The 57,671-nt window shown below is 43.2% G+C and carries 49 protein-coding genes; 34 read left to right on the top strand and 15 right to left on the bottom strand.

The features are described 5' to 3' along the window. The first annotated feature begins 258 nt into the window (after positions 1-258). From ACM0OZ_RS32350 to ACM0OZ_RS32335, 4 genes are all read left to right on the top strand, one after another. Positions 259-1,791, top strand: coding sequence for a serine/threonine protein kinase (locus ACM0OZ_RS32350; protein ID WP_414586928.1), 1,533 nt, complete (start codon positions 259-261; stop codon positions 1,789-1,791). Positions 1,792-1,949: 158 nt separating this feature from the next. Then, positions 1,950-4,205 (top strand): ATP-binding protein, encoded by a 2,256-nt coding sequence (locus tag ACM0OZ_RS32345; protein WP_414586927.1) that lies wholly within the window; start codon positions 1,950-1,952, stop codon positions 4,203-4,205. Between the two features lie 54 nt (positions 4,206-4,259). After that, positions 4,260-4,727 carry a response regulator gene (locus tag ACM0OZ_RS32340; protein WP_414586926.1) on the top strand — a complete coding sequence of 156 codons (468 nt, stop codon included), beginning with the start codon at positions 4,260-4,262 and terminating at the stop codon, positions 4,725-4,727. Between the two features lie 112 nt (positions 4,728-4,839). Beyond that, the gene (locus tag ACM0OZ_RS32335; RefSeq protein WP_414586925.1) at positions 4,840-6,021 is read left to right on the top strand and encodes an ATP-binding protein; all 1,182 of its coding nucleotides are present in this window, start codon (positions 4,840-4,842) and stop codon (positions 6,019-6,021) included. A gap of 319 nt (positions 6,022-6,340) precedes the next feature. On the opposite strand, the gene ACM0OZ_RS32330 is transcribed toward ACM0OZ_RS32335, so the two are convergent. Next, the gene (locus ACM0OZ_RS32330) at positions 6,341-7,033 is read right to left on the bottom strand and encodes an NYN domain-containing protein (protein ID WP_414586924.1); all 693 of its coding nucleotides are present in this window, start codon (positions 7,031-7,033) and stop codon (positions 6,341-6,343) included. 310 nt (positions 7,034-7,343) lie between these two features. Between ACM0OZ_RS32330 and ACM0OZ_RS32325 the strand changes: the two genes are divergently transcribed. Beyond that, positions 7,344-7,517: a twin-arginine translocase TatA/TatE family subunit gene (locus tag ACM0OZ_RS32325; protein WP_041036870.1), complete on the top strand. Its 174-nt coding sequence runs from the start codon at positions 7,344-7,346 to the stop codon at positions 7,515-7,517. Positions 7,518-7,569: 52 nt separating this feature from the next. On the opposite strand, the gene cphA is transcribed toward ACM0OZ_RS32325, so the two are convergent. After that, complete coding sequence (gene cphA / locus ACM0OZ_RS32320) at positions 7,570-10,272, bottom strand: cyanophycin synthetase (RefSeq protein WP_414586923.1); 2,703 nt, start codon at positions 10,270-10,272, stop codon at positions 7,570-7,572. Between the two features lie 173 nt (positions 10,273-10,445). Continuing rightward, positions 10,446-11,309, bottom strand: a complete 864-nt coding sequence (locus tag ACM0OZ_RS32315; protein ID WP_414586922.1) for a cyanophycinase — start codon at positions 11,307-11,309, stop codon at positions 10,446-10,448. Between the two features lie 655 nt (positions 11,310-11,964). On the opposite strand from ACM0OZ_RS32315, the gene trmD reads away from it, so the two are divergent. From trmD to ACM0OZ_RS32260, 11 genes are all read left to right on the top strand, one after another. Then, positions 11,965-12,678: a tRNA (guanosine(37)-N1)-methyltransferase TrmD gene (gene trmD, locus ACM0OZ_RS32310; RefSeq protein WP_414586921.1), complete on the top strand. Its 714-nt coding sequence runs from the start codon at positions 11,965-11,967 to the stop codon at positions 12,676-12,678. A 167-nt stretch (positions 12,679-12,845) separates the two neighbouring features. Beyond that, a complete protein-coding gene (gene ispF, locus ACM0OZ_RS32305; protein ID WP_414586920.1) occupies positions 12,846-13,325 on the top strand; it encodes a 2-C-methyl-D-erythritol 2,4-cyclodiphosphate synthase in 480 nt (159 codons plus the stop codon). 150 nt (positions 13,326-13,475) lie between these two features. Continuing rightward, positions 13,476-13,940 carry a hypothetical protein gene (locus ACM0OZ_RS32300; RefSeq protein WP_414586919.1) on the top strand — a complete coding sequence of 155 codons (465 nt, stop codon included), beginning with the start codon at positions 13,476-13,478 and terminating at the stop codon, positions 13,938-13,940. Between the two features lie 9 nt (positions 13,941-13,949). After that, a complete protein-coding gene (locus tag ACM0OZ_RS32295) occupies positions 13,950-14,552 on the top strand; it encodes a PIN domain-containing protein (RefSeq protein WP_414586918.1) in 603 nt (200 codons plus the stop codon). 219 nt (positions 14,553-14,771) lie between these two features. After that, positions 14,772-16,571, top strand: coding sequence for an ABC transporter substrate-binding protein (locus ACM0OZ_RS32290; protein WP_414586917.1), 1,800 nt, complete (start codon positions 14,772-14,774; stop codon positions 16,569-16,571). Between the two features lie 146 nt (positions 16,572-16,717). Further along, a complete protein-coding gene (locus ACM0OZ_RS32285; protein ID WP_414586916.1) occupies positions 16,718-18,508 on the top strand; it encodes an ABC transporter substrate-binding protein in 1,791 nt (596 codons plus the stop codon). 147 nt (positions 18,509-18,655) lie between these two features. After that, positions 18,656-20,473, top strand: coding sequence for an ABC transporter substrate-binding protein (locus ACM0OZ_RS32280; protein ID WP_414586915.1), 1,818 nt, complete (start codon positions 18,656-18,658; stop codon positions 20,471-20,473). 145 nt (positions 20,474-20,618) lie between these two features. Further along, on the top strand, positions 20,619-21,392 hold the full coding sequence (gene larB / locus ACM0OZ_RS32275) for a nickel pincer cofactor biosynthesis protein LarB (RefSeq protein ID WP_414586914.1): 774 nt from the start codon (positions 20,619-20,621) through the stop codon (positions 21,390-21,392). A gap of 74 nt (positions 21,393-21,466) precedes the next feature. Then, positions 21,467-21,982 (top strand): GNAT family N-acetyltransferase, encoded by a 516-nt coding sequence (locus tag ACM0OZ_RS32270; protein WP_414586913.1) that lies wholly within the window; start codon positions 21,467-21,469, stop codon positions 21,980-21,982. 213 nt (positions 21,983-22,195) lie between these two features. Next, positions 22,196-22,447 carry a DUF1778 domain-containing protein gene (locus ACM0OZ_RS32265; protein WP_414586935.1) on the top strand — a complete coding sequence of 84 codons (252 nt, stop codon included), beginning with the start codon at positions 22,196-22,198 and terminating at the stop codon, positions 22,445-22,447. After that, positions 22,437-22,958 carry a GNAT family N-acetyltransferase gene (locus ACM0OZ_RS32260; protein ID WP_414586911.1) on the top strand — a complete coding sequence of 174 codons (522 nt, stop codon included), beginning with the start codon at positions 22,437-22,439 and terminating at the stop codon, positions 22,956-22,958. Before ACM0OZ_RS32265 ends, ACM0OZ_RS32260 begins: the two co-directional genes overlap by 11 nt. 174 nt (positions 22,959-23,132) lie before the next feature. Here ACM0OZ_RS32260 and lepB read toward each other — a convergent pair whose 3' ends face one another. Both lepB and ACM0OZ_RS32250 read right to left on the bottom strand, forming a co-directional pair. Continuing rightward, on the bottom strand, positions 23,133-23,720 hold the full coding sequence (lepB, locus tag ACM0OZ_RS32255) for a signal peptidase I (protein WP_414586910.1): 588 nt from the start codon (positions 23,718-23,720) through the stop codon (positions 23,133-23,135). A 10-nt stretch (positions 23,721-23,730) separates the two neighbouring features. After that, complete coding sequence (locus ACM0OZ_RS32250; RefSeq protein WP_414586909.1) at positions 23,731-24,021, bottom strand: hypothetical protein; 291 nt, start codon at positions 24,019-24,021, stop codon at positions 23,731-23,733. Positions 24,022-24,590: 569 nt separating this feature from the next. On the opposite strand from ACM0OZ_RS32250, the gene ACM0OZ_RS32245 reads away from it, so the two are divergent. Together ACM0OZ_RS32245 and argH are read left to right on the top strand one after the other, a co-directional pair. After that, positions 24,591-25,340, top strand: a complete 750-nt coding sequence (locus ACM0OZ_RS32245) for a hypothetical protein (protein WP_414586908.1) — start codon at positions 24,591-24,593, stop codon at positions 25,338-25,340. A gap of 50 nt (positions 25,341-25,390) precedes the next feature. Continuing rightward, complete coding sequence (gene argH / locus ACM0OZ_RS32240; protein ID WP_414586907.1) at positions 25,391-26,779, top strand: argininosuccinate lyase; 1,389 nt, start codon at positions 25,391-25,393, stop codon at positions 26,777-26,779. 75 nt (positions 26,780-26,854) lie between these two features. On the opposite strand, the gene ACM0OZ_RS32235 is transcribed toward argH, so the two are convergent. Continuing rightward, positions 26,855-27,019 carry a hypothetical protein gene (locus tag ACM0OZ_RS32235; RefSeq protein WP_198940821.1) on the bottom strand — a complete coding sequence of 55 codons (165 nt, stop codon included), beginning with the start codon at positions 27,017-27,019 and terminating at the stop codon, positions 26,855-26,857. A 675-nt stretch (positions 27,020-27,694) separates the two neighbouring features. Between ACM0OZ_RS32235 and ACM0OZ_RS32230 the strand changes: the two genes are divergently transcribed. The 5 genes from ACM0OZ_RS32230 to ACM0OZ_RS32210 all read left to right on the top strand — a co-directional run bounded on the left by ACM0OZ_RS32230 (position 27,695) and on the right by ACM0OZ_RS32210 (position 32,514). After that, positions 27,695-28,189 carry an NUDIX domain-containing protein gene (locus ACM0OZ_RS32230; protein ID WP_041036883.1) on the top strand — a complete coding sequence of 165 codons (495 nt, stop codon included), beginning with the start codon at positions 27,695-27,697 and terminating at the stop codon, positions 28,187-28,189. Positions 28,190-28,359: 170 nt separating this feature from the next. Then, positions 28,360-29,172, top strand: a complete 813-nt coding sequence (locus tag ACM0OZ_RS32225; protein ID WP_414586906.1) for an alpha/beta fold hydrolase — start codon at positions 28,360-28,362, stop codon at positions 29,170-29,172. A gap of 1,067 nt (positions 29,173-30,239) precedes the next feature. Next, positions 30,240-30,902, top strand: coding sequence for a hypothetical protein (locus ACM0OZ_RS32220; protein WP_414586904.1), 663 nt, complete (start codon positions 30,240-30,242; stop codon positions 30,900-30,902). A gap of 163 nt (positions 30,903-31,065) precedes the next feature. Continuing rightward, entirely contained in the window at positions 31,066-31,737 is a 672-nt protein-coding gene (locus ACM0OZ_RS32215) for a hypothetical protein (protein WP_414586902.1), read from the top strand. 129 nt (positions 31,738-31,866) lie between these two features. Continuing rightward, a complete protein-coding gene (locus ACM0OZ_RS32210; RefSeq protein ID WP_414586901.1) occupies positions 31,867-32,514 on the top strand; it encodes a hypothetical protein in 648 nt (215 codons plus the stop codon). Here ACM0OZ_RS32210 and ACM0OZ_RS32205 read toward each other — a convergent pair. Next, on the bottom strand, positions 32,511-33,353 hold the full coding sequence (locus ACM0OZ_RS32205) for a pantothenate kinase (protein ID WP_414586900.1): 843 nt from the start codon (positions 33,351-33,353) through the stop codon (positions 32,511-32,513). The two genes, ACM0OZ_RS32210 and ACM0OZ_RS32205, sit on opposite strands and share 4 nt — an antisense overlap. A gap of 231 nt (positions 33,354-33,584) precedes the next feature. On the opposite strand from ACM0OZ_RS32205, the gene ACM0OZ_RS32200 reads away from it, so the two are divergent. The 3 genes from ACM0OZ_RS32200 to ACM0OZ_RS32190 all read left to right on the top strand — a co-directional run bounded on the left by ACM0OZ_RS32200 (position 33,585) and on the right by ACM0OZ_RS32190 (position 38,989). Beyond that, positions 33,585-35,015 (top strand): FAD-dependent oxidoreductase, encoded by a 1,431-nt coding sequence (locus ACM0OZ_RS32200; RefSeq protein WP_414586899.1) that lies wholly within the window; start codon positions 33,585-33,587, stop codon positions 35,013-35,015. A gap of 398 nt (positions 35,016-35,413) precedes the next feature. Beyond that, the gene (locus ACM0OZ_RS32195; RefSeq protein WP_414586898.1) at positions 35,414-37,138 is read left to right on the top strand and encodes a diflavin flavoprotein; all 1,725 of its coding nucleotides are present in this window, start codon (positions 35,414-35,416) and stop codon (positions 37,136-37,138) included. 138 nt (positions 37,139-37,276) lie between these two features. Next, entirely contained in the window at positions 37,277-38,989 is a 1,713-nt protein-coding gene (locus tag ACM0OZ_RS32190; RefSeq protein WP_414586896.1) for a diflavin flavoprotein, read from the top strand. Between the two features lie 68 nt (positions 38,990-39,057). Here the strand turns inward: ACM0OZ_RS32190 and ACM0OZ_RS32185 are convergent, their stop codons facing one another. Together ACM0OZ_RS32185 and ACM0OZ_RS32180 are read right to left on the bottom strand one after the other, a co-directional pair. After that, positions 39,058-39,792, bottom strand: a complete 735-nt coding sequence (locus ACM0OZ_RS32185) for a class I SAM-dependent methyltransferase (RefSeq protein WP_414586895.1) — start codon at positions 39,790-39,792, stop codon at positions 39,058-39,060. Positions 39,793-39,965: 173 nt separating this feature from the next. Continuing rightward, positions 39,966-41,243 carry an ABC transporter substrate-binding protein gene (locus tag ACM0OZ_RS32180; protein WP_414586934.1) on the bottom strand — a complete coding sequence of 426 codons (1,278 nt, stop codon included), beginning with the start codon at positions 41,241-41,243 and terminating at the stop codon, positions 39,966-39,968. A 156-nt stretch (positions 41,244-41,399) separates the two neighbouring features. Between ACM0OZ_RS32180 and ACM0OZ_RS32175 the strand changes: the two genes are divergently transcribed. Next, on the top strand, positions 41,400-42,848 hold the full coding sequence (locus ACM0OZ_RS32175) for an MFS transporter (RefSeq protein WP_414586894.1): 1,449 nt from the start codon (positions 41,400-41,402) through the stop codon (positions 42,846-42,848). Positions 42,849-43,326: 478 nt separating this feature from the next. Here ACM0OZ_RS32175 and ACM0OZ_RS32170 read toward each other — a convergent pair whose 3' ends face one another. Then, positions 43,327-43,920 (bottom strand): hypothetical protein, encoded by a 594-nt coding sequence (locus ACM0OZ_RS32170; protein ID WP_414586893.1) that lies wholly within the window; start codon positions 43,918-43,920, stop codon positions 43,327-43,329. A 460-nt stretch (positions 43,921-44,380) separates the two neighbouring features. Between ACM0OZ_RS32170 and ACM0OZ_RS32165 the strand changes: the two genes are divergently transcribed. Beyond that, positions 44,381-46,816 carry a filamentous hemagglutinin N-terminal domain-containing protein gene (locus tag ACM0OZ_RS32165; protein WP_414586892.1) on the top strand — a complete coding sequence of 812 codons (2,436 nt, stop codon included), beginning with the start codon at positions 44,381-44,383 and terminating at the stop codon, positions 46,814-46,816. A gap of 341 nt (positions 46,817-47,157) precedes the next feature. Here ACM0OZ_RS32165 and accD read toward each other — a convergent pair whose 3' ends face one another. From accD to leuB, 5 genes are all read right to left on the bottom strand, one after another. Then, the gene (gene accD / locus ACM0OZ_RS32160) at positions 47,158-48,117 is read right to left on the bottom strand and encodes an acetyl-CoA carboxylase, carboxyltransferase subunit beta (protein ID WP_414586891.1); all 960 of its coding nucleotides are present in this window, start codon (positions 48,115-48,117) and stop codon (positions 47,158-47,160) included. Positions 48,118-48,322: 205 nt separating this feature from the next. After that, positions 48,323-48,538 carry a hypothetical protein gene (locus tag ACM0OZ_RS32155; protein ID WP_096568685.1) on the bottom strand — a complete coding sequence of 72 codons (216 nt, stop codon included), beginning with the start codon at positions 48,536-48,538 and terminating at the stop codon, positions 48,323-48,325. Positions 48,539-48,683: 145 nt separating this feature from the next. Further along, positions 48,684-49,505 (bottom strand): prepilin peptidase, encoded by an 822-nt coding sequence (locus ACM0OZ_RS32150; RefSeq protein ID WP_414586890.1) that lies wholly within the window; start codon positions 49,503-49,505, stop codon positions 48,684-48,686. Positions 49,506-49,579: 74 nt separating this feature from the next. Then, the gene (locus ACM0OZ_RS32145; protein ID WP_414586933.1) at positions 49,580-49,840 is read right to left on the bottom strand and encodes a hypothetical protein; all 261 of its coding nucleotides are present in this window, start codon (positions 49,838-49,840) and stop codon (positions 49,580-49,582) included. Between the two features lie 92 nt (positions 49,841-49,932). Further along, entirely contained in the window at positions 49,933-51,021 is a 1,089-nt protein-coding gene (gene leuB, locus ACM0OZ_RS32140) for a 3-isopropylmalate dehydrogenase (RefSeq protein WP_414586889.1), read from the bottom strand. Positions 51,022-51,279: 258 nt separating this feature from the next. Between leuB and ACM0OZ_RS32135 the strand changes: the two genes are divergently transcribed. The 6 genes from ACM0OZ_RS32135 to ACM0OZ_RS32110 all read left to right on the top strand — a co-directional run bounded on the left by ACM0OZ_RS32135 (position 51,280) and on the right by ACM0OZ_RS32110 (position 57,496). Next, positions 51,280-51,792, top strand: coding sequence for a hypothetical protein (locus ACM0OZ_RS32135; protein ID WP_414586888.1), 513 nt, complete (start codon positions 51,280-51,282; stop codon positions 51,790-51,792). 119 nt (positions 51,793-51,911) lie between these two features. Beyond that, positions 51,912-52,766, top strand: a complete 855-nt coding sequence (locus tag ACM0OZ_RS32130; protein ID WP_414586887.1) for a mechanosensitive ion channel family protein — start codon at positions 51,912-51,914, stop codon at positions 52,764-52,766. A gap of 487 nt (positions 52,767-53,253) precedes the next feature. Further along, entirely contained in the window at positions 53,254-54,204 is a 951-nt protein-coding gene (locus ACM0OZ_RS32125; protein WP_414586886.1) for an ABC transporter ATP-binding protein, read from the top strand. Between the two features lie 94 nt (positions 54,205-54,298). Then, positions 54,299-56,161, top strand: coding sequence for an ABC transporter permease (locus tag ACM0OZ_RS32120; protein ID WP_414586885.1), 1,863 nt, complete (start codon positions 54,299-54,301; stop codon positions 56,159-56,161). A gap of 603 nt (positions 56,162-56,764) precedes the next feature. After that, positions 56,765-56,857, top strand: coding sequence for a ribbon-helix-helix protein, CopG family (locus ACM0OZ_RS32115; RefSeq protein ID WP_414586884.1), 93 nt, complete (start codon positions 56,765-56,767; stop codon positions 56,855-56,857). Positions 56,858-57,046: 189 nt separating this feature from the next. Next, positions 57,047-57,496: a hypothetical protein gene (locus tag ACM0OZ_RS32110; RefSeq protein WP_414586883.1), complete on the top strand. Its 450-nt coding sequence runs from the start codon at positions 57,047-57,049 to the stop codon at positions 57,494-57,496. The last annotated feature ends 175 nt before the right edge of the window (positions 57,497-57,671 follow it).

Raw genomic sequence — 57,671 nt, 5'->3', positions numbered from 1 at the left:
TGACGCCGTCTTGCGAAGAGAAAAACTAGCAAAGCTGAGGTGTTGATCGTCAAGCCCCCTCGTTTACGCGTGGTAAATACGCTCGTGCTGTTTTTCGCTCGCCGGAACCTCGTGACAAGGATGAACAGTACCCTTTTTTCCCACAGAGAATGTGGAACGGCAAAGAACCGTACAATTATGTTAAAAATATATATTTGCCTAGCTTAGGAAAATACAATGAAGAAACAGGTTTTCAATTTTTAGCCATAAGTAATCCTAATGAATGGTCAAGTATTAGGCGATCGCTACGAAGTACAGCAGCAATTGGGTAAAAAAGCTGGGCGACAGACGCTTCTGGCTCGTGATCTCCTGACAAATGAATTCGTGGTTGTCAAGTTACTCTGTTTTAGCAGTGATTTTGAGTGGGATGATCTCAAGCTATTTGAGCGAGAAGCCGAAACTTTAAAAAAAATAGCACATCCATCTATTCCTCGCTATTTAGATTATTTTGAGGTAACTTCATCAAATATAAAAGGCTTTGCTTTAGTACAGACTTATATAAGCGCACAAACGTTGGAGCAATACATAAAAGCTGGGCGTACTTTTACTGAAGCAGAAGTCAAACAAATAGCTAAAGCACTTTTAAAAATTCTCATTTACTTACATGAGCAAAAACCGCCGACAATCCATCGTGATATTAAGCCTAGCAATATTTTGCTAACCAACCGCTCTGGCAATAATGTAGGTCAAATATACTTGGTGGATTTTGGCTCGGTGCAGACTGTGGCTGCAGGTGAAGTTGGGACAATAACTGTAGTCGGAACTTATGGGTATATGCCACCAGAGCAATTTGGTGGACGCACAGTTCCGGCGTCTGACCTTTACAGCTTGGGTGCAACTTTAATTTACTTAGTCACAGGGACGCAACCTGCTGATTTACCCCAAAAGAACTTCCGGATTGACTTTGAGCAAGCTGCAATTCTCAGTCCCGCCTTGAGTGAGTGGTTGAAGTGGATGAGCGAACCCAGTTTAGAGCGACGGTTGGGTTCTGCGCGTGAAGCGCTAGCAGCTTTAGAGCATCCACTGTTACAACAACCACATCCAGAAGAAATGGACTATCTAGACTGGATTAGAGCGACTTGGTATTGGGATGGAAACGATTGGATAAGCAAAACCCAAGAGCAGTCAAGACAACTTGTCTTTTCAAAGCTCAACAAAAATCAGTCTGGGCGTAGTTTAACCATCAGAATGACTCAACCAGCTGGTAGCAAAATCAAACTTAAGAAAGATGAAAATTCTTTAGATATTCTGATTCCACCAACTGGTTTTCAACCGTCGATGACGTTCATGGTTTTGTTTGCGATCGCCTGGAATTCTTTTATTCTTTTTTGGACAGTTAACGCGATCGCTGCACCTTTTCCAGCAAACATACCTTTTGCTTTGTTCTCACTTCCGTTTTGGGGTGCTGGTTTTCAGATGTTATCTGCGATTCTATTTCCTTTATTCAGACGGACACGACTTCGTTTAAATCGGGAAAAAATTACCTTTATTTGGGAATTGTTGGGATTAAAATTCAATCGTGTTGCTTCAGCACGAATACAGGATATCACTAAGTTGGTGTACTCGCCGAAAACGTTTACAACAGACTCTGAAGGCAACAGATTTGAAATTTCCCCTCAACTGATCATTTGGGCTGGAGTGCACAAGTATCAGCTTGGCGGTGGTTATGGTCCAATTAAGTCTGAACCGGAAATTGAATGGCTTGCTCATGAATTAAGCGATTGGTTGGGTCTATCACTGACACAGGAATGAAAATAGCACCCCGTGCAGAGGAGAAGGAGATTTTCATCGGTTATGGTGTACCTACTTGATGATGGCTACTTTCTTATTAAAGGTTTAAAAAATGTTTAATAATGTAAAATTTAATTACAATGTTGTAAAAAACAAGTTTGGTTCTGATAAATCGAGCTATGAGCCAATCTGAAGTCACCCCTACCCAAATTACAAATCTCATTCAGCACGAACCAATTGAATTTTCCATCTCGATCCAGCCTCATGGCTTACTAATGGCGCTCAATCCCCAGTTAGTCATCTTGCAAGTGAGCAACAATACTGAGGACTTATTGGGCAAAAAGCCAAACGATTTACTCGGTCAACCCCTTAGCGATTTGCTTAACTCAGAACAAGTCAAGGCTATTGAGCAATGCTGGCAACAAGAAAGAGGTCGTGTCAATTCCTTTAAGCTGTCTATCCAGACTTCAAAAGGTAAGCAATACTTTGACGGTATAGCTCATCGTACAGAAAGTACTCTGATTCTTGAGCTAGAACCAACTGACTCTGTCAACGAAATCAGCTTTTTGAGCTTCCATGCTTTGGCGGGTGAGGCGATCGCCAAAATGCGAAAAACATCAAACCTCACAGATTTTTTGCAACTTGTTGCATCCGAAGTACAAAAAATTACAGGCTTTGACAGAGTGATGGTCTATGAATTTGACCATGTGGGAGCGGGTTCCGTAGTTGCCGAAGTCAAACGTCATGATTTATCACCTTATTTAGGGCTGCACTATCCCGCTACGGATCTCCCTGAGCAAGTTAGGGAGTTATACAAGCGTAATTTGCTACGATTCATTCCCAATTTGAATGCCCAACCTGTCGAACTCGTTTCAGTTGAAAATTCCGAAACGCATTCTAGACCTGTTGACTTAAGCTTTTGCGTCCTCAGGAGCGCTCACCCCTGCTGTGTTGAATACCATCAAAACATGGATGTAGCAGCCATGCTGGTGATAGCACTCATTAAAGAGCAAAAGCTTTGGGGATTAATTTCCTGCCATCATCAAACACATAAGCATATTCCTTACGAAGTGCGCAAAATTTGCGAATTTTTGGGGCAGATTGTGTCGCGAGAACTAGAACACAAAGTCAATCAGTCGCAATTGGACTATAGGGTAAGGCTTCAGTCGCTACAGTCTGATTTTATAGAGTCGATTTCCCAAGCAGACAATTTTCGAGAAGCGCTTGTCAATCCCCAGCCTAGCTTGCTAGATGTTGTCGATGCTCAAGGAGCAGCAGTTTATCTGGATGATGAGATTACGCTTTTGGGAGCAACACCAAATATTGAGCAGGTTCGTCTTCTGATTGATTGGGCAGATGCTTCAAACGGGGACAATTTATTTTCCACTGATTCTCTGCCCAAGCTTTACCCAGAAGCTGTTGCTTTCAAAAATACGGCAAGTGGTTTGCTGCTTTTGCGAATTTCTAAAGTTCGGCGTTATTACATCCTCTGGTTTCGTCCCGAAGTCATCCAAACGGTAAGCTGGGCAGGTAACCCAGATGAATCGATTCAGGTTGATGCCAATGGTAATGTTAAACTTTGCCCGCGAGCATCGTTTGAACGTTGGCAACAAACGGTTCGATTGACTTCGCTGCCTTGGAAACCGTGTGAAATCGACAGCGCTCTTGCTCTTCGGAATGCGATCGTCGGCATTGTACTTTCTAAGGCAGATGAGTTAGCCAGAATGAATCTGGAGTTAGAGCGCAGCAACCGCGAGCTCGCTTCCTTTGCCTTCGCTGCTTCCCACGATTTAAAGGAACCTTTGCGCGGCATCCACAACTACTCAACTGTGCTGCTGGAAGACTACGCCCAACTGCTGGATGAGGATGGAATTGAGTACTTACAGACAGTGGTTTCCTTGTCTCAACGGATGGAAACTCTGATCAATTCCCTGCTGCGACTCTCCCAGTTAGGGCAAGCGAAACTGCAGCTACAAGCAACTGACCTCAACGAATTACTTGATCAAGTGATTCATCTTTTACGTGCCAGTCGTCCGCAAGGTCAGTTCAATATTCGCATACCCAGACCTTTGCCTACAATTGAATGTGACCCAGTTCTCGTTAGCGAAGTGTTTAGTAACCTGATTATCAATGCTTTAAAATACAATGACAAGCCAGAAAAATGCGTTGAAATTGGTTACTTGAATGCTGAAGAGCAAGGGGAAACCTCAGTACCCTTTGTCTTTTATATACGAGATAACGGCATTGGTATTCCAGAACATCACCACGAGAGTATTTTCCGACTCTTCAAGCGGCTACACTCTCAGGAAAAGTATGGTGGAGGTGCCGGTGCGGGGCTTGCCATTTCTAAGAAGATTGTTGAGCGTCACGGTGGTCGTATCTGGGTTGAGTCGGTCGTGGATGTTGGCTCAACGTTTTATTTTACGCTCGAATAGTTTAAAATGTTTTTAAAAGAAGTGTATTTTTATTACATTCTTTGAAGACAACAAATGATAAAAAAACTCAATGAACCACTGCTGGTTGTTGAGGACAGCAATGAGGATTTTAGGATGCTGCAACGCCTGATGCGGCGGATGGCTGTCCAAAACCCTATATATCGCTGTACTAACGGGGATGAGGTTTTAGAGTTTCTCTATCAAGAGGGGAATTATCAAGACCCTAATAGAGCACCACGACCTTCTGTTATTCTGCTAGATCTGAATTTACCAGGTATTGATGGTCGTGACATCTTGGAACGGCTGAAGCAAGATAGCAGCCTTAGGAAAATCCCCATTATTGTTTTCACCACATCATCTAACCCAAAGGATATTGAACTCTGCTACCAAAAAGGCGCAAATGGCTATCTCATAAAGCCAATAAATGCTCAAGAGTTGCAAAAGACAATTCAGGCATTTGTAAATTATTGGTTAGAGGCAAATACTCCCCCCATGCTGGTTCATGACTCATTAGAAAGCTAAGACGAACACTGCCTATTTTAAATTTATTTAGATTTAAATTAAATTTTGTTAAAAATTATATGATATGTGAGAAGCTTGTTGAAGGAGTAAAATAACTCTTCCTTATCGTTCTATGCCAGAAACCAGGACGTTACTCATCATTGATGATTGTCCAGAGGATCGGAGAATCTATCGTCGATATCTTTTGAAAGATCCTCACCAGTCCTACCAAATTTTGGAAGCAGACTCGGCGAAGGACGGGCTTGCTTTGTTCCAGGAAATACTGTGCGATGTGATTTTACTCGATTTTTCCCTACCTGATATGACTGGGCTAGAAATCCTCGATCAGCTCAAGCAGGAGACATTTGAGGTTCCCGCGCCCGTGATTATGCTGACAGGGCAAGGTGATGAAAATCTCGCCGTACAAGCTATGAAAAAGGGTGCCCAAGATTACCTGAGCAAGCAACGTCTCAAAGCAGATGTGCTACAATTAGCAGTCCGCAACGTGATTCAGCACGCGCACTTACAAAGTGTGCTTAGCCAAACAAGGGAAAGACAACGTCTGATTATTCAACAGGCAGAACTGCTTGCCCAAACACAAGCAGCTCTTATGAGAGAACAGAAACTTAACGCATTTAAATCCCAAATTATCACAACGGTTTCTTACGAGTATCGAACGCCGTTAGCTTCTATTCTTGCTGCAGCATCAACTTTAAAGCAGCATGGCGATAGGCTGGATGAATCGAAACACCAGAGGTTGCTGCAAATTATTGAACAGAAAGCCCGCCAGATGGGGAAATTGGTCGATGATTTGCTTGTGTTTTATCAATTTGACTTGAATAAAGCGCAATTTAAGCCCCAGCCGCTTGATTTGTGCCACTTTTTTTCTGATTTGATAGAAGAGCAGCGAGAAAAATTGAGTTCTCGCCATGAATTGATTTATAAGATGACTGGAAATCACAAGGACTTCTGGGGCGATGGTTTACTTTTGCGGCAAATCTTTGTGAACTTAATGTCCAATGCGATTAAGTACTCGCCAGATGGAGGCAAGATAGAGTTTCACCTGATTGGGAATGACTCACAAGTTATCTTTTCCGTCAAAGATCAGGGAATTGGTATACCAATAGACGATCAAGACAACTTGTTTCAAGCTTTCAGTCGTGGAAGTAACGTTGATACAATCCCTGGAACTGGATTGGGACTAGCCATTGCTAACGCTTGTGTAGAGTTACATGGCGGCGATATTGCCTTAGAAAGTCAGGAGGGAAAAGGAACTAAGGTAACAGTGACTTTACCAAAGCGACTTTTGATTTAAAGAAGGTTTATAGATAAACGGTTCTTATCGGTGTTGGTAGCTTGGATCACAAATAAGCTTAGCAATTACAGCACATTGCAAGTAAATGAAGTACAACGTTGTTATCTACAAATCAGACAGAGAGCAAATTTTACTGCTGACTTCTGACTCCGTTCGGCAGAGCTCACGGCGAAGCCTGAGTTCTGAGTTCTGCTGTATCACTGTTTGAATTTTGCTAATATTTCTTAGAGCTTATTTCTATAGCTCGCCTAAAAGCGTTTTGCCTCCAGGCAAATTCGTTAACCGCTACGCAATCTGTTGCTGGAACTAAAAACGCCTATCATTTTACTTGGCGTTGGCTTTTACTCCGTTCAACCCAACCGACATTCTTTTTTTGAATGTCTTGTTTGATCAATTCAAGGTCAGTATAAGAGTCAGCAACCTTAATCAGACTTTCATTGGTCATTGAACTTAAACCAACAACTTCCACTTGAACTCCTTGGTAGCTGATAGCATTAACCGCATAGCTCAGATCGCCATCTCCACTCAACAAAACCAAAGTATCGCAGTACCTTGCAAGTGTGATCATATCGACGGCAATTTCTACATCCAAATCCGCTTTCTTGGAGCCATTTGGCAGTTCAATGAGTTCTTTGGTCACCACACGATAGCCATTGCGACGCATCCAGAGGAGAAAGCCTTGCTGTTTTTCATTTGTAGAATCAACACCTGTGTAGAAGTAAGCCCTAAGCAGTTGACGCTCGTTTGTGAGATAGCGTAACAGTTTTGTGTAATCAATTTCAATATTGAGGTGCATCGCTGCGTAAAACAAGTTTGCGCCATCAATAAAAATGGCAACACGTTGGTGTCGCTTCTTCTTTGGTAAATCGTTCCAAAGACAAGGTCCTAAGGTATTATCATTTTCAATATCTGGTTGCTCAAAAACGGAAAGTTGTGGCACATTCAACGGTGGCTCAGGCTCCAACTTTAAGCGTCGTTGGTTGTTATGCTGAGGTCGTGGAAGTAATTCCATGGAAATACGACTCCGAGCGTGATTTTTATCAAAAAAAGTGGTAAATATCATTCGACTTCAAACAAACAGATTGAAAAAGCCAAATATTAATATTTTCTTTATTTCTTACAATCTTTGTCTTGCGAGTTTTCGTGAAATATACAAATCTTGAGAATTTGTAATTTTTCTTATAATTATACGAGATATTCTGCTGCAGTAACCAAAAAAACCCAAATTTTGGCTCGAAGTCTGTGAGATTGGTGGTAGCCTGAGCACATATGTCTATAGTGAATGAAGGTCTGTTGCTTGGTTACGTAGATAGGAGAAACTTATGTTTGGATTGGGATGGCCAGAAGTCGGTATAATTGCGCTGGTCGCTGTGATCATTTTTGGACCAAAAAAAATTCCAGAATTAGGCAGCGCACTGGGCAAAACTTTGCGGGGTTTTAAGGAGGAACTGAAGAATCCCAGTGACGATACTAATCCGGAAAAAACAGAAGAGTGAAGAAAGAAAGTTGAAGAATGAAGTTCTATCTTCTTTCTTCCTTTTTTAGAACTCATAATAGTGTATTTACCATAGAAGATGGTACCCCAATTTGGGAATCTACAGTGGGCGAGTTGGTATTTTGTTGGGTTATCTCTTCTTTGACGACTCCACGCGCTGTAATTAGCTTAATAGCGCGGTTGATGCTTTCTGGCAAAATGACGACTAAACTGTTATCTGGGGCAGTGTCCAAGGCTTTGTTAACCGCTTCAGTTTCATTAAGAATTGTTTCATACTCCTGGTTGGGATTGACTTCTTTAATGCCCCGAACAATCAAATCAGCAGCTGTACCCCGCACCCGTCCCCTGGTGTCATCATCTTCTTTGACGATGATTGAGTCAAAAATTTCTGCTGCTAGTTTGCCTAACATGATAAAGTCTTCGTCGCGGCGATCGCCTGGTCCGCCGATGACCCCAACACGTTTACCAGAAGTCCAATTGCGGACGAAAGCGCCTAATGCTGCATAACTGGCTGGGTTGTGGGCATAATCTACCAACGCGTGGTAGTTTCCCAAATTAAATAAATTCATCCGTCCTGGTGTTTGACTCACCGAGGCGCGAAAGCTATTCAAACCAGCACGAATTTGCTCTATGGAAACATTTTGCACGAATGCTGCCAAAGAAGCTGCTAAAGCGTTGGCTATCATAAACGGCGCACGTCCGCCCATTGTTAGGGGTATATTTTCTGCTCGTTCTATCCGGTGCGTCCAGTCGCCTTTTAATATGGATAGATAGCCATTTTCATAAACTGCGGCGACTCCTCCCTGTTGAATGTGCTTTCGCACCAATTCCGCATCAGGGTTCATGGTGAAGTAAGCAATATTCGCTTTTGTTTTTTCTGCCATAGCAGCAACTCGGGGATCATCAGCATTCAGGACTGCGTAACCGTCGGGAAACACTGCTTCAGCGACGACACTTTTGAGATGCGCCAACTGTTCAATATGATCAATGTCGCCTATTCCCAGGTGGTCAGAGGTAACATTTAAGACTACGCCCACATTAGCGTTTTCAAAAGCCAGCCCAGAGCGAAGAATACCACCACGAGCAGTTTCCAGTACCGCTACTTCTACAGTTGGGTCTTGTAGAATCAGCTGCGCACTTTGGGGACCAGTGTTGTCTCCCACCTCCACCAAGTAATCTCCGATATATGTTCCATCAGTTGTTGTATACCCTACCACTTTATGAGTTTGCTTGAAAATGTGTGCTAATAGCCGAGTTGTAGTGGTTTTGCCATTGGTGCCTGTGACGGCAAGAATGGGTATGCGGCTGGTTTTATCAGATGGAAACAACATATCAATCACTGCTCCCCCGACATTACGAGGAATACCTTGGCTGGGAGCGACGTGCATCCGGAATCCGGGAGCGGCGTTAACTTCGACAATCACACCATCCACTTCTCGTAAGGGACGGCTAATATCTGACGTCACAATATCAATTCCGGCAATATCCAAACCGATAATTTTCACTATCCGTTGTGCCAGCCAAACATTTTCTGGATGGATTTCATCAGTACGGTCTACGGCACTGCCCCCTGTACTTAAGTTTGCCGTTGCCCGCAAGTAACAAATTTCGCCCTTAGGTAACACAGTGTTAAGCGTGCGACCTTGCTTTTCCAGCAGTTGGTAGCTGGTGCGGTCTAGTTCAATTTTGGTGAGGACGTTATCATGTCCTTCACCACGGTTTGGGTCTTTGTTCGTTTCCTCAATCAGTTCAGAGATGGTGGATCTGCCATTGCCAATCACATTAGCTGGCACGCGTTCAGCGACTGCTACGACTTTGCCATCCACCACGAGAACCCGGTGGTCACGCCCGGTGTAATACCGCTCAACAATAATTGATCGGGAAACCTGTCTAGCAGAATCGTATGCAGCTTCTGCTTCTTCCTTGGAAGTGATATTGATGGAGATACCGCGTCCGTGATTACCATCCAAAGGTTTGATAACGATGGGGTAGCCGCCAACTTGTTCAATGGCTTCTTCTAAATCGTCCAAGAAGTTGATCACGGTCCCTCTTGGTACAGGAACTCCGGCGTTAGCAAGAACGCGTTTGGTGGCTTCTTTGTCGCAGGCGAGTTCTACTCCCAAGATGCCGGTATTGTCTGTCATCGTCGCTTGTACACGCTTTTGATTCACTCCGTAGCCCAACTGAATCAGAAAACGTGCGCCAAGCTGCATCCAGGGAATGCCTCTTTTTTCTGCTTCTTTGATAAGTGTTTCCGTACTCGGTCCTAAAGCCGCATCACGCCATAAGTCTTTCAGGTCTTGCAAATCTTGCTCTAATTCTGCCTTGGGATAGCGACCCCGATCAACAATACTTTGGCACAGCCGTACTGCTGCTCTACCAGCGTAGCGTCCGGCTTCCTCGTTGAGATACTCGAACACGACTTGGTAAACTCCCGATGTTGACGTTTCTCGGGTTCGACCAAAGCCTACTTGCATTCCAGCCAAATCTTGTAGTTCTAGGGCTACGTGTTCCACAACATGACCCATCATGGTGCCTTCGCGCACGCGCATCAAAAAACCACCACGACAGCCAGGCGAGCAAAAATGACCTTCCAGACTGGGTAGAGCCTCAACTAATCCTTCATAAAAGCCGGGAAGTTCATTGGTGGGCGTCTCGGCAATATTTTCCAAATCGAGGCGCATAACAATCAGCTTGTGGCGTCGAATGCTCCAATAGTTGGGGCCGCGTAAAGTCTGGATCTTGAGGATTCTCATGGGAAATAGGTAGATGGAGATTCGGAACCAAAATTCTAGTTTCTTACTGGAATTGACCGCTTAACTGTTCATGGTAAACAGTTTTTTCTGCTTACATCGTATTGTTCTCTGTTTTTCTGCTGCAATCTAGAATTTAGCGGCCAACCCAGTGTAACCTCAGCTACTGTTTGCCGTCAGCTGGAAACTCGGTACACAGCTGGTAATACTGTACGCTGGTACAAGTGATAGCGATCGCCGTGACTGAGAATGTGTAGCCGTAGATTATGGAGATTTAACGGTTCAGTTGCTCCTACGTGTGGCTCATTGGTATGAGTTACTTCGGTTGGATCTACAATCGTAACACTACCTTTGCCTAAGACTTGCAACCAACCATCGCGCTCAAACATGGCACATGTATCTTCATCAATGCCAATACCAAGCCGATCCGGATGAGCAGCCAGGGCGCTCACTAAGCGCACCATACGATTGCGATTGTGGAAGTGTTGGTCTACGATTATCTCTGGGATAAATCCCAAACCGGTAGCCATATCCACTAGGGAGCGATTTGGCGATTCACCACTACCGCCACCTGCTATCATATGATGCCCCATCACCGCCGCCCCTGCACTCGTGCCTGCCAAGGTGAGTTGTCCACCCCTGACCCGCTGGCGGATAATACTCATTGCTGGCGTATCTGACAAAACGCCACAGAGACGCAATTGGTCTCCGCCTGTCAAAAATACTCCCGTACAACCTTCTAGAGATGCTTGGATGTAGGAGTCTTCACATTGCTCTCGTTCTCGAATGTCTAAGATTTCGACTTTCTTAGCACCCATTTCTTCAAAAATACGGACATATCTGCCACCTATGATACTTGGTTCGCGGGAGGCAGAGGGAATAATAGTAATATGGGCATTGCTGGCACCAGAGCGACTGACAAATGTCCGCAAAATTTCGCGTCCATGTACTTTGTCTTCTGCGCCTCCGATAACCAGAACGGCGGTTTTAGTTGCTTGGGGTGTCCTCATTTCCAGCGATTTAGCTTTTAATTGCGGCATTGTGTTTCTCCTGTTAACAACTTCAGGTGAATTAAACAAGGTAGCTTTCGCCTGATTCTTTTTACGCTTCGCCTCGGATTAGGACAGTGCTTCACGCACAAAATGCTCAGAAGTGGGGAGTGTCCTTTGCCGTTCCTCACTCGTTGGCACCTTGTTTTTCACCAAAGCCCTTAAAAGGGGAAAGTGTTGGGGTCTAAAGACGCGGCGACAATGAGCCACCTGTACGGTTGTTAGGGAACAGGGGGGTTTGAACACCTGTGACGAGCGAAAATTTGATTTGAAGTCTCTGAATTTGTTCATGGAGAAAAACAACCAGATTCTTTATTTAGTCCCCCAAATTTATTTTTGGGGGCTTTCCTCACCCCGTACCGCCTACACCCCTAGAAAAGGCAGAAAAGCAGGTCTTGACACGCTTTCTTCTGAGGCTGGCTTGATGCATCCTGGAAGTTGTTAACAAACGTTCAGTTTAATAATCTAAATCTAGATGTGACAATATTTAAACATAAATTAAGTAATTAGAAAAACTTGTGTTCACACGGAAGATCCAATATTTCCGGTACTTTTAGATACGCGCTTATCATGTTGAGATGTCTGTGACACAACATGATTTTTAAATCATCCAATTTTAGATTAGTGTTCTCCAATACGAAATACTGTGCGCTTTGATATAGTTACGCTGTTTCCTGACTGTTTTACCTCTGTTCTCAATTCCGGGCTGATAAGTAAGGCTCTAGCAAAGCAGATTGCCTCTGTGCATCTGATTAATCCACGGGACTTTACCACCGATAAGCACCGGAAAGTCGATGATGAACCTTACGGCGGCGGTGTGGGAATGCTGATGAAACCAGAACCTATCTTTGCCGCTGTAGAGTCGCTGCCGATTTTATGCCGCAGAGAGGTGATTTTGATGAGTCCTCAAGGTCAAACGATGAATCAGCCGCTATTGCGAGAACTAGCGACGAATTATGACCAGTTGGTCGTGATTTGTGGTCATTACGAAGGAGTCGATGAGCGAGTGCTGCATTTAGTTGACCGTGAGATTTCTTTAGGCGATTTTATTCTCACTGGTGGGGAAATTCCAGCAATGGCATTAATGAATGGTGTGGTGCGCCTCTTACCGGGAACTGTGAGTAAAGTTGAGTCCCTAACGGCAGAAAGCTTTGAAGAGGGTTTATTGGACTATCCCCAGTATACCCGTCCTGCAGTGTTTCGCGGCTGGAAAGTTCCTGATGTTCTACTTTCTGGCAATCACGCCGAAATTGCTAAGTGGCGCTACGAACAACAAATTACCAGAACACGCCTGCGCCGCCCCGATTTGCTCAAAAGTTGGGAGGAGAGTAAGCAGGGGAGCAAGGGAGCAGGGGAGTGAGGGGGATGAGGGGGATGAGGGGGATGAGGGGGATGAGGGAGTGAGGGAGGGAAAAATTACAACTCCTAACACTTGCTTTGTTCTCTACCTGACTCTTGACTTGTGAGAAGATGTACAGACGCGCCATGGCGCGTCTCTACTAATGACTAATAACTAATGACCAAAAAATGAATATTCGTATTGGTAACGGCTATGATATCCACCGCTTGGTGAGCGATCGCCCCCTAATTTTGGGCGGAGTCAATATTCCTCACTCCTTGGGTTTGCTAGGACACAGCGATGCTGATGTTCTAACACACGCGATTATGGATGCTATGCTAGGGGCGCTTTCCTTGGGGGATATTGGACATTATTTTCCTCCCACAGACCCCCAATGGGCAGGAGCAGATAGTTTGGTACTGTTAAGCAAAGTCCATCAGCTGGTTCAAGAACGTGGTTGGCAGATAGGTAATATTGACTCGGTGGTTGTAGCAGAACGTCCAAAATTGAAACCCCATATTGAGAAGATGCGGGAAAAAATAGCCCAAGTTTTACAAATACAGCCGAATCAAGTTGGCGTCAAAGCGACCACCAACGAAAAATTAGGTCCCGTTGGACGCGAAGAAGGTATTAGTGCTTACGCTGTTGTCTTGTTAACGCAGGAATAAATTTCCAAGTATGGTGGGTGCTGTCCAAGATTCCCGACTTCTTGAAGAAGTCGGGAATCTTGTTATCCATCAATGATTTAGGATTGATATACGATGGAAATCAATGGTTGACGCAGCAAACAAAACATAACTTGGTGGGAAATTACAGCCATGCAAGCTATAAATTTAGAAGACATAGACCGCCCAGATTTTGTTGCTTTAGATAAAGAAGGGCAAGTTATTTTGATAGCTGAAGTCAAAGGTTTTCCCTTTAATTTTACAGATGAAAAAACTAAAATATATGCGGTTTTGCGACTGATTGATTACTTACAACTAGTAAGAACTCTGATTCCTTATGTCATGCTTGTTGATGTGGAGAACATTCTGATTTTTCAATGGGACGGAAAGAATTTGTCAGAACCGATTCTCTGCCTTAATACTGCTGATATACTGAGTCATTACGAGCCAGAATTCAACGAGAAAAAAATATTTCGTTTTTACCTTACAGGATTAACAGAAGCTTGGCTGCGTGACTTAGCTTATCATTGGAAATCAGAAATATCGCCAGCATCTAAAGAGATGGCAAAAATTGGATTGTTGCAGTTATTAGAAGAGGGAACCACTCAAGCTTATTAATAATAAACGGTGATACTTTACGTTGAGACAAATTTTTTGATGAGCATTGCTAAAGGGCAAGATTCTCAAGCAGAAGACTTACTGAAAAATACGCCGACATCAGTCCGTTTAGCAGTGCCAAGTATTTGTTATGTAGAAGCTCTTACGACATTGGAGCAAGAGGAGAAATATAGTAAAGACTTCCTGAGACGATTGGACATCCAAATCAATGAGGCAGCACGAGATAAAACTTCACAAAATGCACAATTACTTCGTACTCTGCTAGACCAAGCCAGAATTAGCTTTAATAAACGAACAAATGACATTGAACAAAGTTTTTATTCAGCCTTTAACCAGCTTTCTAGCAAGGCAGAAATTATTACATTAAATCCTGGCATCCTTCAGGAAAATTTAAATAGACCTATTCTAGAAAAACACGTTATAGACAAACTCATTTTAGAGTGCATAGTTCACCACGCACGCTTGCATCTTGATGAAACTAAAGTATTTTTAAGTAGCAATTCTAAAGAATTTGGCAAGCGGGAAGTGACAGAGGTTTTACAAGATACTGGTGTTCAATATTTTAGGAACACTCAAAACTTGCTTGGTTGGCTACAGTCTCAATCCAATTGACTCTGCTGCATATTAATTTACACAGCTTTGGTGTGAAAAACTGCCTCATTCAGCACTAGAATATACCTCAATTGGCTACAATATAGCAATCCTAAATGATTCGTGAAAAACAAGATCCCCGACTTCTTAAAGAAGTCGGGGATCTGAAGGGTAGTCAATTTTCATAAATGAAATAGATTGCTATATTAGCCTTGTTACTTAAATATAAAGTAAATATTTATGAATCTTGGTATTTTTAAACAAATTTTTCGACGTAGTTGGATTTTGGGATTACTGGGTATTTGGGTAGCGTTAGCCTTAAATGGCTGCAATCCCAGTCAGTTTAAAACCCAAGCCGCTCAAGTTCCACAGTTGGTAATCGGGACTACGACCGATCCAAAAACCTTTAATTACGCTCTGATTCAAGAGAACCCCAATATTTCTGGTTTTACTTACGAGGGATTAGCTGTGCAAAACGGCACAACTGGCAAACTTGAGCCAGCTATGGCTGAGTCTTGGGAAATCTCCGAGGATAAGCTGCGGTATGTCTTTACCTTGCGCGAAGGGTTGAAGTGGTCGGACGGGGAACCGTTGACAGTCGATGATGTCGTGTTCTCCTTCAACGACATCTATATGAACAAGCGCATTCCCACTTCTAACCAAGACGGTCTTTTCATAGGTGAAAGTAAGGCTTTTCCCAAAGTCAGCAAACTCGACAACCGCCGAGTGGAATTTACTTTGCCGGAACCATTTTCCCCCTTTTTGCGAACCGTTGCAGCAGGGTTAGCAATTTTACCAGAACACTCCCTGCGCCAAGCTGTGGAAACTAATCGATCTGACGGACAGCCCCAGTTCTTCTCCACTTGGGGAACAGGCACAGACCCCAAGAAAATTGTTGTTAATGGTCCTTACACAATCGAGAGGTACTCACCGAGTGAACGCTTGATATTTCGGCGCAACCCTTACTACTGGCGGAAGGATGCACAAGGGAACCCACAGCCGTATATTGAGCGAATTGTCTGGCAAATCGTGGAATCGCCTGAAACACTGTTGATCCAGTTTCGCTCTGGCGGGTTAGATTTACAAGAAATTGGTCCTGCAAGTTTCCAATTGCTCAAGCGTGAAGAAAAGCGGGGTAACTTTACCATCCAAAATGGAGGACCTGACTCTGGGACAAATTTTATTTGCTTTAATCTCAACAAAGGTCGTCGGAATGGAAAACCCCTTGTCGATCCGATTAAGTCTCGCTGGTTTAACAATGTTGCTTTTAGACAGGCGATCGCCTACGGTATTGACCGCCAAGCGATGATCAACAACACCCTGCGGGGATTGGGTGAACCGCAAGACTCACCGATTTCTGTTCAAAGCCCTTACTACTTTTCTCCCAAAGAAGGTCTCAAAACTTATGACTACAATCCCGAAAAAGCCAAACAACTTTTACTTGGAGCGGGATTTAAATACGATAGCAAAGGTCAGCTGCTAGATGCGGATGGAAATCGCGTACGCTTCACAATGGATGCGTCTTCTGGTGGTAGACCGACAATCACACCTAAGATTAAACAAGACCTGGGTAAGCTGGGCATTACAGTTGATTTACGGTATCTTGACTTTGGTACACTCGTGGAAAAGCGCTCCAACACTCTCGATTGGGAAGCTTATTACGGAGCTATAACCGGTGGTATTGAGCCAGCTAGCGGTTCCAATGTTTGGTCTGTAAATGGCAGCTTCCACGTCTTCAATCAAAAACCCCAAAAAAGCAAAGCCCCCATAGAGGGATGGGAATATGCTGATTGGGAGAAGAAAATTGATGACCTCTACGTCCAGGGGGCAAGAGAGTTTGACGAAGCAAAGCGCAAAGCCATCTATGCAGAAACGCAACGTCTCGCTCAAGAGTATCTGCCTTTTATTCACCTGTTCAATACGTTGGGTTTGGTGGCGGTGCGTAATACTGTTCAAGGTGTGAAATACACTCCGGTTTTCTCTTCCCCGGATAGCTACATCTGGAACGGATATGAACTGAAAGTCGCAGAGAAAAAGTAGTTTTAATAAATAATTTGTAGTAAGGGCTTTAGTCCTCAAGTTTGAGAGCGAAGACAGCGCTTACTACGAACCTATTAGTGGAATATCAATAAACTGAAAATCGCAAAAGATACAACTCATTAAGTGACAAAAGTTATAGAATATTTATGAATTCCAGTATTTTTAAACAAATTTTTCGATGTAATTGGATTTTCGCTTTACTGGGTCTTTTGGTCGTGCTAGCTCTCAACGGCTGCAATCCCAGTCAGTTTAAAACCCAAGCTGCACAAGTCTCGCAGATAGTTGCTCGTACTGGCTCAGATCCTAAAACATATAACGCTGCTTTGATTGCTGAATCTCCCAACGTTGGTCTTTTCATTAGTGAAGGATTAATTTATGAAGATAAATCTGGAAAAATCGAGCCAGCATTAGCCGAAAAGTGGGAAGTTTCTGAGGACAAACTAAAGATTGTTGTTACCCTCAAAGAAGGGCTGAAATGGTCTGATGGTCATCCTTTAACAGTAGATGATGTTGTCTTTTCTTACAACGACGTATACCTGAACCCTAAAATTCCTACGAATTTCCAAGACGGTTTCAGAATAGGAGTAAAAGGTCTTTTCCCTAAAGTACGAAAACTTGATGACCGTCGAGTAGAGTTTATTACACCAGAACCCTTTGCACCTTTTTTACGGAGTACCGGATCTGCTATTTTACCGAAACACAAATTGGAAGAGTCAGTCAAAACACTCGACTCATCAGGGAAGCCAAAGTTTCTGTCTACATGGGGTATGGGCACAAACCCAAAAGAAATTGTCACTAATGGTCCATATGTTATTGAAAGTTATACTCCAAGCGAACGTGTTGTGTTCCGGCGCAATCCTTATTATTGGCGCAAAGATGAAAAAGGGAATCAATTACCCTATACTGAGCGCGTTGTTTGGCAAATTGTAGATTCTTCTGACACAGCTGTCATACAATTTCGTTCTGGTGGCTTAGATGCGATCGCTTCAGGACCTGCAACCTTTGCTTTATTAAAGCGGGAAGAAAAGCGAGGTAATTTTACTATCTACAACGGTGGACCTGACACAAGTAGCACGTTTATAAGTTTCAATCTCAATACAGGTAAGAGGAATGGAAAACCACTGGTAGATCCCATAAAATCACGTTGGTTCAATACAGTTGCTTTCCGACAGGCAGTAGCATATGCTGTTGACCGTAAAACTATGATTACTAACACACTTCAAGGTATAGGACAATTACAAAATACAGAAATGCCTGTCCAAAGCCCTTTTCATCTTTCTCCTAAAGATGGGCTAAAGGTTTATGAATACAATCCACAAAAAGCCAAGCAATTGCTTTTAGGAGCAGGCTTTAAATACAATGCCAAAAATCAATTGCTTGATGCTGATGGGAACCGTGTCCGCTTCACTATGCTATCCCAAACTGGTAGTAGGATTTTTGAAGCATTTGGTTCGCAGATTAAACGGGATTTATCCAAAATTGGGATTCAAGTCGATTACCAACAAATTGATTTTGGTACTATGGGCAACAAACTTTCTAACACCTTTGATTGGGATTGTTGGCTAGGCTACATGGGTGGAGGAGGTTTTGAACCCCATGCTGCTTTTAATTTATGGGCAGCGGATGGTTCTTTCCATTTCTTCAACCAAAAACCACAAGCCGGACAATCTCCAATTACTGACCGAAAAGTTGCTGATTGGGAATCAAAAATTGGTACTCTTTACGTGCAAGGTTCCCAAGAATTGGACGAAAAGAAACGTAAGGCAATTTATGAAGAGGCTCAACGTATTTCTCAAGAAAATTTACCGTTTATTTTTCTAGTCAATCAATTACAAATGGCAGCTGTGCGCGATCGCATTCAAAATGTTGACGTTTCTAGTTTGTTCTATGAAACAGTGTTATGGAATGTTGCACATCTGAAAGTTGCAGAAAAGTAAAGTCGCTGAATGTAGAGTATTAGGTTGAGTTGAGGTTACAAAACCTAACCAAAGAGATATATGTTGGGTTTTGTTTGCGCTTAACCCAACCTACCTTTGAGGTGTATGATGCGAAAAGATTAAAGAAAAGATTAAAATTTCTATCCCATGCTTTCTGTCCTCTTCCCTTTTCGTCGCCGTTGGCTTTCGATTATATCAATATTAATTCTATGGCTGAGTTGTCAATTATTTTTCACCAGCTGCAACCCAGCCAACTTCAAAACTAATGCGGCGCAAGTCTCCCAATGGGTAACAGGTACTCTTGGTGATCCGAAAACCTTTAACTACGCCTTCAATCAAGAGTATCCTCACGTTTTTTTGTTTACGGCTGAAGGACTGACAACCCTTAACGCTATGACGGGCAAAATTGAGCCAGCCTTAGCTGAATCGTGGAAGATTTCTGATGATAAAAAGCTGATTACTTTTACCCTACGCGAGGGTTTGAAATGGTCTGATGGCGAACTACTAACTGCTGATGATGTCATCTTTACTTATCAAGATATCATTTTTAACCCAAAGATTCCTACTGATTGGAAAGATGGACTGAAAGTAGGTTCGAGTGGGGGTTTTCCAAAAATTAGAAAAATAGACAATCGTCGAGTTGAATTTATTTTTCCTGAACCATTTTCACCTTTTCTTTACACTGCTGGAGGAGCATCAACAAATTCGGTTGCTATCATGCCAAAACACGTTTTAGAAGCATCTATTAAATCTCTGGATGCAAATGGTAATCCTCAATTTATCTCGACTTGGACAACAGGTACCGACCCTGCAAAAGTTATTGTGAATGGTCCTTATAAAATAGAAAGTTATACTCCTAGTCAGCGTGTCGTTTTTCGGCGCAATCCTTATTACTGGCGCAAAGATAGCCAAGGGAATCAATTGCCTTATGTTGAGCGGATTGTTTGGCAAATTATTGAATCTACCGATACGATGATTCTGCAATTCCGGTCTGGTGGATTAGATACAGTTCTTGTGAGTCCTGAAAATTTTTCCTTACTAAAGCGAGAAGAAAAAAGAGGAAAATTTACTATCTACAATGGCGGTTCAGAATTTACGACAACTTTTATTTCCTTCAATTTAAATAAAGGTCGGCGACAAAACCGACAGGCTCTTGTCGATCCGATAAAATCTCGTTGGTTTAATACATTAGCATTTCGGCAAGCAGTTGCCCACGCCATCAACAGAAAAGCAATTTTGACTAACGTCTTTCGGGGAATTGGTACGCTCCAAGATTCACCAATTGAGATGCAAAGCCCATTTTATACTCCTCTAAGGAAAGATGTGAAGGTTTATGATTACAATCCAGAAAAAGCTAAAGAATTACTATTAAATGCTGGGTTTAAATATAATGCTAGAAACGAATTGTTAGATGCTGATGGTAATCGCGTACGTTTCACTCTGTTAACTAATGTTGAAAATAAAACCCGTGTCACAATGGGTTCACAAATAAAGCAAGACTTGAGTAAAATTGGTATTCAAGTTGATTTTAACCCGATTACTTTCAATACCCTCACAGACAAGCTTGCTAATAGCTTCGATTGGGAAAGTTATATAGGAGGCTTTGTTGGAGGACCAGAACCACATGATGGAGCAAATGTCTGGACACCTGATGGTGGATTACACGTCTTTAACCAAAAAGCGCAACCAGGACGAGAACCTCTTATTGGTAGAGAAGTCCCGGAGTGGGAAGCAGAAATTGGTCGTCTTTATGTAAAAGCAGCGCAAGAGTTTGACCAAAACAAGCGTAAAGAAATTTACGCCCAAACGCAACGCCTCGCACAAGAATATTTACCTTTCGTTTACTTGGTGAATCCTTTATCATTAGCAGCGATACGCGATCGCCTGGAAAATGTGAAATTCTCTGCTATGGGTTCTCAAAGAGGAGCGTTGTGGAACAAGTATGAAATTAAAGTAGCACAATAGTCATTAGTCATTGGTTATTAGTCATTGGTCATTAGTCATTGTAGAGACGCGCCATGGCGCGTCTGTACATCTTTGTCATTAGTCATTAGTTACCAAGGATAAAGGACTACTCAACAAAGAACAAGCGACAAAGGAAAACAAACAAATGACAGATGAAAAATCTTTGCGATCGCTCTTAGAAACCGTTGCCAATGGTAACATCACCCCAGATGCAGCATTAGAAAAACTCAAACACTTGAGTTATGAACCTGTCGGCGAGTTTGCCAAAATTGACCATCATCGCGCCTTGAGAACTGGTTTTCCAGAAGTCATTTGGGGACCTGGCAAAACTCCTGATCAAATTGCTCAAATTATGGAAGCTATGCGCCAACGCAATCCAGTGGTGATGGCAACACGCATAGAACCAGATGTTTTTGCCGCACTGGAAACAAAAGTTAATGGTCTGCGCTACTACGACTTAGCGCGAATTTGTGCTATCGCACCGCCTACCATTGAACCACAGTATCCTGGCACGATTGGGATTCTTTCTGCTGGCACTGCTGATTTACCTGTTGCTGAGGAAGCTGCTGTCACCGCAGAACTTTCTGGTTTCCGTGTGCAGCGGCTTTGGGATGTGGGAGTTGCAGGAATTCACCGCTTGCTCAATAACCGCCACGTCATTGAATCAGCATCCGTGTTGATTGTTGTCGCGGGGATGGAAGGCGCTTTACCCAGCGTGGTTGCAGGTTTGGCAGATTGTCCTGTTGTCGCTGTTCCTACCAGCATTGGTTACGGGGCAAGTTTTGGGGGTTTAGCGCCACTCTTGACAATGCTCAACTCTTGTGCAGCTGGTGTAGGTGTGGTGAATATTGATAATGGTTTTGGTGCAGCAGTACTGGCGGGGCAAATTCTGCGAACGGCTTATAAATTAAGGAGTTAAAATTTTGTTCACTTTGCAATTTGTGCAAGAATTTGAACTGGTGTTCACATAATTGGAGAAGAACGAGACGCGATATGGACAAAGCCCGGGTGTTGCATCTAGAAAAGGTAACGGAACACCACGCCGAACTGCTGTACTCCCACTTGAGCGACCCGAGATTATACGAATACCTAGAAGATGAGATCCCGAGTCTTTTGGATCTCAAGCAAAAGTTTAAGTTCGCCGCACTGGAAAAATCGCCAGATAACGACACTATGACCTGGCTGAAGTGGGTTGCGATACTCCCACAACAGCAGTATGTTGGAGTTGTTGAGATAGGTATTTTCGATGATGCATACGCAGAAATCGGCTTCATGACTTTCGTAGACTTCCAGAACCGGGGTTACGCGCCTGTCTACTGCTCCTTGGCGATCGCTCTTGCTCGAAGCCGCTTCGACTTTCCCGCGCTACACGCTTGTGTGAACGAGCACAACTATACCTCCCGTAAGGTGGTCGAGAAGCTTGGGTTTGAGCTGTACAACGTCAATAAAAACGCGGAGTTCGTCCAAGGAAATCTTTCCGATGAACTCATCTACCGTCTAACCTTCTGAATCTAAATGAGACGCACCCACTACTTGGAGAATTAAGACCATTCATTGGCTCTGGTTGAAGTACCTCCCTATTCTTCTTTAGTGAACTGTATTGAGGGATAAAGTTAATATTTGTGTGTACATTGTCCGTCAAGATTAGCTATGCTGTTATAAAGACTAAGCTAGAGGCGGAAATGAGTCATGTGAGAACGATCATCTGCAAAAGATTGCCGCATCGATTTACGAGTTACCCAAGAACAAAAAGAACTATTAGAACGTGCTGCGAATCTCAAAGGAATTTCTTTGAGTGCTTATACACTCTTTCATGTTTTGCCAGCCGCTAAAGAAGATATAAATGCTCATGAAAGGCTAGTGTTGTCTAATCGTGACAGAGATTTATTTATGTCAGTGATGGAAAATCCGCCAGAACTGAAAGGAAAACTCAAATCTGCTATCCACAAATATAAAAATAAGTATGACAAGTGATAGCGAGGCGAGATGGAATTTTGTACCAATTGATAAAAAATATCAAAGAGATTCTTTTGATTGCGGTTATCCAATTTTGAATGATTATCTCAAGAAATATGCGCGGCAAAATCATAATAAAGGAGTTGCTAAAACATTTGTCGCAATTCCGGTATCAGGAACTTTGAAAATTGATGGATATTATACTGTGAGCGCCAGCACTATTGAGTATGAATCTTTACCTGAATCTTATCAACGTGGAATGCCTGCTTATCCGATTCCAGCGATGTTGATTGGGAGATTAGCTGTAGATAACTCAGTTAAAGGACAAGGTTTGGGAGGCGAATTGTTAGCTGATGCTCTCTACCGTGGTGTTCGCGCTTCTGTTGAAATCGGGATATATGCTGTGAGAGTTGATGCTATCGATTTTCAAGCAAAGGAATTTTATCCTAGATATGAGTTTATTCCTTTTCAAGATCAGGAACTCTCACTATTTCTGCCGATGGCAACCATAATTCGAGAATTAAGTTAATTTAACTGCTATAGCAATCCCAAATCATTTGTGAGAAACAAGATCCCGGACTTCTTTGAGAAGTCCGGGATCTGTGGCTTTCAATTCTCACAAATCAGATAGGACTGCTATATACTGCTGCTATGGGATACCTACAATATTTATGCCGCCTTCACTAGTTTCTCAGTTGAACTACTAGTTTTGTTGTTCGCTTAAGATATTTATACGATTTGATGGCCAGTAGCGAACAGTTGCTCGACCAATGATGTGATCGCGAGGGACAAAACCCCAGTAGTGACCATCGCAGCTGTTGTTACGATTATCTCCCAAAACCAAATAAGAATTGGGTGGCACAATCTCAGGTCCCCATAAATACTGAGGTTTATCTGCGATGTAGTTCTCATGCAAAGGGCGAGAGTTAACGTATACGCGCCTTTCCTTGACCTCTATCTTCTCCCCAGGTAGTCCAATCACTCGCTTAATAAAAGGGCCTTCAGATTTCTCCGCTAACGCACATGCAGTAATAGTCTCTTTAGGTGGCCAAAATACTACAATGTCACCTCGCTCTGGGTTTTTAAAATGATAGCTCACTTTGTCTACCATCAAGCGGTCATTAATTTGTAGCGTTGGCTCCATTGAACCCGAAGGAATAAAATAGCCTGCTGCTGCAAAAGTACGAATTCCAAATGCCAGAAATAAGCTCAAGCCAATAGTCTTTATGCCTTCAATCAAGAGATTGGTGGGGTTTGACTGCTGGACATTCCTATTACGCTTTGGCAACATGAGTGTTTTATTATAATACTAAATATGATTGAGACTTAACTTCAAGCGCTTTTGTTCCGAAGCTTGATGTATCAGTGTCGTTCAAAAATCTGCGGAGGAGTCCTATAGGAGGTCCAGTTTGAATGGCAATGAGATGTTGTGGCAAGCAATGCTCAGGAATTTCAAACGGCGGTTGAGAATGGTGTTCTACGATAATGCCCTTCCATGCTTGCGGCTGACTCGCAAGAATAGGCTGGTTGGGTAGGATATCTGGTACGACTGTCTTTGGGGGTTCAGAAGTTTTAGGCTTATCCTCAAACACGATTTTTATCTCTCCCTATTAGGTTTCAAAGTAAGTTGATATATAGGGCAATCAATCCGCGCAGGCCTTGAAAACCATACTCTTTACTGAGGATAAGCCATACTGACTCACGCCAAACATTTTTCTAAAACTCCATTTTTCCAAAGTTCAAGAAACTATTAGTTTGAAATTTATTTTGAGCTATTCATCAAGTAGATACGAGATTTTTGTCTTGGAACAAAATCCCTGTGGTAAAGTCAATTTAATTGAAAACTTTTTTGATGAGATAATTACTAAATTTATTGCCACTTACAGCACTTCTTCTATGATTAGACAACTACTCCCTTCCCGGTCTAAGATTACCTATAATAATTAACTCTTCTCTCTGTGTCCTCTGCGCCTCTGCGGTTAAAAAATAGGTATTCTTCTGGCGGTAAGGGAGTAATATTTGGTTTTTTTTGCATATAAAAGCTTATGATATCGACCTTTGAGATATTGGTCAATGCCTACCTTACAGAAAACTGCTGTAAGCATAGCTAATTAAGAAATAGAATTTGTTATGTTTTATGAGTTAATTTTAGGAGATTTAAATGATTAGAGATAATTTACGACAACGGCGGCTTATCATTCTAAACTCATCTTTGTTCATAAGTATTTTGTTACTTGTAGTTAGAAGTTTATTTTTGCCTCATTCTTTCAACTATACACTCTTGTATTCTCTATTATCTATTAACTTAAAGCATAGTCTATTTACTCCAACTGTTTATTTTCTATGTTTATTAATAGTTTTTCTTGTTATTTCTATTTTTTCCGTTCAGTATTTTTTACAAAATTTTCAACGCAATCAATATAAATCGATAGTTCTTTTACTGATAACTCTACTTACTTTTATAAGTTTATGGTTAGCTCAATATCCTATTATCCTACCAGATTTTTATTTTCATTTACGAGAGCGTGAAGCAGTAGTTGCCATGATAAAATCTGGGGATTTACAACCCAATGAATCCCAAAGAATAAAGTTAGATAAACATATTTTATACAAAGTTTACCAGATGCAATTACCACCTCAGTATGCACATCTTTCTAAAAGTGGTGAAAGAGGTGGAGAAATCAATATTGTAGCTGATAAAGATAATAAAGCTAAAATAATTGTTTTCTTTACCAGTGTTGGTAAGTTTAAAGGAGAACCAAATTACACAGCTTGGATGTATAGATTAGATACTGGGACATCCATCGAAAAACACATCTTTGGAGTGAGAAATTTAACTTATTATGTTTGGCTCTTAGATTCTTTCAAAATAAATCAGAACTGGTTTTGGGTGGATGTCATTGAAGATTAACGTTAATTATTTCATAATTCATAATTTGCCATTCATAATTTTCCCACACCATGACAGAACAACAAACTTGGAGTCAACGATTTGAATCAGCACTCCATCCTGCAATAGCTCGGTTTAACGCTAGTATTAATTTTGACATGGAATTAATTGAGTATGACCTCACAGGCTCTCAAGCTCATGCCAAAATGCTGGCTCACACTGGGATCATTTCTCAAGCAGAAGGAGAGCAACTCGTTGCGGGTTTAGAGCAAATTCGCCAAGAATATCGCCAAGGCAAATTTCACCCAGGTATCGAAGCGGAAGACGTGCATTTTGCCGTTGAGCGGCGTCTTGTGGAAATTGTAGGCGATTTAGGTAAAAAGTTACACACTGCTCGTTCCCGCAATGACCAAGTAGGAACTGATACTAGGCTTTATCTGCGCGACCAAATCCAACAAATCGGCAACCAACTGCGAGAATTTCAACAAGTTTTACTAGATATTGCTGAAAACCACGTTGAAACACTGATTCCTGGATATACACACCTACAACGCGCCCAACCTCTGAGTTTAGCTCATCACTTGCTGGCATACTTTCAGATGGCGCAACGCGACTGGGAACGTTTAGCAGATGTTTCTCGCCGAGTTAATATTTCACCGTTGGGGTGTGGGGCTTTGGCTGGAACAACTTTCCCCATAGATCGTCACTACACAGCCCAACTTTTGGATTTTGAGGGAGTTTATGCAAACAGCCTCGACGGAGTGAGCGATCGCGATTTTGCGATCGAATTTCTCTGTGCTGCCAGTCTCATTATGGTTCACCTCAGCCGTCTTTGCGAAGAAGTGATTCTTTGGGCGTCAGAAGAATTTCGCTTTGTCACTCTCAAGGATAGCTGCGCTACTGGTTCTAGCATTATGCCCCAAAAGAAAAACCCCGACGTACCGGAACTGGTGCGGGGGAAAACTGGACGTGTATTTGGTCATCTCCAGGCAATGTTAGTCATGATGAAGGGGCTACCCTTGGCGTACAACAAAGACCTGCAAGAGGACAAGGAAGGTTTATTTGATAGTGTTAATACTGTTAAAGCTTGTTTGCAAGCAATGACGATCTTACTCCAAGAAGGTTTGGAATTTCGTAAAGAGCGCTTAGCACAAGCAGTCACAGAAGACTTCTCTAACGCTACCGATGTAGCAGATTATCTTGCCGCACGCGGTGTACCTTTCCGGGAAGCATACAATCTTGTGGGCAAAGTGGTAAAAACTAGTATTGCTGCCGGGAAACTCCTCAAAGATCTGAGCTTGGAGGAGTGGAAGCAAGTGCATCCAGCATTTGCAGAAGACATTTACGAGGTGATATCGCCTCGGCAAGTCGTTGCTGCTCGTAATAGCTATGGTGGCACAGGTTTTGCCCAAGTAAGGCAAGCACTTCTTGCCGCCCGCGCTCAAATAACTGCTGAATAATCAACAAGGGCGTACAAAAATGTACGCCCAGACATTTCAAAGAGCTATGGGGCAAAAAACATTTCAACTGGTAACTTATTCAGCATCAATTGCTGCTGCGCCCTCATCTTCTTCGCTCTTCGGCGGTCGTTGTTGGAACCTTCTTTGGAAACGCCCGGTTGTGGTTCGTTTACGAAACTTTCGGGCATATGCCTGGTTCCGTAGCGCCTTTTCTTTTTTTGGATTGCGGCGCTTAGCCATGTTCACCTCATGAATAAACAACAAAAAAAACTGCCTCTAGGCTCAATCTAGGCAATAACACTTATTAGTATGACTTATGCAATTTTAGCCTAGTTCTGCAAGTTACATACTTTCAGACGGTCAATAATAGTAGCACATTTATTTTTTTGATGTCAATTGCTCTCCAGAATGATCACTCTGCTGACAATTGCTAGTTCTGCGTATTGCGAATGCTCAAATTGCCGGAGCTTCCCAATTTGATAGCTAATTATAACCCTGCCTCAGCATTGTAGTTATTAGGGAAAGCTGCTCGTTTCAAGAGAAATTGTGATGAAAAAATTCTAGAAAAGTAAAAATACAAATATAGTTGGGAGACCTATTTAAGTTTTCAATTCAACTGATTATTTTTTTTTATTTATCTGATGAATTTGTATCAAAAAACAGATATTGTTGCTGGTGACAGCAAGTATAATGCTTTTGCTATAAGCTAAAAATGACATCGGCTCAGAATTATATGTATATATACATACACTGTTTTTCTTTTCAGTAAATGGTAGAATTAATTTAAATTCTACGATAAATCGTTAGAATAAAACCCCAAACCACGAACATTGTTGTAAAATAAGCAACTCAGCATTACAGTTGAGAAAGTGTGAGTGGCGGGGAACTCTACACTACAAGGCAGACATTTGAAAATTGAACGTTCTTGCTTTTTTTGGTGTGACTGTTCAGTCCACACGTAACTTATGGCGTATTGGACAAACCGTACTGGGCATTATCTTCCGTCATCCCATCCCAGGCACGAGTATTATCCCTATTTTGCCAGATGGTCAAATTGTGCTCATCCGCAGGCGTGACAATGGTCTGTGGGCATTACCTGGGGGTATGGTGGACTGGGGAGAAGATGTTCCCAATGCTGTCCAACGAGAGTTGATGGAGGAAACCGGACTAGAACTGGTAAAAATTCGGCGTTTAGTTGGTGTTTACTCCGCACCCGACCGCGATCCTAGAATTCATTCCATTTGTATTGTAGTTGAAGCAGAAGTGCGGGGAAAAATGGAAATTCAAGATACTTTGGAAGTGATGGAAATCCAAGCTTTTCCACTCAATTCCCTACCTCCAGGACAGATGTCTCACGACCATAATCGCCAGTTACAAGACTATCTAGATGGCTTGACAACATTGGCGTAATGCTATTTTAGATTTTGGATTTTGGATTAAGACTGGTTAGTAGAACAACTAACAAATGTACAGACGCTTCAAACAGCGCGTCTCTACAAGTACCAACTCATAATTAACAGCTAACAATTCTCAATCCAAAATCTGCTAAAAATAACTTTTATATTAAATAATTAAATAATATGGATTATCCATTGCGTAATTCCCGGATAAGGCTTTCTCAAGGGATACTTTTCTGGCGTGAAATTGGTGAAGGAACGTCTTTAGTTTTCTTACATGGTGCTTGGAATGATAGCAGCCAGTGGGTATCTGTTATGGAGATACTGTCGCGGGATTTCCATTGCTTTGCTCCAGATTTATTCGGATTTGGTGAGTCAGAGTTTCCGAATGTCCACTATTCAATTGATTTGGAAGTTGAGTCTTTAGCTCAATTCCTACACGCTTTAAAGCAACAAAGGGTGTATTTAATTGGAGATTCCCTTGGGGGTTGGATTGCTGCTAGCTATGCTTTGAAGTATCCAGAACAAATTAATGGTTTGGTACTACTAGCGCCAGAGGGTGTAAAGATAGAAGGACAAAAACAGCGATCGCAGAGAATGCAGCGGATACTGAAACGTCCACCACTGGTGTTTCAATTGTTGCGACTTCTTCGTCCGATCACCAAAATCTTTGGTTTGCATGAACAAATTGAACAGGATTGGCATTTTCATCAGGTGATGCTGGAATATCCTACAGCCTGCGAGCTCCTCTTTGAGCGCAAGCATCCAGAAATTCAGGCAGAATTACTGGATGACCAATTGTCATTCATCACAGTCCCAGTTCTCATTCTACAAGGTGGAAAAGATACTTCAGAAGCTATAGCTATGAGTCGGGCTTATGCTCAATATATTCCTCAAGCAGAGTTGAAAACAATTGCTCACGGAGGAAATGATTTACCACAGTCCTGTGCCCCAGTTGTGGCTGGAGATATTCGCAACTTTCTTAAGGGTAAGTAATGCACTGCAATCCCAGCTTTCTGAGACTGCAAATAAACTAATAAGTGGCTGTTGGCGATCGCCACGCCATCGCAGCAAAAAAGTAGAGTGATAAATATTATATCTTTATCTCATAATTGTAGCGTTTCTCGGTTGCATACACCACGCCGTAAAGGCACAGCAATGCTTATTGGTGTCAACAATCACGTTCAACCGTTTATTCCAGGTTAATTTACCCCACCCCTTGATCCCCTCCCCTTGTTAAGGGGAGGGGCGGTTTGCCTCGTTCCCAGCCTCAGGCTGGGAATGCCTATTCGAAGGCTTTGCCTGCCTTAACAGCGGCAGAGCTGCTTCAAGGGCATTTCCAGCTGGAACCTGGAAACGAGATTTTAGAAGGGTTTTGGGTTAAGTTGACACCAATGAGTAATGCTGTGCCCTACAAATAAACATTTTCACTTACCCCTCAGAACTTTCCGATGACCCAGCTTCCTACTTAAGTCTTGGAATTAAATACTTTGATCCCGCAACGGGAGAGCAGCTTAACCTTATCCCCGATCTGTATACCAACTTTCAAGTTGTCCGTAGGCAACCTGTCCCTGAATCCGATTCCACCTTGAGTGTCTTAGCTGTTGCTATTACAAGTGCAACTTTACTATTAAAACGCAAGATGAACAAAAGAGTGCAGCCAAGCTAACGGTAAAAATACGCTTCCCAACCCCGTGAGTGTGGAAGCCTGAAACTAACAGAACTTACGCAATTGCTGACAGTTCCACAGTAGGATAACCAGGTACATCTACCTTTACTAACAAAAACGGTCTTCGTCAAAGATGTCAGTTGTAAGCTAATTGCCTTTGGAGCATAGGAGAATATTTTTTGGACGTATATTATATCTACATATTTACCAATACCAAATATTAAGCGTTAGCTTTACAGAAACAATACTAAAACTTTATTACAAATTTATACTTAAGTCTTTTTATATCTACCTATAGGCACTATGGGCAATAGATTACAAAGCTCAAAAATCAAGCTAAATGATTAATTTTTCTGCATTGCCAGATTGTTTTCACTAATCATCCAGGGGATACATGGAAATAAAAAAATTATCTATGGCTGTTGCAGGAGCAGCATTTATCGCTGTCTTAACTGGAGTTACAGCGCCAGTTCAAGCTGCTCTATTAGACTTCAGCTTTACGACAGAAAGCGGCGCAACAGGTTCGTTTACCTTGGACACGGACACTCCCTCTTCTTCTGAACCAGGTATATTTGGACCTGGGGTTACAGGGATTTCATATCCTAATGCTGTCTCTAATTTCTCTGTTTCTGCACCCTATGTAAATTTGAGCAACGTCACTACTGACTTTAATGTTGTCCCATCTATTACTTCTGATTTTATAGGTTTTCCTGCTAATTTGGGGGTTCTTAGCGGTGTTAGTTATCCACCCGGATGCATAACAGTACCAGGCTTCACCTGTTTATTTGACGTTGCGGTACTTTACTCAGGAAATCTTTCAGAACTTCCCGTACTTTCTGACAATCCACTTTCCTACTCTAGAGGTGCGGGTATTAGATTCTATAATCCCACAACTCAAGAGCGGCTGCTCACCGACAATATTACCAATCTTCAAGTTGTCCGTAAGCAACCGGTTCCTGAGTCAGGCTCTAGCTTGAATGTATTAGCTTTTGGTATTGGGGGCGCAGGTTTACTACTCAAACGTAAGAAGAACAGCAACAAGCCGCTAGCCATCTAAAAAAATAGCGATGGGCTACGTCCCGCCGTAGGCGAAGGCGATCGCATTTCCCAAAATATCAAATTTTGTTTCACACTTAAAGACGCTGCAATTTCAGGAAACTGGGATTGCAAATAGTTTACTACCAAGGTGCAATCGCATGATTAAGGAAATATGTATGGAGATGAAAAGGTTATCTATGACTGTTGCAGGAGCGGCATTTACGGCTCTCTTAACTGTAGCTGTAGCTCCAGTTCAAGCTGCCCCGCTAGAGTTTAACTTTAGTACTGAAAGGGGCGCAACAGGTTCTTTTACCCTAGAAACGGACACTCCTCCCTCTAGCGAGCCAGCCTTATTAAGGATGGGGTTTACAGGGATTTCATACCCTAATGCTGTCTCTAACTTCTCTTTTTCAGCGCCCTATATAAATTTGAGCAGCGTCACCACTGACTTTAATGTCGTCCCATCCTTTACTTCTGATTTTATTGGTCTTCCTGCTAATTTGGGGGTTGTTAGCGCTGTTAGTTATCCACCAGGATGCATAACAGCACCAGGTTTAACCTGTTTATTTGATATTGCTGTACTCTACTCAGGTAACCTTTCAGAATTGCCCGAACTTTCTGATAAGCCCAATTCCTACTCTATAGGTCTTGGTGTTGATTTCTACGATCCGACAACTCGAGAGCGTCTCCGTGACGATATTACCAATCTTCAAGTTGTCCTTAGGCAACCTATCCCTGAATCAGGATCTAGCTTGAGTTTATTAGCTTTTGGTATTGCAAGCGTAGGTTTACTACTGAAACGTAATTTGGACAGAACAGGTAAGGCTACACAAGCCTTAATTCATGGCTCATAGTTTTTTGCCGCATTCCCCAAAATATCAAATTTTGTTTCACATTTAAACGCGCTGCAATTTCAGGAAATTGGGATTGCAAATAGTTTACTACCAAGGTGCGATCGCATGATTAAGCAAATATTTATGGATATGAAAAGGTTATCTATGGCTGTTGCAGGAGCAGCATTTCTAACTTTGGGAACTGTAGCTGTAAATCCAGCTCAAGCTGCTCTACTTGACTTTAGCTTTACTAGTCAAAGTGGTGCAACAGGAACATTTACCTTAGATACAGAAACTCCCCCCTCTAGTGAGCCAGCTTTAGGACTTGGACCTGACAATCCAGGGATTTTATACTCCAATGCTGTTTCTAACTTCTCTTTTTCATCACCACAGCTTCAGGTAAGTGGTGAAACTGCTGACTGGGAAGTTATCCCATCTATTTTTCTTGGTCCTCCTGGTAGTCCGGTTCTTGCTGGTGTTGATTATCCAACTGGGTGTGCAAGGGGAACTAATTTCACCTGTGTCATTAATATTGGTGTAGGCTACGCAGGGAACCTTCCAAAACTTTCCGATGACCCTAATTCCTACCCTTCCGACCTTACAGGTCTTGGTGTTATGTTAATTGACCCCATAACGCGAGAATCGGTTGGAATTGAGGAATTTACCCAATTTCAAGTAGTCCGTAAACAAGTTGTCCCTGAATCAGACTCTGGCTTAGGTGTATTAGCTTTTGGTATTGCTGGCGCAGGTTTACTACTGAAACGCAATTTGGACAGAAAGAAGCAGGTAGTTATCTAAAAAAATAGCGATCGCATTCCCCAAAATATCAAATTCTGTTCCACCATCAAACGCGCTGCAATCTCAGGAAACTGGGATTGCAGATAGTTTACTAACAAAGTGCGATCGCCTCCAGTCATTGCAATATTCCCTTGCGGAAAATCGCGCCACCACGCCTCAATAAAATCTTTGATTCCTGCTACTAGGGTATAGATAACCCCACTTTGCATAGCCTGTTGAGTATTAAGAGCATACCGCTGGGGAAGTTGCTGCGGTAATTCAACTTTTGGTAATTGTCCTGTTCTTCCACTAAGAGTCGCAAGCTGTAAGCCTAACCCTGGTAAAATTGCGCCTCCCACAAAACACTGATTAGCATCAGCACCTGTAAATGTCAGTGCTGTTCCAGCATCAATCACCAACATGGGAAAACCCCAAGTCTGTGCAGCACCCCACAAAGCCAAGGCGCGGTCGATTCCCAGTGTAGGATAAATCCCTTTTATGGGGACTTGGTCTAAGGTAATAATGCGAACATTTGGATAAGTTTGCCATAGTGCGGTTTGACTGGGAACGACAGAAGCGAGGAGGAGGGGAAGAGGGGGGGATGAGGGAGGGAGGGAGAGAGGGAGGGAGGGAGATGAGGGAGATGAGGGAGATGAGGGAGAGGTAAATTTCTCCTTGTTAGGTGGGAAAATTTCTGGTGGTAGGTTGTGCAGTGTTTGAGATTGAGATAGTTGCTGGACAATATCTGCTGGTAGATAGTCTGTATCCCAAGCATGAATGAGGGTTTCGCGTGCAAAGTGCGCCCAATGTAGCCGGGAATTTCCAATCATCAAAGCTAGCCAGAAAGAGCTATTAACCATTCACTATCAAATCAAGATAAAAAGAGCGCTTCTCAACAGAGTTATACTCTAAATTACAGCGGTTTTCAGCTAAAATGGGCATTGCTTACTAATATCTCAAATGTCTATCACATAAGCTTTTATGAGTAATGCCCACCCTGAAATTTGGGATTTAATCATAAAATAAGCGCTGTAATCTTTGTAAAGAGTAAGATTTACAGAGTGAAAAATCTTTAGTTTGGTAAACGCATAATGTCTACCTACATAGAGGCACAACAAAACATCCGCAATGGAAGTCATGCCGTAGTGATTGGCGGTAGCATGGCTGGACTACTGGCAGCGAGAATTTTAGTAGAACATTTTGAGCATGTTACTGTGGTGGAACGCGATCGCTTACCGCAGGAACCAGAACAGCGTCCGGGAGTACCCCAAGCTCATCACGTCCATGTATTGCTAACCCAAGGTCAACGCATTCTGGAGCAACTGTTTCCCGGTATAAAAGCTGAATTAGCAGCAGCTGGTGCGCCTAGTGTAGACTGGGTAGCAGAATGCTCCTGTTTGAATTTGTGGGGTTGGGTATCCCTTGGTTCTTCAGACTTAATCACTCGCACTTGTAGTCGTGCCTTATTAGAATGGGTGGTTCGTCGTCGTTTAAGTAACTATAGCAACCTGCAATTTTTGCCAACAACTCAGGTAAAGGGATTGCTGAATGACAATACCAATTCCAGAGTCAAAGGGCTACAAGTGCGCGGTCATGATGATTCTCACACAACAGAATTAGCAGCCGATTTGATTGTTGATGCCAGTGGACGCAATTCTCAACTGCCCAACTGGTTAGAAGAAATTGGTTACGAACCCCCTACTGAAACCGTCATTAACTCTTTTTTAGGTTACAGTACCCAGTGGTATGAACGCCCGGAAGGTTTCCAGGCTGATTGGAAGGCGTTATTAGTAGCTGCCAAACCGCCTCATGACAAGCGTGGAGGTGTCATTTTTCCCATTGAAGGTAACCGTTGGCAAGTACTCGTATCGGGTATTGGTCGAGACTATCCACCTACTGATGAAGCAGGCTTCATGGAATTTGTCCGCAGCCTCCGTACCCCAGCAATTTACAACGCACTTCAAAGCGCTAAACCCATTTCTCCAGTCTATAGCTATCGGCGTACAGAGAATTGCTGGCGTCATTACGAAAAGCTTTCTAGATTGCCAGAAGGATTGGTGGCTATTGGGGATGCTGTTTGTGCTTTCAATCCTGTTTACGGTCAGGGTATGACTGTTGCTGCGTTGAGTGCTTTAACCCTTAACCAGTGCTTGCAGGAGCAATTCCGGTATCAAAAGGGCAACTTCACAGGTTTAACTAAGCACTTTCAGAAGCAGCTATCTAAAGTTTTGCAAACTCCCTGGCTAATGGCAACAGGTGAAGATTTCCGTTGGGAAACTACCTCTGGTGGTCATCCTGACAAAATCACCCAACTGATGCACCGATACATGGATCAAATCATGCTGCTATCAATTAGCAATCCCAAAATATACCGCAGTTTTGCAGAAGTGACACATTTGGTTAAGCCTTCAAGAACGCTTTTTGCACCTGAAATTCTCGTACGAGTGATAGGGACCTTGCTAAATCAAAGTAGACAGGAGAAAGCCCTAAGACAAGGAGCCTATGCACCAAAGCAGGGATAGAACGAGGGGCGTTGCTGAATCCATGTATGAAAAAGATGTCGTGTGATTCCAAACCCTTGTAGAGACGTACCATGTGAGTCCAGCGCTGCAGGAGGGTTTCCCGACAGCAGGCGACTGGCTCTCCCGTTGGGGTACGTCTCTGCACTTGGATTCATACTTCAAATCAGCAACGCCGAACGAGGAATATGTGGAATGTAGATGACATAGCCTGCAATGGCAGGCTATTTTGCACAGTATTTGTCTTGTGGACTTTGTTTGACAAACCCCAGCCTGTAACCGACTATCTGACACTTTTAGTTTTTTTAAGTTATCTATAGATTTTTTATTAAAACTTTACAAATAACTCGTGTCACAATAGGGACAGAGTAATAAATACTCAGTTGCTAAGGAGGCTGGTTATGGTAGCGCTCACCGAAAGAACAAAAAAAAGGCTAACCATGCAGACTGTCGAGATTGCTCCGGATACGACGGCAATCCGTTCTCTGGATTGGGATCGCGATCGCTTCGACATCGAGTTTGGTCTGCAAAATGGTACTACATACAATTCATTCCTGATACGCGGTGAGCAAACAGCTCTGGTGGATACGTCGCATGAAAAGTTTCGCCAGCTGTTTTTGGATACCCTCAAAGGTTTGATAAATCCCGCAGAAATTAATTATCTCATTATTAGCCATACTGAGCCAGACCACAGCGGTTTAGTCAAAGATGTTCTGCAACTTGCGCCGGATGTCACCGTTGTTGGTTCCAAAGTGGCAATCCAGTTTCTTGAGAATTTGGTGCATACTCCGTTTAAGCGGCAAATTGTCAAAAATGGCGATCGCCTGGATTTGGGCAACGGACACGAACTAGAATTCGTGATTGCACCCAATTTACACTGGCCCGATACTATCTTCTCCTTCGACCACAAAACCCAAACTCTCTTCACCTGCGATGCCTTTGGGATGCACTATTGCTCAGATAGTACGTTTGACGAAGACTTAAAAACGATTGAAGCAGATTTTGAATATTACTACGAATGCCTGATGGCTCCCAATGCTCGTTCAGTTCTGTCTGCCCTCAAACGGATGGATGAACTGAAAAAAATCAGCATGATTGCCACAGGTCACGGGCCACTATTATACCACAATGTTGACGAACTGACAGGACGCTATCGTACGTGGAGCAAAACCCAGGCAAAAGCAGAAACAACTGTTGCAGTATTTTATGTTTCAAATTACGGATATAGCGATCGCCTAGCGCAAGCAATTGCCACCGGCATCACCAAAACAGGCGTTGGTGTAGAACTGGTGGACTTGCGTTCTGGAGTTGATTTACAAGAGTTGCGGGAACTTGTAGGTCGGTGTGCTGGAATTGTTGTCGGAATACCTCCAGCTTCTAGTGCAGCCAGTATCCAATCGGCTCTGAGCACGATTATAGGCTCTGTTAATGAAAAGCAAGCAGTAGGCGTCTTTGAATCAGGCGGTGGCGATGACGAACCGATTGACCCGTTGCTGAGTAAATTCCGAAATTTGGGTTTAACACCAGCCTTCTCAGGAATTCGGATTAAAGAAACTCCAGGGGAAGCTACATACAAACTGTGTGAAGAAGCAGGGACAGACTTAGGTCAGTGGGTGACGCGCGATCGCAGCATCAAGCAGATGAAATCTCTCGGTGCTGACCTCGACAAAGCATTAGGCAGAATCAGCGGCGGATTATACATCATCACTGCCAAAAAAGGTGATGTGTCCAGCGCCATGTTAGCTTCTTGGGTAAGTCAAGCCAGCTTCAAACCCTTGGGAATATCAATAGCTGTCGCTAAAGATAGGGCGATTGAATCACTCATGCAAGTAGGTGATAAATTTGTCCTCAACGCCCTGGAAGAAGGCAATTATCAACGTCTCATGAAGCACTTCCTCAAACGCTTTGCCCCAGGTGCTGACCGCTTTGAAGGAGTGAAAACCCAGCCAGCCGAAAACGGTGCGCCCATCCTTGCTGACGCCTTGGCATATATGGAGTGTGAAGTTATCAGTCGGATGGATGGTGGCGACCACTGGATTGTCTACAGCACCGTTTATGCAGGACGCGTTTCCAAACCGGATGCACTAACAGCGGTTCACCATCGCAAAGTCGGAAATCATTACTAAGTAAAAGGGACTGGGGATTAGGGATTAGGGATTAGGGATTGGGTAAGGTGCGAATCTTCACGCGGATTATTCTCTTTCCCCAGTACCCAATCCCCAGTACCCAATCCCCAGTGTTCTTTTTTCTTTCTTTCAAAAGCCATGACATCTACAAAACCCCGTGACGTTCAGGTTCTCCCCATCGCTACAGACACAACTGTGCTTCGTTCTCGCAGTTGGTCACGCCTGAGATTTGAAATAGAATATGCTCTAGCAAAGGGGACAACTGCTAATTCATATCTGATCAAAGCAGATAAAACCGCCTTAATTGACCCTCCAGGGGAAACGTTTACGCAAATTTACTTAGAAGCCTTGCAGCAGCGGTTCGATTTAACAGATATTGATTACGTCATTCTTGGTCACGTCAATCCCAACCGCGCCGCAACTTTAAAAGCTTTGCTGGAACTCGCACCGCAAATAACTTTTGTTTGTTCTAACCCAGGCGCAATAAATTTGCGTGGCGCACTGGAAAATCCAGATTTGCCAGTTATCGTGATGCGCGGGGAAGAAACTTTAGATTTAGGCAAAGGTCATAATTTGCAATTTATCCCCACCCCCAACCCCCGCTATCCAGACCAACTTTGCACCTACGACCCGCAAACAGAAATTCTCTACACAGATAAGCTTTTTGGGGCGCATATTTGTGGCGACCAGGTTTTTGATGAAGGCTGGGAGATATTTAACGAAGATAGGCGCTATTATTTTGATTGCTTGATGGCTCCTCATGCTCGTCAAGTGGAAACAACGCTGGATAAACTTGCCGACCTGCCCGTGAGATTGTATGCAACTGGGCACGGTCCTTTGGTACGCTATGCCTTAGTCGAACTGACGAAAGCTTACCGCCAGTGGAGTCAGCAGCAAACATCTGCCGATACAACGGTAGCGTTGATTTATGCCTCAGCGTATGGAAACACGGCAACTTTAGCGCAGGCGATCGCCCGTGGCATGACAAAAGCAGGCGTTGCTGTAGAATCAATTAACTGCGAATTCGCTGACTCCGAAGAAATCCGCGCTGCAGTTGAAAAAGCATCCGGCTTTGTCATTGGTTCTCCTACCCTTGGCGGTCATGCACCGACTCCTGTCCAAACAGCTTTGGGTATTGTTCTTTCCACAGCCACTAACAACAAACTTGCAGGTGTCTTTGGTTCTTTCGGCTGGAGTGGAGAAGCAGTTGATTTAATCGAAGGCAAACTCAAAGATGCTGGATATCGGTTTGGGTTTGACAGCATCCGCGTCAAGTTTAAACCCAACGATGCCACTTTGCAAATGTGTGAAGAAGCAGGAACCGACTTTGCCCAAGCCCTGAAGAAAGCTAAAAAAGTCCGTACCCCCAGCCAACCCGCAACAAATGTTGAACAAGCAGTTGGGCGCGTTGTTGGTTCACTATGCGTTCTTACAGCAAAGCAAGGCGATATATCCAGTGCGATGTTAGCTTCTTGGGTGTCTCAGGCAAGTTTTAACCCTCCTGCTTTAACAGTTGCTGTGGCGAAAGACCGCGCTGTGGAACTACTGACGCATTCTGGAAACAAATTCGTCCTCAACGTTCTTAAAGAAGGAAATCACATAGGGTTGATGAAGCACTTTCTCAAACCCTTTGGTCCCGGACAAAACCGATTTGAGGGTGTATCCGCCCAAGAAGCCGAAAATGGCTCTCCCGTTCTCACTGATGCTTTAGCATACTTAGAATGCTCGGTAAAAAACCGGATGGAAGCAGGCGACCATTGGCTTGTTTATGCGACTGTGGATAACGGCAAATTGCTAGATGATGATGGTATCACCGCTGTGCATCACCGCAAATCTGGTAACCATTATTAAGGTGATACTAAGCCCGTTTAAACACTCATCATTACCAACGCAACGTGCGTACACCCCACCCCTAACCCTCACGCTGGTTTGTATGCAATAAATGCTAGATGAGCTTTGGGTAAAGGGAATTGACCATAACTCTGGGTTGTTTCAACCTCAAAGCCTACTTGACGAAGCTTTGCTGTCACATCTGCCGCTTTGTATAACTGCTGACGGTGGACTTCGTCATCTCGTCTGTAATGTTCACCCACCTTGCGAAAAGTGATGATTCGACGGGTTAGTATTTCACTGTCTCGATCCTCTTCTTTTTGAACAAGTACTATCCAGTCCTCTCCCTCGGTAAAATTCTTGATTGGGGTTCCTGATGTCAGTTGTCCCGGTTCCGCAATGTCAAAGATAAAAACTCCTCCAGGAGTTAACGCGTTATATATACGGTAGAAGAACTCAACAAGCGTTTGGCTATTGTTGTCTAGATCAAACAGGTAGTTGAGGCATTCACCGAGAGAAATGACAGCATTGCATGGCGGAATATCAGCTTTGAACAGGGATTCGACTCGAAAATCGGCATCTGGTACTCTTGTTCGTGCAATTTCGATCATTGACTCAGAAATATCGATTCCGAGGACTTTGTAATCAGCCTTCGTAAATTCTTGCGCTGATAATCCACTTCCGCAACCTAAGTCTACTATTAGACCTTCCCGTATTTGGCTACGGTTTAGGATTTCCAAAATGCCAGGAGCAGATTTCAGCGCCCAATCACCGAAACCGACATCATGAATAAAGGCGAGGTCTTCTTTGTACCACTCATTCATCTTGCACGACCCTAGCATTGATTTTATAGCGCTTCTGGTTTAATAAAGTACAAATTTATCTGTGTCCATCTGTGTCCATCTGTGGTTCATTATTTCTTTGGTGTACCTTACTCCGGGTTCTTACCGCTATATTTTCCCAGTTTAGCTGTAGATAGAGATGCAAGATATGACATTTACTTTGTAGCGATCGCCTGAATCAACTCATTCGCCTCATCCTGCGCCAGTTGCATTGCTTGTCGTAGTGGTTGCTGTCCTAGTAAGGCACTGACAAACTGGTTGTCAAAATTGTTTATAATCGCTGCTGGATATTCACCTGCTTGCCAAGGCATAGCATAATCCACTCCTGCCACAAGTGCAGCCCGCAACGGGTCTTGGTCATAACCCAATTTTTGGGAAACAGATTTACGGGATGGCAAAGCGAAGCCTGTTTTCGTCCACTTTGTCATACCTTCTTTACCTGTAAGGTAAGAAATAAGCTTCCAGGCTTCGGCTTTGTGCTGGGTTTGTTTGTTCATCACGTAGGCAACAGTAAATACCATTGTGCCTTGATTGTTATTAATTCTAGGTAATTCTGCTGTTGCAAACTCTAGATTGGGAAAAGTTTCCGTTAGGTAGGGAATTGCCCAGTTACCCTCAATCACCATTGCGACTTTACCCTGACCAAACATTTCACTCCCTGAGTTGGTTCCAACATCAGATTTTTGTGCTGAGGAGCGGTCTTTTTGATACTGATCTACCGCCAATTGTAATCCTTGCAATCCGGCATCACTGGCAAAAGCTGCATAACCATTCTGGTCTACAACTTGACCACCAAAAGCTTTGATTTTGTAAGCCTGACGCGCTAATTCAGGGATTTCCCCGAAGCCATATTGGTCAATTCTGCCATCTCGGTTATGGTCTACGGTCAACTTCTGTGAGTAGGTGCGTAATTCCTCCCAAGTTTTTGGAGGTGTGGTTAACCCTACAGCAGCAAAAGCTTTTTTATTGTAAAACAGAGCAAGTGTGGAATAATCCTTGGGCAGACCATAAATATGATTACTGTACTTGAAGCTATTGAGTAGCCTTTGCTCAAAGTCAGCTAAGCCAAATTCGGAGGTAATATATGCATCAAGTGGTTCTAAAACATTCTGGCTCATGAAGAAAGGAGCCTCAAAAACATCTAAGTAGAATACATCCGGTGCAGCTTCACCAACTAAACGGGTTTTAATGACATCCATGTATTGGTCGTTGATGACCTCATGTCTAACTTTGATACCTGGATGCTGTGCTTCAAAGTCTTGTAATACCTGTTTCAAGAGTTTTTGCTCTGCTGGACTAGCTATCCAACCACCGAGTTTGATGGTTACAGGAGTTGGTGGTGAGGCGCTAGGATTGGGTAGATTGTGACAAGCAATAACCGAGAGGGCGATCGCTACTAACAGTCCCAAAAATTTCAACAATTTAGTTCGCATCACGGCTAGATAAAAATTCTGTCACTTTACATACTGTTTTTGTAGCTTAGGATGAAATTTCTTTGTTATGTAAATTTTTGCTGAGAAATACAAGTTAGAATAACAAACGATTGACCACACAGTTAGAGATGTTTCATCTACCTGTAGAGATAAATTATGGATTCTATTCCACTAGAAATGACTGCTTCTGAAATAACCCAGATTACAGTTTCGGAAACAGCACCCTCTCCTACCTCAAAACTCAGCCCACGGCTCTCTAAGGATGGTATTCGCACCAGCCTAAAAGCCTCAACCGTGGATGCTGTGTTCGCAACGTTTATGAATATTACTTGTAGCGGGATTTTGCTCAGTAATTTCCTGGTAGAGTTAGATGCCAGTCCCATGGTTTTTGGGATGCTGTCTTCTATCGCGATGATAGTAAATCTCATCCAGCCTTTGGGTGCTTACCTGTCAGAACGCACAACCAGTCGCTTTCGGTATTCCTTGTTGACAAACGGGACTAGTCGGTTACTCTGGCTACTTCTAGTCATTGGCATTGCAGCCCTAAGCTTAGGACGGATTAATTCTCACCAAGTGGTGATGCTGGTGCTGGTGATTGTCTTGTTAACCAATCTATCGGCAGCATTCGATAGTTCATCATGGCTGTCGTGGATGGCAACCCTCGTGCCTCGGCGGTTGCGGGGACGGTATTTCGGATTACGTAACAGTCTGGCTAGCCTAACCAATTTGGTTTGTGTACCTTTAGCGGGTCTAGCTGTCTCGAAATGGCCCGGTGGGACTCTACAAGGTTATGGCGTGGTGCTGTTTGTGGGTGTCATCTCGGGGCTAATTAGCTTGGGGTGTCAGTACTTCCAAGTGGATGTGAACCCACAGGAGCAAAACGCTGCTGCCATGAAATCTTCTGCCCAAAAGGCAGTTTCTGATGATGCAAATAATGCAACTGCTGAAGACAGCATCTGGAAGAACTCTAACTTTTTAAAGTTTCTGCTGTATTTCAGCTCGTGGATGTTTGCTGCTAACCTCAGCCTCCCCTTCTTCAACATGTATATGCTGGGCACGCTCAATTTAGAGGTAAGCTGGGTAACTTTCTATGGTAGCCTTCAAGCGGGGGCGAATCTGCTGATGCTCATCATCTGGGGCAGGTTAGCAGACAAAATCGGCAATCGTCCAATTTTGCTTGTTGTAGGGATGGTAGCTGCAAGCGTACCGGTGCTGTGGCTGGCGATTGGTGCTAACCTTATTGATTTGTGGGATTTGTGGCTGTGGTTGCCGCTGATACACATCTTTATTGGAGGTAACTGGGCAGCACTTGACTTGTGCAACAACAATCTGCACATAGAGGTGACACCAGTTAAAAATAAATCCATCTATTTCGCGACTACTGCTGCAGTTGGCGGGGTGAGCGGTGCTCTAGGTACCACCATAGGCGGTTTCGTCGCAGAAAACCCTTCCTTTGGAGGTTTAGCAGGATTGTTCGCAGTCTCTGCGGTATTGCGACTTGCAGCGCTTGTCCCCCTGATGTTTGTCCAAGAACCGGGAAGACAATCTTTCACCCAGATGGTACAAAATCTCTGGATATTTCGCAAAAACGTAGTTGAGAGTTAGGCACTAGCCTGGTTGGCAGACATACAGTCACTTATTGGTAGTTGATGACATATGTACATCAATTAAGTGATAAGATTTAAAAAGTTTTGTAAAGATTAATAAAGCTTTGCGTAAATTTCCCGCTTAGTAGCGATTAGAGTACACAGGTTGTTGATTGAATCTATAGCGGTTTGCATTTGCATACACTATAAACCGCATGGTAGGGGCACAGCATTGCTCATACGTGTCAACAATCACGTTTAACCATTAATTCCACGTTGGTTTGACCCCACCCCCAACCCCTCCCCGCAAGCGAGGAGGGGCGAATACTGCGGTTGCATAAAGCTTGCAGTTTCAAGTCAAGAAGTATGTATCTATTAACCGCCTCCGTGCTTGCGGGCTATCCATTACCCGGATCTTTCTCAACATTTACGAGAGTAATCACTCACGTTTTTTCTAACCCTGAGGTGTTAACGTTGAAATCGTGAAAGTGGTGTAATCAAAGCCTTGCAGAACTAAACCGCTTCAACACAACACTAAATAATCCTACAGCTAGCATTCCTCCTATCATATGAGGTTCAGGAGCTGACACAGATCGTTGGCTTAACGACCAGCGAGTAACTGAAAGAGCCTCCGCTTCTCTCTGTCGAGATCCAAACGGAAAGCCAAAACCATTACCAGTAGCGAAGATTCCTACTGTAGCGCTATTAGGAGCTAAAACGCCATTAGTCTGATAGCTATTAGAAAGAATGAATCCAAAATTATCATTTCCACCAAAAGGAGTAGCCGAGGGTATATTAGGGTCGTTCTGAAATCCAGTAAGATTAAACACATTCCCAGAAAAAGAAATTCTTGAGTTGTGGATGAAATTTAAGTTAATCGTTGGCTCTGCCGAATAACGCGCGGATAAATTTCGCAGATTTTGTACTGTATCTCCATCTGATTGCAAATCTCCTTCTACTGAGCCTGATATAGTATTTCCTGTTAGAAATTCATAAGAAAAATCGAAGACAGCAGCCTCAGCAGGATTTCTAGATATAAAGAATCCTAGTCCAACAACTATAGTGATAGCAGAGAGTTTTTGAAGCAACATATTTTTCCTCTAGAGAAAAGACTGATTTGAGTTGTCAAGTATGATACATTGAGTCATCTTTTATAAACTCATCGGAAGTTACTTTGCTTGTTATGCAAAGTATCGGTTTTTTTAACATTTCTTCATGAAGATTGTCACCGACGCTATTACCGAGGACAAAACCTGTACAAAAGGCAAGGTTCCTTTTACGATTACCCGTTCTGCCTCCACAGATACACGTGTGCCCCAAATCAAGCAGTTTATTGGAATAATTTCTGATTAAACGCGAAAAATCCTGCTTGTTTTGAAGAGAGTTGCGCGTTTCTTACAGGGTTTTTATAAAGTTTTGTAAAGAAATGGCTGGTTTTGCATAAAACTTGCACTTTTTAGCTGACTAGTAAGCAGGAGTTTCCTTGATGGTTCACTAACCGTGCTTCATTCAGAAAAAGAGCGCAACTACTGCAAAGTTTGGAAGAGTACAATGTCTGGGATAACTACTCGTTGGGGCTGGTTTTTAGGAATTGCGATTGGAGGTACGCTTTCTTTGTCTGGAAATTGTGCTAACGCCCAAATTACTCCTGATAGCACTCTACCCAATAATTCCAATGTCACACAAGTGGGTAATACTAGCGTTATCAATGGAGGAACGCAAGCCGGAAGCAACCTGTTTCACAGCTTTGGGAAGTTTTCTATTCCTACTGGTGGCACTGCTTTCTTTAATAATGCTACTGATATTGGGAACATTTTTAGTCGGGTAACGGGTGGGTCAGTATCAAACATTGATGGGTTAATTAAAGCTAATGGTACAGCCAACCTGTTTCTGATAAATCCTAATGGGATTATTTTTGGGCGTAATGCCTCGCTGAACATTGGCGGCTCATTTCTAGCAAGTACGGCAAGTAGCTTGAAGTTTGCTGATGGCTTTGAGTTTAGTGCGACTGCTCCACAAACTACGCCGTTACTGACTGTAAGTGTTCCTATTGGTTTGCAATATGGGGGAAATCCAGGACGTATCCTCAATCAATCCGAAGCCAATCCAGATAATGCAACCAATAGTTTTAGACCACCTGTTGGTCTACAAGTGCAGCCTGGGAGAACCTTAGCGCTCGTGGGTGGTGATGTGAGTTTGGATGGTGGGGCATTGACTGCTCCCGGTGGTCGAGTTGAGTTAGGAGGAGTAGCAGGAACAGGAACTATAGGACTGAATGTGGATAGCAACAATGTGTTTTTGGGTTTTCCCAATGACCCAGCACAAGTAAATATTTACTCTCAGAAATTGTCTTTGAGTTTTCCCAACAATCTAGCCAAAGCAGATATTTCCGCTTACAAAGCCTCAATTGAAGCTAATTCTATTCAGTTACAGGGCAAGCAAATTACGCTCACTGGTGGTTCAAATATTCGTGCAACAGATTCCTCGTACCTATGGCAACCGTCGATAACTTATGTAACCTCATTAGAGGGAGGTAATATAATAATTAATGCAGAGAAATTGACTGTTCGTGATGGCTCGTCTGTAAATGCTATTTCCTGGGATTCCTCTGTTTCTGGAGGAAAGTTAACAGTAACTGCCTCGGATTCTGTGGAATTAAGCGGTACATTAAACAATCAACAAAGTGAATTAAGAGTTGCTAACTTACCAGGTAACAGTTCAGATAACAATGAACAATTAACTATTTCTACTAAAAAATTAATTATTCGAGATGGAGCACAAGTAAGCTATTTTTCTGCTAGAAACAGGGCACAGGGAGAGGGGAACCTTACTATCAATGCCTCTGACTCTATAGAACTTACAGGTATCTCTACAGAACGCTATCAATATATACCATTCAATGATGTGTCAGAAGATGGTCGGTTTATAAGTGGCATATTTTCTACTGTTTTTAATGTTGGAGGTATTGGAAGTATAACCGTTAACACCAAAGAACTGCTGATTCAAGACGGAGCAAGAATTTCAGCTTCTACTTTTAGTATTGGTAAAGGCGGAACTTTAAACATTAATGCTTCCGACTCTATACAACTAAATGGAAGGTCGGCAGATGGTCAGGTTAACAGTGGTCTGTTTGCCACATCAACGTTGAGCACTGCTGGCAGCATAAATATTAAAACTGGGCAATTGAATGTCCAAAATGGGGCTGAAGTAACTGTGAGCAGTAAAACAGGAAGTGCAGGCAACATAGAAGCTGTAGCTCGCTCTATCCAACTGGACAACCAAGGGAAACTTACAGCTAACTCAGTAACGGGTGCAGAAGGAAATATTTTTCTAAGAGTACAAGATTTACTGCTGTTGCGCCGCAATAGTGAGATATCTGCTGTCTCAGGCACACCACAGGCTGGTGGAAAGGGGGGCAATTTTCAGATGGATGCCAAATTCATACTTGCTTCAGAAAATAGCGACATAGTTACCAATGCTTTTACTGGTAGTGGAGGAAATATTGCTATCCGTTCCCAAAGCATCTTTGGCACCCAATTCCGGCAACAGCAAACTCAAGAAAGTGATATTGTTGCAACTGGACAGGTCACATTAAACACACCCGATGTAGACCCTAGCCGGGGATTAGTGGAACTGCCCATAAATCTGGTTGATATTTCACAGCAAATTGATACTAGCTGCAATCCCAACAGTAGTCAAACAGCTAGTTCCTTTTTTATCACTGGACGCGGCGGCTTATCCCGCAATCCGTTTGAGATGTTGACATCTGACGCTGTTCTGGTAGACTGGGTAACTCTCAACCCAAACACTGACAACCACAACAGTCCATCTGTTTCCACAAATCTCACAAACCCCACACCAGAACGGATTGTAGAAGCTACTGGCTGGGTGATAAACTCTAAAGGTGAGGTGATTCTTACAGCTAATCCACCCACTACTTCATCTCATGGTTCATGGCAAAATCCTGTATCTTGCCGTAGTTTTTAGATGTCAATTTTGTCCGTTGACTATCGCAACCCCTACCTGTACACTTGAACAGCCCCACTTAGTAGAGCGTATTTGCTGTAGCTAGCGATGCAACGGACAGTTAGTCCGTACCTTCCGGGCTTACCATACTGGCAGCGGGAGACGAGTTGATGCAGGCGATCGCTCTACCGTTGATAGGTGAGTTTCAAACTCCCGATGTCAAGCACGAAGAAAGTTAAGTACGACTAACACTACTCGCTGATTGGGAAAAAGCTAAAAGTGACAATACAACGCATTTAGGAAGTTAGGAGTTAGAAGTGAGGAAGTTTTCACTCTAGCTCCTCACTCATAACTTATAACTTCTATGACTCAGCAACAGTAGAACTCAAACTTCTTGTCTCCCAAACGACCATATTATGAGTTGTCGTTGGTGCGGGTGGCTGGTGCAAAGCAATCAACTGTGCTAAAGTTCTCTTGAGCGCAGTACGAGGCACAATCTCATCGACAAAACCGTGCTTTAGCAAATCTTCCGCACTTTGAAAATCCTCTGGCAGTTTTTCTCGTAGGGTTTGCTCAATCACTCGCCGACCAGCAAAACCAATCGTAGCTTTCGGTTCTGCCAAGATAATATCGCCCAACATGGCAAAACTAGCCGTGACACCACCTGTGGTGGGGTTTGTCAAAACGGGAATGTACAGTAACCGCTCTTCCCGATGACGCTGCAAAGCTGCTGAAATTTTCGCCATTTGCATCAGCGAGAGCATCCCTTCTTGCATCCTCGCTCCACCAGAGGTACAAACAATAACCACAGGATACCGTCGCTGAGTGGCTTGCTCAATCAGGCGGGTGAGTTTTTCTCCCACAACAGACCCCATGCTTCCACCCATAAAGCGGAAGTCCATGACGCCAACAGCAACGGGTAAACCGTCTATTTGACCCAAACCAGTTTTAACGGCGTCTACTAAGTTTAGTTTGTCCTGCATTTCCCGTAGCCGATCGCTATATGCTTTGCGATCGCGAAATTGCAATGGATCGGTGGGACGCAAATGCTCATCTATCGGTCTCCAACTGTTTGCGTCAATCAATTGACGGATGCGCTCATCGCTATCAACTCGATTATGATGTCCACACTCGACGCAAACCATTTGGTTCGCTCTCAGGTCTTTGGTATATGTCAAGACACCACAGTTAGAACATTTATGCCACAGCCCATCAGCAATTTCACGTTCTTGGCGTTCCAGGTTGGTAGACCCTGATTTCCGTCGATTTGCAAACCAATCTAACAGAGATTTTAAACCGCGTGATTCTTCGTTGTTCGCCATTTGTATTTTATTTGAGTGGATAGTATGTCGAAAAAAGGTCAAGCCCCTTGTTTGTTGTCTTTATTCTTTTATCATTAGTCCTTTGTCCATACTAAGGATTAATGACTCATAACTGATAACTACTTATTCAAATTCCTCTTATAAGCAAATCAGACCTTCTGTATACATCTTTGGTTGCCAGCTTAACGAAAATACGTAAACAAATTCAAGTCTCTTGCTCGTCTTCTGGGGGACTTAAGAGTAGCAACGCAGTCCACTTATCTTGTAAACGTACTTGTAAAGCGGCTGGAGTCCCAGCCCCCAAATACGATTTCACCCCCAAATCAATAATTTTTGTTGATATATCATGAGAGGCAAGCAGTTGTTGCATTAATTCTGCTTGCCAACGAGTACTTGTTGTTAAGAGAGTGATCCAAGTCACTATGTTGATATTACCAAAAGCTGAAAGATAGATGGGGTGATGAAATTTACAGTTATAGTGTAGCGGGGAATGGTGAGATAGGGAGATGGAGGAGTGAGAGGGTGAGGGAGTGAGGAAGTGATTTGTTGGGTTGTGTTCTTGTGTTTCAACTGGTTGGAAAGAATAAGCGCAGGTAGGAAGCTAAAATAGCTTCGCCGCCAAATAGAGTCATGAGTGCACCGCAAGCGAGAAAAGGACCAAAGGGTATCTTTTGTCCCCATTTTTGAGGCGATAGTATTATACTACCTCCACCTATGATCGCTCCCAGGACACAAGCAAGAAAACTAGCAACAAGCAAATACTTCCATCCTAGCCATGCTCCCATCATCGCTGCTAATTTGGCGTCTCCTGCACCCATAGCAGTTTTGCCTAAGACAATTGAACCAATGATTCTAATGGCATCAAACAGCCATAACCCCACCACTGCTCCTACGATCGCGATCATGAAATGATCTACCAATCCTAGCCAACTCGCTTCTAATAAAAAACCATAAACCATCTGAAACACAATTCCCATGACCAAACCCGACTTAGTCAACGAGTTGGGTAATGTCATTGTATCTATATCTACCAGTGATAGCGCTAATAACCAACTGCAAAACGCCCAGTACCCTATTGTAGAGAGCGAAAATTTAAATATCCAAAAAATTAGTAAAAAAATAATACCCGTTACCCCTTCTACCACAGGGTAACGGATAGAGATTTTACTTTTACAATAACGGCAACGCCCTCTTAACCATAGCCATCCCAACACTGGGACATTATCGTAGGGTTTGAGCTGGTTTAAGCAATGGGGACAGCGAGAAGGCGGAAAAAGAATCGACAGCTGAGTTGGTAAACGATAAACGACAACATTTATGAAGCTACCAATAGAAGCTCCTAGGGTGAAAACTATGACACTTGCCTGGACTATGATCAAGGTGTCCATTCAGTCAATTGTCCTTTGTTATTTGTCCTTTGCTCAAAGGTTATAACACTGACTCATGACTCATCACTTGTGACTTAATACATATACGATTCAATTTGATTCAACTGCACGAAACATTCTTCTGGCAAGAGGATTGGTTGATTGGTAAAAATCACCTTACCTCGGTGATTAAATCGGTTAATTGCGACTCCTGAAGGTTGCCCAGTCATCTCGGGATGTACCTCACAGTAAATGTGATAAATCTGACCAGCGGCTCTGATGACGGCAGGATCAATCAAAGGTGGCTGATTTTTGGGGTTGGTATAATTTGCTTGTCCTTGTTTTAAAGCGTACACCACTCACTGTTTCTTGTTGTAGGTTTGTGTTAATAGTTTATCCGAAAAGTTTCAGCAAATGTTGCCAAAATTGTCGGTTTGAGCCTAGGCAATTATTCGGCTTCGAGGACTTGAATAAGTGCCTCGCCCATAGCGCGGCAACCCAGAAGGTTCATGCCCGGAGACATTATATCTCCAGTGCGATCGCCTCTTTGTAAAACTTGTAACACTCCTTGTTCAATGTGATCTGCTGCACTTGGTTCGTTCAAACCATATCGAAGCATCATAGCGGCACTCAAAACTTGTGCTAAAGGATTTGCCTTATCCTGTCCTGCAATATCTGGGGCGGAACCGTGGACGGGTTCAAACACTCCTGGATTAGAAGCACCTAAACTCGCAGAGGGTAACATCCCAATACTGCCAGTCAGCATAGCAGCGGCATCCGAGAGAATATCGCCAAACAAGTTACCTGTAACAATCGTATCGAACTGTTTGGGAGCGCGTAACAACTGCATGGCTGCATTATCTACATACATATGAGAGAGTTCCACATCCGGAAACTCTTGAGCAAGTTTGATGATGCGATCGCGCCACAGTTGAGAAACTTCCAACACATTCGCCTTATCCACAGAACAAAGTTTCCCTGCGCGTTTGCGTGCAGCTTCAAACGCCACCCGTCCAATGCGCTCAATTTCTGATTCGGTGTAAGCCATCGTATTCACACCCCGCTTTTCACCAGTTTCTGTTTCAAAAATGCCCTTAGGCTTGCCAAAGTAAATTCCACCTGTAAGTTCGCGTACCACCAAAATATCAACACCTTCGACAACTTCGCGTTTCAAGGAAGAAGCATCAATCAATTGCGGTAATATTTTCGCTGGGCGCAAATTGGCGAATAATCCCAACCCCGCCCGCAGTCCTAACAAACCTGCTTCCGGGCGTAAATGGGATGGTAGAGAATCCCACTTGTAACCACCAATAGCCGCTAGTAAGACAGCATCGCTGTTGCGGCATATATCTAAGGAGGCGGCTGGTAGGGGTTCACCCGTAGCGTCAATGGCTGCACCACCGATGAGGGCTTCCGTGAATTCAAACTGAATATCAAACTTCTTCCCTACGACTTTCAGCACCTCTACCGCCACTGCCATAATTTCGGATCCAATGCCATCGCCAGGGAGTAGGGTAATGCGGTATTGCTGTGCCATAGTTTCGTTTTAGCTGGGTAAATGTTTAATCGCGCAGAAAATCTTGCAGATTAAATATCATACCTAGCAAGTGTACGCTCATGAGTAGCAATCGAGCAAAAAACTGGGTTAAGCCTGTAATCCTTATTTGGTGGTCATATCAGGTTCAGTTAATCACCCACAATTCCCCTACGCCCCACGCCGCTTTGCGGCGTGGGGCGATTTTATTATTATGTAATTCAAAGGACTTGATATAAAAGATTAAGAAACGCCAAGGAAATGAGTAAACACGTGCGTGATAATCTGGACTCGCCCGAGCAGGAGAGGCAAGAGGAGGCGGCGGAGTGGAAAGCTTACACTCAACAGCAACAGGCGCAGGAGGAGGAACGGCAAATCTCAGAAGAGCAGCGGCAAACCTCAGAAGAGCAGCGGCAGTCTGCCGAACAAGACAGGCAGTCAGAGGAGAAGCAGCGACAGACGGCGGAAAAAATCAGGCGGGCTACTGAACAAGCGCGACTGGCTACTGAACAAGCACGACAGGTGGCTGAAGAAAGCAGGCTGGCGGCTGAAGAAAGCAGGCTGGTTACTGAACAAGCACGAGTGGCAGCTGAACAAGCGCGACACGCAGCTGAACAAGCGCGACACGCAGCTGAACAAGCACGAGTGGCTACTGAACAAGCGCGACACGCAGCTGAACAAGCGCGAGTGGCTCAACTGGAGCAAGAGGAGATTTTGAAGGAGATGCGGCAGTCTGCCGAACAAGCGCGACAAGCTCGTAGTAAAACCGATTAGTGCAGGAAGCAATACTGTTGGGTACAGCCTATCAGGAAAATAAAAAAAAAGTATTTATACGCAATCTTTGGGTTATTTCCTTGTATGTTTGTTATGACCTCTCAAGGAGAGAAAAGTTTATGGATCTCAATAAGATCAGCCAGGTTGCTATCCAACTGTTAACTGAATTTGGACTAAAGCTTTTAGGTGCGATCGCCTTATGGATCGTTGGTCAAAAGTTAATTGATTTTGCATTGAAACTGGTGCGGCGTGGTTTCAGAAGCCAGCATGTTGATCCGACAATCGTTAGCTATCTTCTCAATATCATTGGCGTCACCCTAAGAATCGTTCTTGTTGTTGCACTTCTCGGGTTTTTTGGGATTGAAACAACCTCGTTTGCAGCATTATTAGCTGCTGCTGGCATAGCTATTGGTGCCGCATGGGGTGGACTACTGGCAAACTTTGCAGCAGGTGCGTTTTTAGTTATCTTTCGACCGTTTAAAGTTGGTGATTTCATTACAGCTGCAGGCGTCACAGGTACGGTTACAGAAATTGGACTGTTCACGACTTCAATTAATACGCCCGAAAACGTCTTGACGATTGTCGGCAATAACAAGATATTTGCAGACAACATCCAAAACTTTTCAGCCAATTCTTACCGTCGCGTTGACCTCGTTGCCCAACTCCACCATAATGTGGATCACAACGATGCAATTCGGCTTTTAAAAGCCAGAATTAGCGAAATTCCTAATGTTCTCACAAATCCAGCACCAGATGTAGAAATTCTAGAGTTCAACTTGGCGGGAACCGTACTAGCAGTACGTCCTTACACCAATAATGAACACTACTGGCAGGTGTATTTCGACACTAACAAAGCCATTAGCGAAACCTTTGGTCAAGCTGGCTATCCTGCTCCCGAACACCGCTATGCGATTAGTGAATCATCTCATAATGGCAGTCAAGCTACTCTCTTAACACCACCTGTTGCATATTAATACTGCAGCAACAAATTCAAGATTTAACTTTTCAAATACTGTTTAAGATTATCCCCTTCCAAGATCAGCATGGAAGGGGATTATTTTGCTTAATTATAAACAAAAGTTTATACATATCACCGTCCGTTGAGGATTTGTGAAATCTGGCATACAGGGTGTTGACTGTCAACTGTTAACCGTCAACAGCCACCATGGATATTTTTTACAACTCAAATAGGATTGCTATATAAAAGTAGAAAATGTGCAAAGCCTAGAAAGAAAATCAAGTTTTGATTAAAACTAGTTTCAATTTCCGAAACAAGCCTGACAAATACTGTAGCCAGAAGCTACGCTGAGTGTTATTGAATAATTGCAGCTAAACAAACAGGGTAGGCTACCAGACGCGCTAGATGTGGACAGTTCTCTATGTCATAGTGTCGTGCCCGTTAAAATTTCAGTCTAGATGACTGAATGCAACTCAGTATAATTCCAAACCGCACCAGTAGCTATGACAAAAGAATTGGCAATTCGCACCTGTGGACTGACGAAGCAATTTGACAGACACGTTGCCGTTAATGATATTGATTTAGAAATAGAAGCGGGTGAAGTTTACGGACTGATTGGTCCAAATGGTGCAGGGAAAACAACTCTCATCCAAATGTTAGCAGCAGCCCAGGAACCAACGACGGGTGAGATTTATATTAATGGCGATCGCCTACGCCGCGACAAAACCAACCCCACCCTCAAGCGCCGCCTGGGTTACTTACCCGATGACTATCCGCTGTACGACGAACTCACAGTCTGGGATTACCTAGATTATTTTGCCCGACTTTATAAATTACGAGAACCACGCCGCACTCAACGCCTACACGAAGTTTTAGAACTCATACAACTCGGTAATAAACGCAATAGCTTGATTTCAACCTTATCGCGAGGAATGAAACAGCGTTTGTGTTTGGCGCGAACAATTATCCACGAACCGATTGTCTTGCTGCTTGATGAACCCGTTTCAGGATTAGATCCCATCGCCAGGATGCAGTTTCGCGAAATCATCAAAGTGTTGCAAGAAGCAGGGATGACGATATTAATTTCCTCCCACGTTCTCAGTGATTTGGCAGAACTGTGTACCTCAGTGGGAATTATGGAACTCGGTTTCTTGGTAGAAAGTTCATCGCTACAACAACTCTACCAGCGTCTTGCCCGTCAGCAAATAGTCATATCGACTTTAGGGAAGCTAGACGAACTTTTAGGCGAACTGAAAAATAATCCTTTCGTGGAAGAGTGGGAGATAATGTCTACAAAAAACAGTGTGCGGGTAAATTTTTCTGGAAAAGAGGAAGATTGTGCAGATTTGTTGCGATCGCTTGTTAAAGCTGGTGTTCCTCTGACTGATTTTCACTGTACTCAAGAAGACCTAGAAACAATTTTCCTCAAACTAGGTCATAAGCAAGCATCTTGATGAGTCATTAGTCATTTGTAGAGACGCGCCATCGCGCGTCTAAACGACGAACTTTGATGCAAATTGATTCACTTAATTGTGGAGTTTCTTTCAAATGATAATCAACTTTATAGAAAAACTCGGCGATTGGAATCCGCAATTGTTACGAGAACTTAAGGGTCGCCTGAAAGTTTTTCCGGCTGTGATAGCGGTTGTGACTTCTCTACTTGTTCAGTTAGTTGTTTTCCTGTATCAATTGCGGGAACTTCCTGGCGAAAACTACTCGATGTACGCACAATACTGCAAAGTAGGTTTAACTTTTGAGCAAGCAAGAATCAAACTTGACAGAGAACTGTCAATACAATATCAACAACTGCAAGAACAATTTCGTCGCTATAGCAGTTCTACTGAGTTCGACCAGGTAAAACTTGAGCAAGTTAAATCACAAATAACAGAAGTAAAATACAAACAACATCATATCCACCAAACCTTAAGTAATCGATTTTGTCCTTTAGACCAAATTGATATGCAAATGTGGTGGCGTGACCACTGGCAATATATATTCCTATCGCTGAGTGTGATTTTTATTTTCACACTGTTAGTTGCTGGTACGTATTTGCTTATTAATAACTTAGCAACGGAAGAACGGCACGGTACGCTGAATTTTATTCGTCTCACTCCTCAGTCGGAAACCAGTATTTTGACTGGCAAAATGCTGGGTGTTCCCATCTTAATTTATCTGGTCATCCTCACAGCAGCACCTTTACATTTCTTGGCTGGAAGTGCTGCCAATATTGCCACAAGTTACATATTGAGCTTTTGGGCTGTACTAGCTGCTTGCTGCATTTTCTTCTACAGTGCTGCACTGCTGTTTGGTTTATGTTGCCGTTGGTTCAGTGGTTTTCAACCTTGGTTAGGTAGTGGTACTGTTCTATTATTTTTGTTACTAACTCTAGGTTTGGCATCTGAAGACACAAATATCGTTGACACTGGTTTGTTTAGAATATTCAGTCCCTTGGATATAACCAATTATCTCTTCCCACAATCGTTCAATATATACAATGGTGGACCGTTCAAAAAATTGCAGTTTTTTAACTTGCCAATTGGGAAAAGTATTGTTGGTATTGTGAGTTTGCACTTATTGAATTATGGGTTGTGGACTTATTGGATTTGGCAAGCACTCAAGCGTTGTTTTCGTAACCCCAATTCTACTATTTTAAGCAAAAAGCAAAGTTATTTCTGGATGGCTTGTTTGCAACTTGTCAACTTTGGAGTTTACTTTGGAGTTTACCAAAATATCAATGGCTTTACTTTATATGATGTGCGAAGATACTTAACGTGGCTATATCCTTTGAATTTGTTGGTATTTCTGGGGTTAATAGCAATTCTCTCACCGCACCGTCAAACTGTACAAGATTGGGCAAGGTATCGACACCAAAATGTTACGAGTAGCAATAGTTCTTCTCGGAAAAACTCTTTGTTAGAAGATTTAATTTGGGGTGAAAAAAGCCCAGCCGTTTTGGCAATAGCCATCAATATTGTCATCGCTACAACCCCTTTATTAGTGGGGATTTTACTTTGGTATCATCCTGCGGAAGTTAACCTTGTTGATAAGATGAAGGCACTTTTGGCTGTGGCTTTGTTCATAAGTTTGATAATGATTTACGCCACTCTGACTCAACTTATGCTGTTGATGAAAACTCCCAAGCGTGCTTTCTGGGCTATTGGTACTGTAACAGCAGCAATGTTTTTACCACCGATACTGTTAGGAATACTAGGCATTCATGCACACAACAATCCCATTTTATGGCTATTAACAAGTTATTCTTGGGTGGGTATTTCAAAGGCTGGGACTACCACAATTTTTATGGCTTTTCTAGGTCAGTTGAGCATCTTAGCATTGTTAACCTTCCAGTTGACACGCCAAGCGAAATTAGCAGGGGAGTCTGCTACACAAGCATTGTTAGCAGGGCGATAAGTTTTGAGACGAACCGTATTGTGCTATAAGCAAATAAACTTTCCCATTTTTAATTTTGACATATCATTTTACCACAAAAGTTGGTAAAATATGGAAAAAGTTGATTCCAGCAGTTTTCAATTGGCTAGAACACACGGCAGTACTGTAGGGGCACAGCAATGCTGTGCCCTTACCATGTGGTTTGTACTTTATGCTTTTGAAAGCGCTGTATTTCCGGGCGGTTATGCGGTCTATTGAACTCTCCTGGCTTTGAAAAACCAGGATTCTAGACTGTTGTTGCTACGTGGGATAGGTGCCACACTCCGCAACGTTGTCTCATGTTTTTTGTAAAACACGTTGGCTGGTTCAAACAGCCCTACCCGCCTCGCCCCCGAAGGGATGTGCGGCTACTTTGGTATCTTCCAACCATGAAGATTTTACGTGTTGATGGCTCTGAAAAGACTTTTCAACACAACCCCATATCTTCAATTGTCCTGGTTCAGTATGGCATCACGTTTGTTTTTTGGAGTTTTTCATCCTGTGTTACCATGACATCAATATAGCATATTAATGATGTCATGCGTAGATTTAGTACAAGATTTTCGCTCATAAGAGTATGAAGAATTGGTAAAACTAAGTAAACGAAAAGAGAGGTCAATGAATGACTTAATCAGAGAAGCGCTAAGGCAATACATTGAAAGAGAAACAAAGGGCTAAAGCCCTTCGGGTCGGGTATCCCGTCCCTGTTTAAAACACAGATGTAGTTTTCCTCCGTACGTCAAACTACATCTTCCCTTCGGGACGCTACGCGAACAGGGGTTCTCACCCTCCCAATATGCTTTGATAGAGAATACTGCAAGATATTCAGATGTTCTCTTATTCCAAATTAAATAACCAAGATTCAAAATGACTCAATTATCTACCGATGAAATTCGGTACTATCGAGAAGTTTTGCCAGATGATGCATCTGCACAGGAAGCGTTGACTAAGCTGGAACAAAACAACGGCGACATTGACGCTTGTTTAGATGAAATTTTGTTAGAGAAATTCAGTGCGCCGAAAGACTATCAAAAATCTCTGCGGGAAGTGACACTGAAGCGGTTGCGGAAAGAACTCTGCGGCGCTGATGAGAGTTTCCGTACCAAGGTGCAGGAATACAAAAAAAATCCGGCTAGTGCGCCGTTACTCTCAGCGTTGATTGTCTCTTTGCTAGGCATGAGTGGAGTGCCGCTCGACCCCACCATTGCGACTATCATTGTGTTGTACATTGTCCATATCGGCATCGATATATTTTGTGAATACACGGAACCGGATGCTGATGCTTCTGGAAACCAACCGCCAGGAAACCAACCCTGAAGCACCCCACCCCCTAACCCCCTCCCCGCAAGCGAGGAGGGGGAATTTACTGTTTTGGTAATCTCTCTAAAATCTCCCGTGCTTGCTCAGCCCAATATTCATCCTTATACTCAACATATATCTGCTACGTAAATCCTAGACAAGTCTAGACATTCTACTTCTTTCTTCTCGGGGA

Origin of the sequence: Scytonema sp. PCC 10023, assembly GCF_963920835.1 — a bacterium.
Lineage (GTDB): Bacteria > Cyanobacteriota > Cyanobacteriia > Cyanobacteriales > Nostocaceae > Kalymmatonema.
This window is presented reverse-complemented; position numbering and strand designations above follow the sequence as displayed.

Bases quoted from the DNA above. Each gene is read 5' to 3' on its own strand.
- ACM0OZ_RS32325 (WP_041036870.1), top strand. From the start codon at position 7,344: ATGTTTGGATTGGGATGGCCAGAAGTCGGTATAATTGCGCTGGTCGCT.
- accD (WP_414586891.1), bottom strand. From the start codon at position 48,117: ATGGCGAACAACGAAGAATCACGCGGTTTAAAATCTCTGTTAGATTGG.
- ACM0OZ_RS32315 (WP_414586922.1), bottom strand. From the start codon at position 11,309: ATGCCGCAATTAAAAGCTAAATCGCTGGAAATGAGGACACCCCAAGCA.
- ACM0OZ_RS32130 (WP_414586887.1), top strand. From the start codon at position 51,912: ATGGATCTCAATAAGATCAGCCAGGTTGCTATCCAACTGTTAACTGAA.
- ACM0OZ_RS32170 (WP_414586893.1), bottom strand. From the start codon at position 43,920: ATGTTGCTTCAAAAACTCTCTGCTATCACTATAGTTGTTGGACTAGGA.
- ACM0OZ_RS32285 (WP_414586916.1), top strand. From the start codon at position 16,718: ATGAATTCCAGTATTTTTAAACAAATTTTTCGATGTAATTGGATTTTC.
- ACM0OZ_RS32340 (WP_414586926.1), top strand. From the start codon at position 4,260: ATGATAAAAAAACTCAATGAACCACTGCTGGTTGTTGAGGACAGCAAT.
- ACM0OZ_RS32330 (WP_414586924.1), bottom strand. From the start codon at position 7,033: ATGGAATTACTTCCACGACCTCAGCATAACAACCAACGACGCTTAAAG.
- ACM0OZ_RS32210 (WP_414586901.1), top strand. From the start codon at position 31,867: ATGAAAAGGTTATCTATGGCTGTTGCAGGAGCAGCATTTCTAACTTTG.
- ACM0OZ_RS32120 (WP_414586885.1), top strand. From the start codon at position 54,299: ATGATAATCAACTTTATAGAAAAACTCGGCGATTGGAATCCGCAATTG.
- ACM0OZ_RS32185 (WP_414586895.1), bottom strand. From the start codon at position 39,792: ATGAATGAGTGGTACAAAGAAGACCTCGCCTTTATTCATGATGTCGGT.
- ACM0OZ_RS32195 (WP_414586898.1), top strand. From the start codon at position 35,414: ATGGTAGCGCTCACCGAAAGAACAAAAAAAAGGCTAACCATGCAGACT.
- ACM0OZ_RS32280 (WP_414586915.1), top strand. From the start codon at position 18,656: ATGCTTTCTGTCCTCTTCCCTTTTCGTCGCCGTTGGCTTTCGATTATA.
- ACM0OZ_RS32270 (WP_414586913.1), top strand. From the start codon at position 21,467: ATGGACAAAGCCCGGGTGTTGCATCTAGAAAAGGTAACGGAACACCAC.
- ACM0OZ_RS32220 (WP_414586904.1), top strand. From the start codon at position 30,240: ATGGAAATAAAAAAATTATCTATGGCTGTTGCAGGAGCAGCATTTATC.
- ACM0OZ_RS32165 (WP_414586892.1), top strand. From the start codon at position 44,381: ATGTCTGGGATAACTACTCGTTGGGGCTGGTTTTTAGGAATTGCGATT.
- ACM0OZ_RS32335 (WP_414586925.1), top strand. From the start codon at position 4,840: ATGCCAGAAACCAGGACGTTACTCATCATTGATGATTGTCCAGAGGAT.
- ACM0OZ_RS32175 (WP_414586894.1), top strand. From the start codon at position 41,400: ATGGATTCTATTCCACTAGAAATGACTGCTTCTGAAATAACCCAGATT.
- ACM0OZ_RS32215 (WP_414586902.1), top strand. From the start codon at position 31,066: ATGAAAAGGTTATCTATGACTGTTGCAGGAGCGGCATTTACGGCTCTC.
- ACM0OZ_RS32205 (WP_414586900.1), bottom strand. From the start codon at position 33,353: ATGGTTAATAGCTCTTTCTGGCTAGCTTTGATGATTGGAAATTCCCGG.
- leuB (WP_414586889.1), bottom strand. From the start codon at position 51,021: ATGGCACAGCAATACCGCATTACCCTACTCCCTGGCGATGGCATTGGA.
- ACM0OZ_RS32135 (WP_414586888.1), top strand. From the start codon at position 51,280: ATGAGTAAACACGTGCGTGATAATCTGGACTCGCCCGAGCAGGAGAGG.
- ACM0OZ_RS32260 (WP_414586911.1), top strand. From the start codon at position 22,437: ATGACAAGTGATAGCGAGGCGAGATGGAATTTTGTACCAATTGATAAA.
- lepB (WP_414586910.1), bottom strand. From the start codon at position 23,720: ATGTTGCCAAAGCGTAATAGGAATGTCCAGCAGTCAAACCCCACCAAT.
- ACM0OZ_RS32225 (WP_414586906.1), top strand. From the start codon at position 28,360: ATGGATTATCCATTGCGTAATTCCCGGATAAGGCTTTCTCAAGGGATA.
- ACM0OZ_RS32350 (WP_414586928.1), top strand. From the start codon at position 259: ATGAATGGTCAAGTATTAGGCGATCGCTACGAAGTACAGCAGCAATTG.
- ispF (WP_414586920.1), top strand. From the start codon at position 12,846: ATGAATATTCGTATTGGTAACGGCTATGATATCCACCGCTTGGTGAGC.
- ACM0OZ_RS32235 (WP_198940821.1), bottom strand. From the start codon at position 27,019: ATGGCTAAGCGCCGCAATCCAAAAAAAGAAAAGGCGCTACGGAACCAG.
- ACM0OZ_RS32200 (WP_414586899.1), top strand. From the start codon at position 33,585: ATGTCTACCTACATAGAGGCACAACAAAACATCCGCAATGGAAGTCAT.
- ACM0OZ_RS32180 (WP_414586934.1), bottom strand. From the start codon at position 41,243: ATGCGAACTAAATTGTTGAAATTTTTGGGACTGTTAGTAGCGATCGCC.
- larB (WP_414586914.1), top strand. From the start codon at position 20,619: ATGACAGATGAAAAATCTTTGCGATCGCTCTTAGAAACCGTTGCCAAT.
- ACM0OZ_RS32300 (WP_414586919.1), top strand. From the start codon at position 13,476: ATGCAAGCTATAAATTTAGAAGACATAGACCGCCCAGATTTTGTTGCT.
- ACM0OZ_RS32150 (WP_414586890.1), bottom strand. From the start codon at position 49,505: ATGGACACCTTGATCATAGTCCAGGCAAGTGTCATAGTTTTCACCCTA.
- ACM0OZ_RS32345 (WP_414586927.1), top strand. From the start codon at position 1,950: ATGAGCCAATCTGAAGTCACCCCTACCCAAATTACAAATCTCATTCAG.
- ACM0OZ_RS32110 (WP_414586883.1), top strand. From the start codon at position 57,047: ATGACTCAATTATCTACCGATGAAATTCGGTACTATCGAGAAGTTTTG.
- argH (WP_414586907.1), top strand. From the start codon at position 25,391: ATGACAGAACAACAAACTTGGAGTCAACGATTTGAATCAGCACTCCAT.
- cphA (WP_414586923.1), bottom strand. From the start codon at position 10,272: ATGAGAATCCTCAAGATCCAGACTTTACGCGGCCCCAACTATTGGAGC.
- ACM0OZ_RS32245 (WP_414586908.1), top strand. From the start codon at position 24,591: ATGATTAGAGATAATTTACGACAACGGCGGCTTATCATTCTAAACTCA.
- ACM0OZ_RS32125 (WP_414586886.1), top strand. From the start codon at position 53,254: ATGACAAAAGAATTGGCAATTCGCACCTGTGGACTGACGAAGCAATTT.
- ACM0OZ_RS32290 (WP_414586917.1), top strand. From the start codon at position 14,772: ATGAATCTTGGTATTTTTAAACAAATTTTTCGACGTAGTTGGATTTTG.
- ACM0OZ_RS32190 (WP_414586896.1), top strand. From the start codon at position 37,277: ATGACATCTACAAAACCCCGTGACGTTCAGGTTCTCCCCATCGCTACA.